The sequence below is a fragment of the Nocardioides sp. NPDC092400 genome (assembly GCF_040684155.1).
Taxonomy (GTDB): domain Bacteria; phylum Actinomycetota; class Actinomycetes; order Propionibacteriales; family Nocardioidaceae; genus Nocardioides.
In genome coordinates, this window is sequence record NZ_JBFBFJ010000001.1 from 305,921 (window position 1) to 362,127 (window position 56,207).

The 56,207-nt window shown below is 71.3% G+C and carries 57 protein-coding genes (2 of these 57 running past the window's edge); 35 read left to right on the forward strand and 22 right to left on the reverse strand.

Annotation, left to right across the window (positions count from 1 at the left end; all coding sequences use genetic code 11):
* The 4 genes in view from AB0N29_RS01470 to AB0N29_RS01485 are tightly spaced (at most 55 nt apart) and all read left to right on the forward strand, a layout consistent with a single transcriptional unit that may run on beyond the window.
* On the forward strand, positions 1-321 hold the 3' portion of the coding sequence (locus AB0N29_RS01470) for a SigE family RNA polymerase sigma factor (protein WP_364863510.1). It extends 198 nt beyond the left edge of the window; the window shows 321 of its 519 coding nt (coding positions 199-519); the start codon falls outside the window, past its left edge; its stop codon occupies positions 319-321.
* On the forward strand, positions 318-1,427 hold the full coding sequence (locus tag AB0N29_RS01475) for a hypothetical protein (RefSeq protein ID WP_364863512.1): 1,110 nt from the start codon (positions 318-320) through the stop codon (positions 1,425-1,427). The genes AB0N29_RS01470 and AB0N29_RS01475 overlap by 4 nt, the downstream gene beginning before the upstream one ends.
* 55 nt (positions 1,428-1,482) lie before the next feature.
* Positions 1,483-2,034, forward strand: a complete 552-nt coding sequence (locus tag AB0N29_RS01480; RefSeq protein WP_364863514.1) for a hypothetical protein — start codon at positions 1,483-1,485, stop codon at positions 2,032-2,034.
* Positions 2,031-2,771, forward strand: a complete 741-nt coding sequence (locus tag AB0N29_RS01485; RefSeq protein ID WP_364863516.1) for a glycosyltransferase family A protein — start codon at positions 2,031-2,033, stop codon at positions 2,769-2,771. Before AB0N29_RS01480 ends, AB0N29_RS01485 begins: the two co-directional genes overlap by 4 nt.
* Before the next feature lie 140 nt (positions 2,772-2,911).
* Here AB0N29_RS01485 and AB0N29_RS01490 read toward each other — a convergent pair whose 3' ends face one another.
* The 7 genes from AB0N29_RS01490 to idi are packed head-to-tail and all read right to left on the reverse strand — an operon-like array spanning position 2,912 to position 8,611.
* A complete protein-coding gene (locus tag AB0N29_RS01490; RefSeq protein ID WP_302270125.1) occupies positions 2,912-3,820 on the reverse strand; it encodes a prenyltransferase in 909 nt (302 codons plus the stop codon).
* A 2-nt stretch (positions 3,821-3,822) separates the two neighbouring features.
* Positions 3,823-4,131 carry a lycopene cyclase domain-containing protein gene (locus AB0N29_RS01495; protein ID WP_364863518.1) on the reverse strand — a complete coding sequence of 103 codons (309 nt, stop codon included), beginning with the start codon at positions 4,129-4,131 and terminating at the stop codon, positions 3,823-3,825.
* Positions 4,128-4,472, reverse strand: coding sequence for a lycopene cyclase domain-containing protein (locus tag AB0N29_RS01500; RefSeq protein ID WP_364863520.1), 345 nt, complete (start codon positions 4,470-4,472; stop codon positions 4,128-4,130). The genes AB0N29_RS01495 and AB0N29_RS01500 overlap by 4 nt, the downstream gene beginning before the upstream one ends.
* Positions 4,469-6,076, reverse strand: coding sequence for a phytoene desaturase family protein (gene crtI / locus AB0N29_RS01505; protein WP_364863522.1), 1,608 nt, complete (start codon positions 6,074-6,076; stop codon positions 4,469-4,471). Before crtI ends, AB0N29_RS01500 begins: the two co-directional genes overlap by 4 nt.
* Complete coding sequence (locus AB0N29_RS01510) at positions 6,073-6,999, reverse strand: squalene/phytoene synthase family protein (RefSeq protein WP_364863524.1); 927 nt, start codon at positions 6,997-6,999, stop codon at positions 6,073-6,075. The genes crtI and AB0N29_RS01510 overlap by 4 nt, the downstream gene beginning before the upstream one ends.
* Complete coding sequence (locus AB0N29_RS01515; RefSeq protein WP_364863526.1) at positions 6,996-8,051, reverse strand: polyprenyl synthetase family protein; 1,056 nt, start codon at positions 8,049-8,051, stop codon at positions 6,996-6,998. The genes AB0N29_RS01510 and AB0N29_RS01515 overlap by 4 nt, the downstream gene beginning before the upstream one ends.
* Entirely contained in the window at positions 8,048-8,611 is a 564-nt protein-coding gene (idi, locus tag AB0N29_RS01520) for an isopentenyl-diphosphate Delta-isomerase (protein ID WP_364863528.1), read from the reverse strand. Before idi ends, AB0N29_RS01515 begins: the two co-directional genes overlap by 4 nt.
* Positions 8,612-8,814: 203 nt before the next feature.
* Between idi and AB0N29_RS01525 the strand changes: the two genes are divergently transcribed.
* Together AB0N29_RS01525 and AB0N29_RS01530 are read left to right on the forward strand one after the other, a co-directional pair.
* Complete coding sequence (locus AB0N29_RS01525) at positions 8,815-10,221, forward strand: amidase (RefSeq protein WP_364863530.1); 1,407 nt, start codon at positions 8,815-8,817, stop codon at positions 10,219-10,221.
* Positions 10,218-11,087 carry an SDR family NAD(P)-dependent oxidoreductase gene (locus AB0N29_RS01530; protein WP_364863532.1) on the forward strand — a complete coding sequence of 290 codons (870 nt, stop codon included), beginning with the start codon at positions 10,218-10,220 and terminating at the stop codon, positions 11,085-11,087. Before AB0N29_RS01525 ends, AB0N29_RS01530 begins: the two co-directional genes overlap by 4 nt.
* Here AB0N29_RS01530 and AB0N29_RS01535 read toward each other — a convergent pair.
* The 3 genes from AB0N29_RS01535 to AB0N29_RS01545 all read right to left on the reverse strand — a co-directional run bounded on the left by AB0N29_RS01535 (position 11,084) and on the right by AB0N29_RS01545 (position 13,421).
* Entirely contained in the window at positions 11,084-11,449 is a 366-nt protein-coding gene (locus tag AB0N29_RS01535) for a hypothetical protein (RefSeq protein WP_364863534.1), read from the reverse strand. The genes AB0N29_RS01530 and AB0N29_RS01535 overlap by 4 nt on opposite strands.
* A 59-nt stretch (positions 11,450-11,508) precedes the next feature.
* Entirely contained in the window at positions 11,509-12,195 is a 687-nt protein-coding gene (locus AB0N29_RS01540) for a hypothetical protein (RefSeq protein WP_364863536.1), read from the reverse strand.
* A 227-nt stretch (positions 12,196-12,422) separates the two neighbouring features.
* Positions 12,423-13,421 carry a Ku protein gene (locus tag AB0N29_RS01545; protein ID WP_364863538.1) on the reverse strand — a complete coding sequence of 333 codons (999 nt, stop codon included), beginning with the start codon at positions 13,419-13,421 and terminating at the stop codon, positions 12,423-12,425.
* Between the two features lie 17 nt (positions 13,422-13,438).
* Between AB0N29_RS01545 and ligD (AB0N29_RS01550) the strand changes: the two genes are divergently transcribed.
* The 4 genes from ligD (AB0N29_RS01550) to AB0N29_RS01565 all read left to right on the forward strand — a co-directional run bounded on the left by ligD (AB0N29_RS01550) (position 13,439) and on the right by AB0N29_RS01565 (position 16,684).
* Entirely contained in the window at positions 13,439-14,383 is a 945-nt protein-coding gene (gene ligD, locus AB0N29_RS01550; RefSeq protein ID WP_364863540.1) for a non-homologous end-joining DNA ligase, read from the forward strand.
* Positions 14,380-15,291 carry a non-homologous end-joining DNA ligase gene (gene ligD / locus AB0N29_RS01555; RefSeq protein ID WP_364863542.1) on the forward strand — a complete coding sequence of 304 codons (912 nt, stop codon included), beginning with the start codon at positions 14,380-14,382 and terminating at the stop codon, positions 15,289-15,291. Before ligD (AB0N29_RS01550) ends, ligD (AB0N29_RS01555) begins: the two co-directional genes overlap by 4 nt.
* A gap of 117 nt (positions 15,292-15,408) precedes the next feature.
* Positions 15,409-15,912, forward strand: coding sequence for a hypothetical protein (locus tag AB0N29_RS01560; RefSeq protein WP_364863544.1), 504 nt, complete (start codon positions 15,409-15,411; stop codon positions 15,910-15,912).
* Between the two features lie 85 nt (positions 15,913-15,997).
* Positions 15,998-16,684, forward strand: a complete 687-nt coding sequence (locus tag AB0N29_RS01565) for a response regulator transcription factor (RefSeq protein WP_302270144.1) — start codon at positions 15,998-16,000, stop codon at positions 16,682-16,684.
* 8 nt (positions 16,685-16,692) lie between these two features.
* Here the strand turns inward: AB0N29_RS01565 and AB0N29_RS01570 are convergent, their stop codons facing one another.
* On the reverse strand, positions 16,693-17,553 hold the full coding sequence (locus tag AB0N29_RS01570; protein ID WP_364863547.1) for an alpha/beta hydrolase: 861 nt from the start codon (positions 17,551-17,553) through the stop codon (positions 16,693-16,695).
* A 99-nt stretch (positions 17,554-17,652) separates the two neighbouring features.
* On the opposite strand from AB0N29_RS01570, the gene AB0N29_RS01575 reads away from it, so the two are divergent.
* Genes AB0N29_RS01575 through AB0N29_RS01595 form a run of 5 tightly spaced genes read left to right on the forward strand, consistent with a single transcriptional unit; the run spans position 17,653 to position 21,558 of the window.
* Positions 17,653-18,588, forward strand: coding sequence for an ATP-binding cassette domain-containing protein (locus AB0N29_RS01575; protein WP_364863549.1), 936 nt, complete (start codon positions 17,653-17,655; stop codon positions 18,586-18,588).
* Positions 18,585-19,391: an ABC transporter permease gene (locus AB0N29_RS01580; RefSeq protein WP_364863551.1), complete on the forward strand. Its 807-nt coding sequence runs from the start codon at positions 18,585-18,587 to the stop codon at positions 19,389-19,391. Before AB0N29_RS01575 ends, AB0N29_RS01580 begins: the two co-directional genes overlap by 4 nt.
* Before the next feature lie 13 nt (positions 19,392-19,404).
* Positions 19,405-20,070, forward strand: a complete 666-nt coding sequence (locus AB0N29_RS01585; RefSeq protein WP_364863553.1) for a hypothetical protein — start codon at positions 19,405-19,407, stop codon at positions 20,068-20,070.
* A gap of 28 nt (positions 20,071-20,098) precedes the next feature.
* Complete coding sequence (locus tag AB0N29_RS01590) at positions 20,099-20,785, forward strand: hypothetical protein (RefSeq protein WP_364863555.1); 687 nt, start codon at positions 20,099-20,101, stop codon at positions 20,783-20,785.
* Positions 20,786-20,820: 35 nt separating this feature from the next.
* Entirely contained in the window at positions 20,821-21,558 is a 738-nt protein-coding gene (locus AB0N29_RS01595) for a dienelactone hydrolase family protein (protein ID WP_364863557.1), read from the forward strand.
* A gap of 7 nt (positions 21,559-21,565) precedes the next feature.
* Here AB0N29_RS01595 and AB0N29_RS01600 read toward each other — a convergent pair whose 3' ends face one another.
* The 7 genes from AB0N29_RS01600 to AB0N29_RS01630 are packed head-to-tail and all read right to left on the reverse strand — an operon-like array spanning position 21,566 to position 25,435.
* Entirely contained in the window at positions 21,566-22,021 is a 456-nt protein-coding gene (locus AB0N29_RS01600; protein ID WP_364863559.1) for a pilus assembly protein TadG-related protein, read from the reverse strand.
* Entirely contained in the window at positions 22,005-22,481 is a 477-nt protein-coding gene (locus AB0N29_RS01605; RefSeq protein ID WP_364863561.1) for a hypothetical protein, read from the reverse strand. Before AB0N29_RS01605 ends, AB0N29_RS01600 begins: the two co-directional genes overlap by 17 nt.
* Positions 22,478-22,879: a TadE/TadG family type IV pilus assembly protein gene (locus AB0N29_RS01610; protein ID WP_364863563.1), complete on the reverse strand. Its 402-nt coding sequence runs from the start codon at positions 22,877-22,879 to the stop codon at positions 22,478-22,480. The genes AB0N29_RS01605 and AB0N29_RS01610 overlap by 4 nt, the downstream gene beginning before the upstream one ends.
* The gene (locus AB0N29_RS01615) at positions 22,879-23,082 is read right to left on the reverse strand and encodes a hypothetical protein (RefSeq protein WP_302270155.1); all 204 of its coding nucleotides are present in this window, start codon (positions 23,080-23,082) and stop codon (positions 22,879-22,881) included. The genes AB0N29_RS01610 and AB0N29_RS01615 overlap by 1 nt, the downstream gene beginning before the upstream one ends.
* Positions 23,083-23,122: 40 nt before the next feature.
* Entirely contained in the window at positions 23,123-24,064 is a 942-nt protein-coding gene (locus AB0N29_RS01620; RefSeq protein WP_364863566.1) for a type II secretion system F family protein, read from the reverse strand.
* Positions 24,061-24,915 (reverse strand): type II secretion system F family protein, encoded by an 855-nt coding sequence (locus tag AB0N29_RS01625; protein WP_302270160.1) that lies wholly within the window; start codon positions 24,913-24,915, stop codon positions 24,061-24,063. Before AB0N29_RS01625 ends, AB0N29_RS01620 begins: the two co-directional genes overlap by 4 nt.
* Position 24,916: 1 nt before the next feature.
* On the reverse strand, positions 24,917-25,435 hold the full coding sequence (locus AB0N29_RS01630) for an ATPase, T2SS/T4P/T4SS family (protein ID WP_364863568.1): 519 nt from the start codon (positions 25,433-25,435) through the stop codon (positions 24,917-24,919).
* Positions 25,436-25,480: 45 nt separating this feature from the next.
* On the opposite strand from AB0N29_RS01630, the gene AB0N29_RS01635 reads away from it, so the two are divergent.
* Positions 25,481-26,923: a recombinase family protein gene (locus tag AB0N29_RS01635; RefSeq protein WP_364863570.1), complete on the forward strand. Its 1,443-nt coding sequence runs from the start codon at positions 25,481-25,483 to the stop codon at positions 26,921-26,923.
* Between the two features lie 237 nt (positions 26,924-27,160).
* Positions 27,161-27,724 (forward strand): hypothetical protein, encoded by a 564-nt coding sequence (locus AB0N29_RS01640; protein ID WP_364863572.1) that lies wholly within the window; start codon positions 27,161-27,163, stop codon positions 27,722-27,724.
* A 558-nt stretch (positions 27,725-28,282) separates the two neighbouring features.
* On the opposite strand, the gene AB0N29_RS01645 is transcribed toward AB0N29_RS01640, so the two are convergent.
* On the reverse strand, positions 28,283-28,987 hold the full coding sequence (locus AB0N29_RS01645; RefSeq protein WP_364863574.1) for a GntR family transcriptional regulator: 705 nt from the start codon (positions 28,985-28,987) through the stop codon (positions 28,283-28,285).
* Positions 28,988-29,234: 247 nt separating this feature from the next.
* On the opposite strand from AB0N29_RS01645, the gene AB0N29_RS01650 reads away from it, so the two are divergent.
* The 10 genes from AB0N29_RS01650 to AB0N29_RS01695 are packed head-to-tail and all read left to right on the forward strand — an operon-like array spanning position 29,235 to position 38,686.
* Complete coding sequence (locus AB0N29_RS01650; RefSeq protein WP_364863576.1) at positions 29,235-30,341, forward strand: sugar ABC transporter substrate-binding protein; 1,107 nt, start codon at positions 29,235-29,237, stop codon at positions 30,339-30,341.
* A 44-nt stretch (positions 30,342-30,385) separates the two neighbouring features.
* Positions 30,386-31,798 carry a sugar ABC transporter ATP-binding protein gene (locus AB0N29_RS01655; RefSeq protein WP_364863578.1) on the forward strand — a complete coding sequence of 471 codons (1,413 nt, stop codon included), beginning with the start codon at positions 30,386-30,388 and terminating at the stop codon, positions 31,796-31,798.
* 11 nt (positions 31,799-31,809) lie between these two features.
* On the forward strand, positions 31,810-32,895 hold the full coding sequence (locus tag AB0N29_RS01660) for an ABC transporter permease (RefSeq protein ID WP_364863580.1): 1,086 nt from the start codon (positions 31,810-31,812) through the stop codon (positions 32,893-32,895).
* Between the two features lie 32 nt (positions 32,896-32,927).
* Positions 32,928-34,586, forward strand: coding sequence for a GMC family oxidoreductase (locus AB0N29_RS01665; RefSeq protein WP_364863582.1), 1,659 nt, complete (start codon positions 32,928-32,930; stop codon positions 34,584-34,586).
* Positions 34,583-35,041, forward strand: coding sequence for a hypothetical protein (locus tag AB0N29_RS01670; protein WP_364863584.1), 459 nt, complete (start codon positions 34,583-34,585; stop codon positions 35,039-35,041). The genes AB0N29_RS01665 and AB0N29_RS01670 overlap by 4 nt, the downstream gene beginning before the upstream one ends.
* Positions 35,042-35,090: 49 nt before the next feature.
* Positions 35,091-35,867 carry an SDR family oxidoreductase gene (locus AB0N29_RS01675; RefSeq protein WP_364863586.1) on the forward strand — a complete coding sequence of 259 codons (777 nt, stop codon included), beginning with the start codon at positions 35,091-35,093 and terminating at the stop codon, positions 35,865-35,867.
* The gene (locus AB0N29_RS01680) at positions 35,867-36,304 is read left to right on the forward strand and encodes a heme-binding protein (protein ID WP_364863588.1); all 438 of its coding nucleotides are present in this window, start codon (positions 35,867-35,869) and stop codon (positions 36,302-36,304) included. Before AB0N29_RS01675 ends, AB0N29_RS01680 begins: the two co-directional genes overlap by 1 nt.
* Positions 36,301-37,137 carry a 5-oxoprolinase subunit PxpA gene (locus tag AB0N29_RS01685; RefSeq protein ID WP_364863590.1) on the forward strand — a complete coding sequence of 279 codons (837 nt, stop codon included), beginning with the start codon at positions 36,301-36,303 and terminating at the stop codon, positions 37,135-37,137. Before AB0N29_RS01680 ends, AB0N29_RS01685 begins: the two co-directional genes overlap by 4 nt.
* Before the next feature lie 5 nt (positions 37,138-37,142).
* On the forward strand, positions 37,143-37,757 hold the full coding sequence (locus tag AB0N29_RS01690) for an allophanate hydrolase subunit 1 (RefSeq protein ID WP_364863592.1): 615 nt from the start codon (positions 37,143-37,145) through the stop codon (positions 37,755-37,757).
* Entirely contained in the window at positions 37,754-38,686 is a 933-nt protein-coding gene (locus AB0N29_RS01695) for a biotin-dependent carboxyltransferase family protein (RefSeq protein ID WP_364863594.1), read from the forward strand. The genes AB0N29_RS01690 and AB0N29_RS01695 overlap by 4 nt, the downstream gene beginning before the upstream one ends.
* Positions 38,687-38,818: 132 nt before the next feature.
* Here AB0N29_RS01695 and AB0N29_RS01700 read toward each other — a convergent pair whose 3' ends face one another.
* Positions 38,819-40,057, reverse strand: a complete 1,239-nt coding sequence (locus AB0N29_RS01700; protein WP_364863596.1) for a DUF559 domain-containing protein — start codon at positions 40,055-40,057, stop codon at positions 38,819-38,821.
* Positions 40,058-40,756, reverse strand: coding sequence for a thermonuclease family protein (locus AB0N29_RS01705; protein ID WP_364863598.1), 699 nt, complete (start codon positions 40,754-40,756; stop codon positions 40,058-40,060). It abuts the gene before it with no gap.
* A gap of 699 nt (positions 40,757-41,455) precedes the next feature.
* Here AB0N29_RS01705 and AB0N29_RS01710 point away from each other — a divergent pair.
* The 8 genes from AB0N29_RS01710 (at position 41,456) to AB0N29_RS01745 (ending at position 53,207) form a co-directional block, all read left to right on the forward strand.
* Positions 41,456-42,523 carry a hypothetical protein gene (locus AB0N29_RS01710; protein WP_364863600.1) on the forward strand — a complete coding sequence of 356 codons (1,068 nt, stop codon included), beginning with the start codon at positions 41,456-41,458 and terminating at the stop codon, positions 42,521-42,523.
* 418 nt (positions 42,524-42,941) lie between these two features.
* Positions 42,942-43,988: a hypothetical protein gene (locus tag AB0N29_RS01715; protein WP_364863602.1), complete on the forward strand. Its 1,047-nt coding sequence runs from the start codon at positions 42,942-42,944 to the stop codon at positions 43,986-43,988.
* A gap of 222 nt (positions 43,989-44,210) precedes the next feature.
* Complete coding sequence (locus tag AB0N29_RS01720) at positions 44,211-44,585, forward strand: hypothetical protein (RefSeq protein WP_364863604.1); 375 nt, start codon at positions 44,211-44,213, stop codon at positions 44,583-44,585.
* A gap of 407 nt (positions 44,586-44,992) precedes the next feature.
* On the forward strand, positions 44,993-46,462 hold the full coding sequence (locus AB0N29_RS01725; RefSeq protein WP_364863606.1) for a class I SAM-dependent DNA methyltransferase: 1,470 nt from the start codon (positions 44,993-44,995) through the stop codon (positions 46,460-46,462).
* Positions 46,459-47,640, forward strand: coding sequence for a restriction endonuclease subunit S (locus AB0N29_RS01730; protein ID WP_364863608.1), 1,182 nt, complete (start codon positions 46,459-46,461; stop codon positions 47,638-47,640). The genes AB0N29_RS01725 and AB0N29_RS01730 overlap by 4 nt, the downstream gene beginning before the upstream one ends.
* Position 47,641: 1 nt before the next feature.
* Positions 47,642-48,730 carry a hypothetical protein gene (locus AB0N29_RS01735; RefSeq protein ID WP_364863610.1) on the forward strand — a complete coding sequence of 363 codons (1,089 nt, stop codon included), beginning with the start codon at positions 47,642-47,644 and terminating at the stop codon, positions 48,728-48,730.
* Positions 48,731-48,779: 49 nt separating this feature from the next.
* Complete coding sequence (locus AB0N29_RS01740; protein ID WP_364863612.1) at positions 48,780-49,757, forward strand: PT domain-containing protein; 978 nt, start codon at positions 48,780-48,782, stop codon at positions 49,755-49,757.
* Between the two features lie 78 nt (positions 49,758-49,835).
* A complete protein-coding gene (locus tag AB0N29_RS01745; protein ID WP_364863614.1) occupies positions 49,836-53,207 on the forward strand; it encodes a DEAD/DEAH box helicase family protein in 3,372 nt (1,123 codons plus the stop codon).
* Positions 53,208-53,388: 181 nt separating this feature from the next.
* On the opposite strand, the gene AB0N29_RS01750 is transcribed toward AB0N29_RS01745, so the two are convergent.
* On the reverse strand, positions 53,389-56,207 hold the 3' portion of the coding sequence (locus AB0N29_RS01750; protein WP_364863616.1) for a putative dsRNA-binding protein. It continues 61 nt past the right edge of the window; the window shows 2,819 of its 2,880 coding nt (coding positions 62-2,880); its start codon lies off the right edge, out of view; it ends in the stop codon at positions 53,389-53,391.

Below are 56,207 nucleotides of genomic sequence, written 5' to 3' on the forward strand. Positions count from 1 at the left end.
AACGAGGTGCTCGGGTCCCGACGGCATGGCTGGGGCCGGCGCGAGCGGCCGCACGAGCGGGTGGAGCCGCTCGGCGACCGGGCGCCGGGGGCGGGGCTGGAGACCGCCGTCGTCCTGCGCGACCGGCTCTGGACGGCGGTGCTCGAGCTACCGCCGCGGCAGCGGGCGGTGGTGGTGCTGCGCTACTACGAGGACCTCTCGGAGGCCGCCATCGCCGAGGTCCTCGGCTGTTCCCGCGGCACGGTGAAGTCCCAGGCGTCCAAGGCCCTCGCCCACCTGCGCCGCGAGAGCGCCGACCTGCGGAACGGAGACGAGGCATGAGCGGCGACCTGCCGGACCAGCCGGTGCTGAGCGACCTGCTGGAGGAGCGGCTGGGGTCGCTCTCGCCCCCGGCCGGTGACCCCGGGCGCGCGAAGGAGGCGGGGCGCCGGTTGCGGCGGCGCCGTGCCGCCGTGCGCTCCGGCGCCGCCGTCGTGCTCGCCTCGGCGGTGGTCGCCGGAGGGGTCGCCATCGGCCTGGACGGCGGGGACGGCGGGGGTGACGAGGGCCGCGACGTCGTCCCGCTCGGAAGGCTCGACTTCGACGAGGGGCTGCGGGCCTACGCCGACCCGGGCGTCGAGGTGCACCTCGGGGGCCGGACCTTTCCGGCCGACGACCTGGGAAGGATCGACGTGGACGGCGCCGCGACGCCGTTCGGGCTGGTCTACTACGACGGCGGGGTGCCGATGCTCCTCGGCGAGGACGGGCGCACCGGCGCGCTCGAGCCGGGGGCGGAGCGGGCCGGCGGGCCCGTGCCGACGGCGAAGGCGGACAGCGCGAAACCCTTCGTGGCGTACGGCGCCGTGCTCGCGGGGCGGCGAACCGTCCTGGTCCGCGACCTCGCCGCCGATCGGCGGGTGGCCGCCCTGGACGTCGAGGACCGCCCCGGCCTGGCGGTGGACGCGCTCGACGACGGCGTCGTCGTCCTGCGCGACGAGGACGGCACCACCGTGTGGGACACCGCGACCGGTGCCGAGCAGCGGCTGGCCGGGGCAGGCACGCGGGTCGCGGACCTGCGCAACGGCGTACTGCTCTACGACGGACCGCCGCCCGACGGGCCGGCCGCCGCCGACTACCGGCTCGTCCCCGGGGCCGTCGACGCCCAGCTGACCTTCGACGGCGCCCACGTCCTGTCCTGGTCCAGCACGCTCCGGCCGACCGCTCAGGGCGGGGCGCCGCTGGTGCTCGACGAGGGAGCGACCGGGCCGGGTCCGCAGTACGGCTGGTGGGCGGTCGACACCGACGGGTCGGTCCTGACCGCGGTGCCGGACCGGCGGGGGCAGGGCGTCCGGGTCCACGACTGCGACGTCCCCTCGGGCCGGTGCGTCGATCTTGGGCGGTTGCGGGCGTTGAGCGGGGACCCGCAGTTCATCGGCGTCGACGGGTGAGGTGAGAGGAGTCCTCGTCCGCGGGTGACGGGGAGCGCCCCCTAGGCTCACGGGCGTGAACGTGGTGGCGGCGGACGGGGTGCGGGTCGCCGCGTTCGTGAGCCTGGTGGTCGGCCTCGCGGCGTACGGCGGGATCGCGGGGGCGGTGTTCTTCCTCGTGCTCGGCGGGACGATGGTGCCGCGGGCGGTCTCCGCGCCGGCGGCGCTCGACGTGACCTACAGCCTGACGATCCTCGTCGCGGCCTGGGCGGCGGTCCTCGACTGGTACCTCGCCGTCCCGTGGCTCGACGTCGTCGTGCACGCCGCCGCGACCGGCCTGATCGCGGCGCTCGTGCAGTTCGTCCTCGTGCGCCTCGGCATCGCGTCCGCGGTCGACGCCCACCTGCGGTTCCCGCGCACCGCGGTCACCGTGATGACGGCCGCCACCGGCACGACGCTGGCCCTCGTCTGGGAGTTCGGCGAGTGGTACGGGCACACGTTCCTCGACAGCCGGATCCAGGTCGGGTACGACGACACGCTGGGCGACCTGGCCGCCGGGATGGTCGGCGCGCTGGTCGCCGGGGTGCTGCTCGGCAGCGGGCTGCTGCTGCGCGGGGCGCGCCGGTGAGGGCCGCTGCGGGGCGCCCGAGCGTCAGCGTGGTGATCCCTGCCCGCGACGACGCCCCCGCGCTGCGCCGGTGCCTGGAGCTGCTGGCCCACCAGAGCGTCGCGCCGCTCGAGGTCGTGGTGGTCGACAACGGCTCGACCGACGACACCGCCGCGGTCGCCCGCGAGCTCGGCGCTCGTGTCGTCGAGGAGCCGGCGGTGGGCATCCCGCCCGCGGCCGCCCGGGGGTACGACGCCGCCTCGGGCGACGTCATCGCCCGGCTCGACGCGGACTCCCGGCCCGGTCCCCGCTGGGTCGAGCGGGTGGCGCGGCGGATGAGCGACCCGGGGCTCGACGCGGCCACCGGCGTCGGCGCCTTCCACGACCTGCCGTGGGGGGTCCGCCACGTCGCGGCCGCGGCGTACCTCGGCGCCTACTACCTGCTCACCCACCTCGCGCTGGGCCACACCGCACTCTGGGGGTCGAGCATGGCGGTGCGCCGCTCCACCTGGGAGGCCGTGCGGGCCGACGTCCACCGCGACGACCCCGACCTGCACGACGACATGGACCTCGCCTTCGTGCTCGGACCGAACCGCCGGATCCGGCTGGACCCGATGCTCGCGGTCGGCGTCTCCGGCCGCAGCCTGCGCGGCAGCGCCCAGCTCCGCCGGCGGTTCGCCCGCGCCCGCCGCACGATCGAGGTCAACTGGGCCGTGCAGCCGCCGTGGCTGCGGTGGCGTGACCGGTTCTCGCGGTGAGCGGCGGGAGTTTCATCGGCCGACCGGGAGCTTCAGCGGCCAGCCGATGAAGCTGTCGCTGGGACGCTGGAACTTCATCGGCCAACCGACAGTTCCAGCGGCCAGCCGATGAAACGTCACCCGGCCGGCCGCCCGGCACCTCAGCGCAGCGCGATGAAGATGAACAGCTGGGTGACGAGGAACCCGGTGACGTAGTTGAGCCACAGGAAGCGCCGCCAGCCGGCGTTGGCGCCCTCGCAGGTCTCGTCGGTGACGCGGAGGAACGGCGCGACGTTCGCGACGTACGGCAGGACGAGCAGCGCGGCGAGCGCGCCGGGCCAGCCGCAGGCGAGCAGGACGAGGCCGGAGGCGACGTACGCCGCGAGCGCGAACCACACCGTGCCGCGGGCGCCGATGACGGTGCCGATCGAGGCGATGCCGCCGGCGCGGTCGGCGGTGACGTCCTGGACGGCGCCGAAGGCGTGCGAGCCGATGCCCCAGAGGAAGAACCCCACGACCGCGGCGACGGTGGTGGTGTCGGCGGGGGCGTCGGCCAGCGCGAGGCCCAGGACCGCCGGGCTGGTGAAGTGCGTGCTGGAGGTGAGGGAGTCGAGGAACGGCCGCTCCTTGAAGCGCAGCACCGGCGCGGAGTACGCCACAACCGCGAAGACGCTCACGGCCAGCACCACCGCGGACAGGCCGTCGCCGACGGCGAGCAGGTAGGCGACGAACGGGACGTTGCTGGCGATCGCCAGGGTGATGGTGAGCCGGTGCACCGACCGGTCGAGCACGACCCCCTCCACGCCGCCCTTCCGCGGGTTGCGGATGTCGGACTCGTAGTCGAAGACGTCGTTCACGCCGTACATCAGCAGGTTGTACGGCACCAGGAACCACAGCGCGCCGAGGACCAGGACGAGGTCGACGCCGCCGCCGGCGAGGAGGTACGCCGCGGCGAACGGGTAGGCGGTGTTGACCCAGGAGAGCGGACGGGAGGACGCGAGGACCTGGCCCAGCAGCGGGAGCGGTCCCCGGCGGGGCTGGTGGTGGCCGGCGGGCACGGTGGCGGTCACGGTCACCGATCCTCCTCCTTCGACAGCAGGCTCCACAGGGCGGGCAGCGCCAGCACCGCGGCGAGCGGCCAGGCGAGGTCCTCGACCGGCGCCTTCCACAGCAGGAACGCCGGCTCCGCGCCCTCGCCGTAGCGGAACAGGTCGGCGATGATCATCAGGCTGTCGAAGACGACCGTGAGGACGAACAAGGCGGCGGCGGTCAGCGCGGTCGCCGCCCACCACGTGGGTCCCGGCCGGCGGCGCACCGCGGCGAGGACGAGGACGGCGGCGGCGAGGACGAGGAAGATCCCCGCGAGCCCGGCGTACGTCACGCGGCCTCCCGCGAGCGGGCGGACGGCCGGGCCAGCAGCAGCACGAAGAGCTGGTGCAGCACCATCGTGAGGTAGCAGAGGAACACGATGAAGAACAGCTCCTCCAGCGGCAGCTCGGGGGCCAGCTCGATCCCGGTCATCGCGTCGGACTCACCGCGGTGGTACATGTCGGCGCCGATCGCGATCAGGTCCCACACGAGGAACAGCACCGTCCCGGCGGCCACCACGGCGACGGCCCGCCCGGCGCGGCCGGGGCGGAAGAGGAACAGCCGCCACCTCCGGTCGACCAGCCCCATGCAGATGGTCGGGACGATGATCGAGAGGAGGTACAGGACGCTCACGCGGCCGGCCCCGGTGCCGGCTCGGGGGAGGGTCCGGTCGAGCGGTCGGCCCGCAGCCGCTTGAGCACCAGCTCGGCGGAGATCAGGCACATCGGCAGGCCGATCCCGGGCCGGGTGGCGTAGCCGGCGTAGAACAGCCCGTCGACCTTGCGGGAGACGTTCCCGGCGCGGAAGAAGGCGCTCTGCTTGAGCACGTGCCCGGGCCCGAGCGCGCCGCCCTGCCAGGAGCTCAGCTCGTCCTCGAAGTCGGCGGGGCCGATGGTGCGCCGCACCTCCACGCGCGCGGCCAGGTCCGGTACGCCGGCCCAGGTGGCGACCTGCTCGATGGCCGCGTCGACGGCCTTCTCGACCGCCGGGTCGCCGGCGCCGTCGGTGCCGCCGTGGCCGATGCCGGGGTCGGCCGGCACCGGGATGAGCACGAACAGGTTCTCCTTGCCGGCGGGAGCGACGGTGTCGTCGGTGGCGCTGGGACGGCACACGTAGATCGAGGCGGGGTCGGGCACCCGGCGGGTCGCGCCGAAGATGTCGTCGAAGTTCGCCCGCCAGTCGGTGGTGAAGAACAGCGAGTGGTGCGCCAGCTCGGGCAGCTCGCCGTCCACGCCGAGCAGCGCGAGCACGGCCCCGGGACCGGCGTCGCGCTTGGCCCACCACTGCTCGGGATAGGTCTGCAGGGAGCGGGGGAGCAGCCGGGTCTCGAGGTGGTGCAGGTCGGCCGCGCCGACGACGACGTCGGCGTCGAGCCGCTCCCGCGCGCCCGAGGGGTCGACGTACGACACCCCCTCGGCGACGGCGCGTCCGCGACCGGCGGGCCGGGTCCGGATCTCCTCGACCGTGCAGCCGGTGCGGATGCGCACACCGCGCTGCTCGGCCAGCCGCGCGATGGCCTCGATCAGCGTCGTGAACCCGCCCCGGGGGTAGAGCACCCCGTCGGCGAGGTCCATCCAGCTCATCAGGTGGTACATGCTCGGCGCCCGCTCCGGCGAGGTCCCGAGGAAGACCGCGGGGTAGCCCAGGACCTGGCGCAGCCGCGGGTCCTCGAAGCGGGCGGCGACGTGGCTCTCCAGCGACCGCGTGAGCAGTCCGGACAGCCGGGGCCCGTTGCGCAGGACGCCGGCGCTCAGCAGCGAGGCGCTGGACTCGAAGCTGGTGTAGAGGAACTGCTGCACCGCGAGGTCGTAGACGTGCCGTGCGGAGTCGAGGTACGCCGCGAGCGCGTCGCCGGCGCCCGGCTGCACGGACTCGAAGAGCGCGATGTTGGCGTCGCGGTCGGCGGCGACGTCCAGGTGCTCGTCACGGTCCTGGAAGAAGACGCGGTAGCCGGGGTCGAGCCGCACCAGGTCCAGCTCCTCGGCCGCGCTCGTGCCGAGCATGGCGAAGAAGTGCTCGAAGACCTCCGGCATGAGGTACCACGACGGCCCGGTGTCGAAGCGGAAGCCGTCGGCCTCCCAAGAGCCCGCCCGGCCGCCGACCTCGTCCCGCTGCTCGAGCAGGTCGACCGACCAGCCGTCCGCGGCCAGCAGCGCCGCCGTGGCCAGGCCGGTGATCCCGCCGCCGATGACGACGGCGGTGCCGGGCGTCGCCGCGGACCCGCCCCGCGCGCTCATCGCGAGCCCCGGACGAGCGTGCGGGCCACGACGCGGGCCTTGGCCGGACCCGGCACGCGCACCCGCTCGGTGCGGATGCGCTCGGCCGGGGTGGCGCGGAGCCGGACGCAGAGCTCGGCGAAGAGCCCGTGCGCGAGCAGCACCGCGTTGCGGCAGCCGGCCGGCAGGTGGGGGATGGCCGCGGCGGCCGCGTCGAGGTCGGCCTCGATGTCGGCGAGCAGCAGGTCGCGGGTGCGGTCGTCGAGGTCGGTCGGGTCCAGGCCGGGGAAGTAGTGCCGGCCGAGGTCCCCGTCGTCGGCCGCGATGTCGCGCAGGAAGTTCACCTTCTGGAACGCCGCGCCGAGGCGCCGCGCCCCGGGCGTGAGGCGGTCGTACGTCGCGTCCGCGTCGGGCTGGCCGGCGAGGAACGCGCGCAGGCACATCAGCCCGACGACCTCGGCGGAGCCGTAGACGTAGCGGGCGAAGGACTCCTCGTCGTGCTCGCCGCGGAAGAGGTCGGTGCGCATGGACTCGAAGAACGGGTCGACCAGCGACCGGTCGATGCCGCAGGTGCGGGCGGTGCGCCCGAATGCGTGCACCACCAGGTTGGCGCTGTGCCCGCTGGTCATGGCGGAGCGGACGTCGGCCTCGAGCGCGTCGAGCACCCGGGCCTGGTGGGCGCGGGTGCCGTCGGGGCGCGGCGCGTCGACGACCTCGTCGGCGACGCGGACCATCGCGTAGACGTTGCGGACGTGGGTGCGGACCGGCTCCGCGAGCAGACGCGTGGCCAGCCCGAAGGAGGAGGAGTAGCGCTTGATGACGACCGCCGAGGCGGCCTCCGCCACCCGGTCGTAGTCGTCGGCCGGGCTGCCCGGCGGGCTGCCGGCCGCGGGGGTGGGCCGGTGCTCCTCGGAGCCGCCCGGGCTGCGCTCCATCGCGGTCATGCTGCTCCTCGGGTCAGGTTCTGGGACATGTCGCCCACCCAGGCGACCAGCTCCGCGGGGAGGCCGAGCTCGGCCGTCTGCTCGGTGGCGGCCGCGACGTAGCCGGCGGCGAGGTCCTCCACGAACCCCCGGGAGCCGCCGGACTCCAGGGCGCGGCGCACCTCGGCGGCGGCGTCGGGGGTGAGGTCCGGGTCGCCGAGGTGGCGGCGGACGACCGGCCAGGCCGAGGTGGTGCGGGCGTGGACGACCAGCGGCGTGCGCTTGCCCTCGCGCAGGTCGCCCAGCGCCGACTTGCCGGTGCGGTCGGGGTCGCCGAAGACGCCCTGGACGTCGTCGAGGAGCTGGTAGGCCAGGCCCAGCTGGCGACCGACCCGGCCGAGCCCCAGCACGACCGCCTCGTCGGCGTCGGCGAGCACCGCGCCGTACTGCAGGGGCAGCTCGAAGGAGTAGACGGCCGTCTTGTGCTCCTCCATCGTCAGCACGTCGGCCAGTGACGGCTCCGCGAGGCCCATCGAGAACCGGACGTCGGCCAGCTCGCCGGCGGCGGAGATCCGCAGCGCGCAGTCGAGGAGGTCGAGCAGGCGGCCGACGGTCGCCGGGGGAGCGGGAGCGGTGGCGACCGCGCGCACGGCGGCGGCGAGCGCGAGGTCGCCGGTGAGCACGGCGCCCGCGAGCGCGTAGGCGTCGGCGGCCTCGGGCGAGGCGCCGGCGCGCTCGGCGTGGGTGCGGAAGGTGCCCGGGGCGCTGGGCCGGCCGCGTCGGGTCTCGTCACCGTCGATCACGTCGTCGTGGACGACGAAGGCGGTGTGGAGCAGCTCGATCGCCGCCGCGACGGGGGGTACGGCGTCGGGCCGGCGCCCGCCGAGCAGCCGGTGCACCGACTCCACCAGCCGCGGGCGGAACTGCTTGCCCCCGACCGTCGCGTCGGCCAGCGCCCGGCCGAGTGCGGCCTCGTCGGGACCCGGGGCGGCGTCGAGGGGCGGCGCGAGCTGGTCGTCGACCGCGCGGCGCACCCAGTCGTCGGCAGGACCCGCGGCGTCGGCTCCGGTCATGGCCGCGCCCCGACCTGGCTCGCGAACCAGCCGGCCGCCTCGAGCTCGGCGGCCTGCTCCCGCAGCCACGGGCTGAGCGCCCACGGCGCGGCCGCCAGGGCGGCGCGGAGCTCCTCGAGGGACAGCCAGCGGCTCTCCTCGACCTCGTCGGGGTGGTGCCGGGGGAGGCCGTCGGTGCGGGCGGAGTAGACCGGGCACAGCTCGTTCTCGACGATGCCGCCCGGGTCGACCGCGCGGTAGCGGAACTCCGGCAGCACGCAGCGCACGTCGGTGAGCTCGAGGCCCAGCTCGTGCTCGGCGTACCGGTGGACGGTCGCGACGGGGTCCTCGCCGGGACGGGGGTGGCCGCAGAAGGAGTTGGTCCAGACGCCCGGCCAGGTGCGCTTGGTGACCGCGCGCCGGGTCACCAGCACCCGGCCCTCCCCGTCGAGCACGTAGCAGGAGAACGCCAGGTGCAGGGGGGTGTCGGTGGTGTGCACGGTGGCTCGGGGCGCGGTCCCGCAGGGATGCCCCTCGTCGTCCAGCAGCACCACGAGATCAGGGGTCGCGGACACCGTCACCGTCCTCCCCTGTCGTGCAGCCGCGGGTGCTGCGTCGTGTGTGTGCACGCGTCCGTGCGTCCTCCCCGTTACCCGAGCCCGCCCGGGCTCATGCGTTCGGGTGAGGCGACCGGACGCTCCTCCCGCGGCGGTTCGGAGCCGCGCGCGGAGCGGTTTGGTCACCGGGCACCAGTGTGTCGCACGACACCCCTAGGCTGCCCGCCGTGGACGATCTGACGACGGCCGGCGTGGCCGAGACGGTGCGGTTGACGACGAGCGGCGAGGTGACGGCGCGGGCTGTGGTCGACGCGGCCCTGGCGCGGATCGGCGAGCGCGACCCCGCACTGAACGCCGTCTCCCAGCTGGTCGCCGACCGTGCTCGTGCCGACGCCGACCGGCTCGACGCGGCCCGGACCGCGGGCGCGGCGGCCGGTCCGCTGCACGGCGTGCCGGTGGTGATCAAGGAGGAGCTCGCGGTCGAGGGCCTCGTGACCACCTTCGGCGGCGAGGGCAACTCCACCCCGGCCGCCGCGGACGCGGAGGTGGTGCGCCGGCTGCGGGCCGCCGGTGCGGTCGTGGTGGCGACCACGACGATGCCCGAGTTCGGGGCGTGGCCCTACACCGAGTCCTCCTCGCGCGGCTACACCCGCAACCCGTGGGACCGCACCCGCACGCCCGGCGGCTCGAGCGGCGGCACGGCGGCGGCCGTGGCGAGCGGGATGGTCCCGGTCGGCATGGGCGGGGACGGCGGCGGCTCGATCCGCATCCCGAGCGCCAGCTGCGGTCTCTTCGGCCTCAAGCCGCAGCGCGGCCGGGTCACCTCCGCGCCCTGGGACCAGCTGTGGTGGGCGCTCGGCACGGCCGGTCCGCTCGCGCGCACGGTCCTCGACAGCGCGCTGGTGTACGACGTCGTCCGCGGCCACACCGACGGCGACCGCTGGCGCGCGAGGGGAACCGGCTCGTTCGCCGAGGCGGCCGGCCGGGAGCCCGGCCGGCTGCGGATCGGCTGGACCACCAGGCCGGTGACCCTCGGCGTGCGCCCCGACCCCGTCCACGTGCGCGCGGTGCACGACACCGCCCGGCTGCTCACCGACCTCGGCCACGACGTGCGCGAGGTGGACCCGCGCTACCCCGACCCCACCGCCGCGTTCGTCCCGCAGTTCTTCGGCGGCATCCGCGACGAGGCCGACGGGGTCGAGCACTTCTCCCGCCTCGAGCGGCGCACCCGCGAGACCTACCGGATCGGCTCGTGGGTGACCCCGAAGGTGCTCGAGTGGGCGCTGCGGCAGACCGAGAAGGTCTCGGCGAGGGCCAACCGGGTCTTCGACGACGTCGACGTGCTGCTCACACCGGCGGTCGCCCACCGCCCGGTACCGGTCGGGGTCCTCGACGGGAAGGGCACGGTGCGCTCGGCGCTGGCCGCGATGCCCGCCATCGCCTACGCCGCGCTGTGGAACGTCGCGGGCAACCCCGCGGCGGCGGTGCCGTGCGGCCCGGCGGCCGACGGCCTGCCGGTCGGCGTGCAGCTCGTCGGCCGCACCGACGACGAGCCCACGCTGCTGTCGCTGTCGGCCCAGGTCGAGGCGGCCCGCCCCTGGCCGCTCGTCGCGCCTGCGTACGCGACCGCATGAGCCTGCTGCTCCAGGCACCGGCGGCGCTCGCGCGCCGGGCGCTGCGCCGGCCGAGCCCGCTCGCCGGCCGCACCGTGCTGGTGACCGGCGCCAGCTCCGGGATCGGCGAGGCGACGGCGTACGCCGTCGCGGAGCGGGGCGCCCGTGTCCTGCTCGTCGCCCGCCGCGCCGAGGAGCTCGAGCGGGTCCGCGCCCGGATCGGGCCGGCGGCCGCGGCGTACCCCTGCGACCTGACCGACGGCGACGCCGTGGATGCGCTCGTCGAGCAGGTCCTGGCCGAGCACGGCGCGGTGGACTACCTGGTCAACAATGCCGGCCGCTCGATCCGCCGGAGCCTGGCGCTGTCCTACGACCGCTTCCACGACGTGGAGCGGACGATGGCGGTCAACTTCCTCGGGCCGGTGCGGCTGACCCTCGGGCTGCTGCCCGCGATGCGCGAGCAGCGGTTCGGCCACGTGGTGAACGTCGTGACGTGGGGCGTGCAGGTCAAGGCGCCGAAGTTCTCCGCCTACATCGCCTCCAAGACCGCGCTCGACACCTGGAGCCGGATCGCCGGGCGCGAGACGTTCTTCGAGAACGTCACCTTCACCAACATGCGGTTCTCGCTGGTGCGGACCCCGATGACCGCACCCACCGAGGCGTACGCCGGCCGCGGCGCCACCCCCGCGCAGGCCGCCGCGCGGGTCGTCCGGGCGCTCGAGGACCGTCCGCTCACCGTCGGGACGGTCGCCGGGGCGCTCGGCGAGGTCGTCAACGTGGTCGCGCCTCGCGCCAGCGACGCCCTGCTGGCGACCCTGGACCGCGTCTTCGCCGACTCCGCGGCGGCCCGGGGCACGCCCGGGCCGGAGGGCCGGTCCGCTGGCTAGTTGCCGTAAGAGAAGCGGAGGTCGGCGAAGAGCAGCCGGTTGACCCGCTTGCGCAGGTGGCCGACGGTCGCCTCGGTCGGCAGCGGGTGCGGGGACAGGTGGGTGAACCGCAGCCGGGTGTCCCCGCCGGGGGCTGCGCCGGTCTCGAGCAGGATCCGGTCGTCGGGCCGGTGCGGCCACAGCGTCGACCACACCAGGCTGCTGGGCTCGTGGGCCTCGAGCACCTGCGGCACCACCTCGTCCGCGAGCAGCGCCGGGGCCAGCCACGGCCGGGTGCGAGGCTCGTCGGGCACGGCGAGGGAGCGCCACACCACGTGCGGCGGGGCGGGGAGCCTCTGGGCCCGCGTGCCGATGACCTCCACGGCCCCGACGGTAGGCGCCGGCCGACCGGAGGGCGAGCGGATTGCCCGGCGCGGGTGGGTCAGGCGGCGCGGGCGAGGGCGATGCGACCGGCGGCGTCGGCCGTGGCCTGGTGCAGGGCGGTGCGGGCGGCCTCGAGCGCTGCCGCGGGGCCGGCGTCGTCGACCCCGGCCAGACCGGCGTGGACGACCACGGCCCGGCCACCGCCGGCGACCGGTCGCGCACCGACGAGGCCGCTCATGCGCCGCCACGCGACCGGCAGGGAGACCCCGGCCAGCACGACGAGCAGGTGGTCGTCGTCGACCTGCACCAGCTGGTCGCCGTCCCGCAGCGCCGCGGTGGCCCGCGCGACGAGGTCGCCGGCGCCGCCGGGACCCCCACCTCCGCTGCGGCGCAGCAGGCACAGCGCGTCGCCGGCCCGCACCGGCGCGGTGCACAGCTCGAGCTCGGAGCCGGTGGACCGTTGCGCCGGGCCGGGGTCCTCGGAGGCGGGCGGCACCAGGGTGGCGAGGAGGTGGGCCAGCTCGGTCAGCGTCGCCCGCTGCAGCGCGACGTGGGACCCGGTGTGCTCCTCGCTGCCGGCCGGCGCGTTCACGGCGTACACCTCGAGGGCCACCATGGCCCGCTCCACCAGCCGCTGCGCCTCCGCGACCGTCCCCGCCCCGGACGCTCCGCGGAGGGCCTGGTTGGCCAGCGCCCACGTGGTCAGCAGGGCGGTCGGCCGGGGGTGGTCGGCGAGGGGTTCCATGGGCGGGCTCCCGCTTTCTCTGCGACGGGCGTGGGTGCCAGGCCATCGGCCGGAGGCGCCCCCGCCTGAGGGGTGCGGACCGGTTTGTGACCCGGGCCACTCCACCGGGCTGGACCGGCCGTCGTGCCGGTCCATCAAGGGATGTCGACGAGCTCTCGCCTCCCCGTGCGAGCTCACCCGGGGGAGTGGCGGGAGGCCTGCATCCCTTGATGAGTCGGCGGCCCGGGTCAGCTCGCCTTCTTCGCCGCCGCCTTCTTGGTCGTGCTCTTCTTGGCGGCGGTCTTCTTCGCAGCGGCCTTCTTGGCGGGAGCCTTCTTCGCCGGGGTCTTCTTGGCGGACGACGAGGAGGACTTCTTGGCCGGCTTCTCCTCGGCCCCGTCGTCGGCCGAGTCGGAGTCAGAGTCGGCGTCGGCGTCGGCCTGGTCCTCGTCGGAGGCCCGCGGTGCTGCCTCGCCGCGGGCGGTCTTCGCGGCGTCGACGGAGCGCTGCAGCGCGGCGAGGAGGTCGACGACCTCGCCGGAGGACTTGGTGGAGGTGGGGGTCCGCTTGACCTCGCCGCCCTCGATCTTGGTCTTCACCAGGGCCTCGACGGCCTCGGCGTAGTCGTCCTCGAACTCCGCGGGGTCGAAGTCGCCGGCGAGAGTCTCGACGAGCATCCGGGCCATCTTCACCTCGGCGGCCTTGACCTCGCCGGTCTCGACGCTGAAGTCGGGCTCGCGGACCTCGTCGGGCCACATCATCGTCTGCAGCACGATCACGTCGTCGCGCACGCGGAGCACCGCGACGGTGGTGCGCTGGCGCAGCGCGACGGTGACGACGGCCATCCGGTCGGCCTCGAGGAGCGCCTGGCGCAGCAGCGCGTAGGGCTTGGCCCCGGACTTCTCCGGCTCGAGGTAGTAGCTCTTCTCGAACAGCATCGGGTCGATCTGGTCCGAGGGCACGAACTTCTCGACCGCGATCTCGCGCGAGGAGGTCGAGGGCAGCTCGGCGAGGTCGTCCTCGTCGAGGATGACCATTTCGCCGTCCTCGGTCTCGTAGCCCTTGGCGATGTCGGAGTAGGCCACCTCCTCGCCGTCGATCGAGCAGACCCGCTGGTACTTGATCCGCCCGCCGTCCTTGGCGTGCACCTGCCGGAAGGACACGTCGTGCGACTCGGTCGCGGCGTACAGCTTGACCGGCACGCTGACCAGGCCGAAGGACACCGCACCCTTCCAGATCGCTCGCATGGGGTAAGGATGGCCCCATGCGCCCCATGCTCGCCACCAAGGGCACGTCGGTGCCGCCCGGGGAGGAGTGGGCGCACGAGGTGAAGTGGGACGGCGTGCGCGTGCTCGCCGACGTCACCCGCGAGGGCCGGACCCGGTTCACCTCGCGCAACGACAACGACGTCACGCCGGCCTGGCCGGACCTCGCCGAGCCGCCCCTGGGCGGGCGCGACCTGCTGGTCGACGGCGAGGTGATCGCGCTGAACGAGCTGGGGCTGCCGGACTTCCGGATCCTCCAGGACCGGATGCACGTCCGGAAGGCGACCACGGCGGCGCGGCTGGCGGACCGGGTGCCGGCCACGTTCATGGTCTTCGACCTGCTCCGCCTCGACGGCGAGGACCTCACCGACCGCCCGCTGGTCGAGCGGCGCGCCCGCCTCACCGACCTCGGGCTGACCGGCTGGCAGGTCCCCGCGTCGTACGACGACGGGGCGATGCTGCTCGACGCGACCTACCAGCAGGGGCTCGAGGGGATCGTCAGCAAGCGGCTCTCGAGCCGGTACACCCCGGGCCTCCGCACGCCGCACTGGCTGAAGTTCGCCCACCGGCACCGGCTGTCCTACGTCGTGGGCGGTTGGCGGCCGACCGAGGGCACCGACCGGCTGGGGGCGCTGCTCGTGGGGGAGCCGACCGCGGACGGCCTGCTCTACCGGGGCCGGGTCGGCAGCGGCATCGGCGGGCGGGCGAGCGCGGCGCTGGCCGAGGCGCTGGGGCCGTACGCGCGCGGCGCCAGCCCGTTCGCCGACGAGGTCCCGCGCGTGGACGCCCGGGGCACGCACTGGGTCAAGCCGGTGCTCGTCGTCGACGTGGACACCCACCACACCTCGCGGGCCCAGCGCCTGCGCCAGCCGTCGTACCAGGGCCTGCGGACCGACCTCTCGGTCGCGGACCTCCTCGTCGACCCGCAGGGGGAGGGACATTGAGCCCGGCCAAGGAGGAGGTCACCGTCGAGGTCGACGGGCGGCGGTTGCGGATCAGCAGCCTGGACAAGGTGCTCTACCCGGCGACGGGGACGACCAAGGGGGAGGTGCTGCACTACTACGCGCAGGTCGCGCCGGTGATGCTGCCGCACCTGGCCGAGCGGGCCGTGACCCGCATCCGGTGGCCGCACGGGGTGCAGGAGGGCAGCTTCTACGAGAAGAACGCGCCCGCGGGCACCCCCTCGTGGGTGCGCACCGCCAGCGTCCCGACCACCGGCAGCCGCGGCACCTCGCGGCACGGCGACAAGCTGGTGTTCCCGGTCGTCGAGGACCTCGCGACGCTGACCTGGCTGGTCAACCTCGCCGCCCTCGAGCTGCACGTGCACCAGTGGACCGTGGGCCGCAACGGCCGCCCGCGCAACGCGGACCGGCTCGTGATCGACCTCGACCCCGGCGAGCCGGCCGGGCTGCACGAGTGCTGCCAGGTGGCGCTGATGGTGCGCGACGCGCTGGCCGAGCGCGACCTGGACTGCAAGCCGGTCACCAGCGGCAGCAAGGGCCTGCACCTCTACGCCGACCTGCCGGGCCGGATGCGCTCGGAGGACTCCACCGCCCTGGCCAAGGAGGTCGCGGAGGCGCTGCAGAAGCAGCACCCGTCGCTGGTGACCGCCACCATGACCAAGGCCCGCCGGTCGGGCAAGGTCTTCCTCGACTGGTCGCAGAACGCCGCCTCCAAGACCACCGTGTCGCCCTACTCCCTGCGCGGGCGGGAGCGGCCCACGGTCGCCACGCCGGTCACCTGGGTGGAGGTCGAGGAGGGCGCCGAGGACGAGGAGGGCCTGCGGCAGTTCCGGTACGACGAGGTGCTCGACCGGGTCGCGGACCTGGGGGACCTCTTCGCCCGGGGGTGACCCGGGCGGCTGCCGGCCGGTGTTACCGATCTGTGGGGCCGTCGAGGGGGCGGTGTTCACGCGGCGTGCCAGCGCCCCTCCTAGCGTTGCCGGGATGGCTGAGCGAGGGGTGCGACGATGACGGCGACGAGCCTGCGGCAGCTCCTGCTGCGGCCCCGCCTCGTGGCGCCGGTCCTCACCGTCGCGGCCGCCGGGGGCCTGGGGGTCCTCTCGGGCATGCCGCTCAGCACCGCCACCGACGACGGCTCCGGGGTCGCGCTCGCCGCGGCCGACAGCCGCAGCGCGACGCTGACCGTGACCGACCTCGAGCCGGGGGGCCAGGTCACCCGCACGGTCACGATCGCCAACGACGTCGCCGAGCAGGCGCGGCTGACCTTCACCGAGACCGGCGCCCCCGCGGGGTACGCCGACGGGCGGCTGGAGCTGCGGATCGAGGACGACGGCCGGGAGGTGTACGACGGCCCGTTCGGCGGGCTGGGCGACTACCCGCTCGACATGGGGTGGCTGGAGGCCGGCGGCTCGGCGACGTACACCTTCACCGTCTCGCTGCCCGACGACGCGCCCCTCGTGCCCGCGGGGACGCAGTCCGCGACCGCGTCGTACTCCTGGGTGACCGGCTAGCGCCGTCCGCAGGCCCCCGGCCGGGCCCGGCCCTGTTGGAACGACTCCCGGACGTCCTCGACGCCCGGGCCCTATGCTCTGTGCCATGGGACACCGGGTTCTGGTCGTCGAGGACGAGGAGGACATCGCCTTTCCCCTCGTCCGGACGCTGGAGCGCGAGGGCTACGAGGTCGGCTGGGTCGACACGGGCGAGAAGGCCCTGGCCGAGCTGGAGGGCCGTCCGGCCGACGTGGTCATCCTCGACCTCGGCCTGCCCGACGTCGACGGGCTCGAGGTGTGCCGCCGGGCGCGCGAGGCCGGGTACGACGGCGCCATCATGATCGTCACCGCGCGGGCCGGTGAGCTGGACCGGGTGGTCGGGCTGGACTACGGCGCCGACGACTACCTCTCCAAGCCGTTCGGCCTCGCCGAGCTGCAGGCGCGGGTGCGGGCGCTGCTGCGCCGCACCGCCGGCGCGCGCGACACCGCGCCGGTCGACGGCGTGCTGCGCATCGACGTCGCCGCCCGCCGCGTCTACTCCGGCGAGGACGAGGTGCCGCTGACCGGCAAGGAGTTCGACGTCCTCAGCATCCTCGCCGCCAACCGCGACAAGGTCGTCTCCCGCGGGCGCCTGATGGCCGACGTGTGGGACGAGAACTGGTACGGGTCGACCAAGACGCTCGACGTCACCATCGGCCGGCTGCGCCAGAAGCTGGAGAGCCAGGGCGTCTCGGACCGCGTCGTGGCCGTGCGCGGCGTCGGCTTCCGCCTCGAGGGCGCCGTCGAGTCCTGAGCCCCGGCTCAGGACCCCAGGAAGTCGACCACCAGCCGGCCGACCTCGTCGGGCCGTTCGAGCTGCAGGAAGTGCCCGGCGCCCTCGACGAGCACGGCGCCGGCGCGGGCCGCGATCCGCGGGTCCAGGCAGCCGTCCCGGGCGCCGTGCAGCGCCAGGGCGGGCACCGTCGGCGTGCCGGTCCAGGTGCGGTGCCAGTCGCGGTACGCCGCCTCCACCCGCCACGGTCGGGCCACGGCCCGGTAGTAGCCGAGCGCGGCCGACCGGTGCGCGGGCTCCCGCAGCGACGCCAGCACGTGGGCGACGTCCTCGCGCGCGTCGTACCCCGGCGACCAGGCGGCCCACAGGTGCCGCACCAGCCGCTCGAAGGTGCGCTCGGGCAGCACCGGCAGCTGGTTGAACAGCGTGTACCAGCTCATCCGCGCCTGCCGGGCGAGCACGACCGGACCGTTGCCGGCCATCGCCCGCAGCGGCGGGACGGCCATCGTGACCACGCGGGAGTACGGCGACGCCGGGTGCGCCCCCAGCGCGTTGGCCGTGATCGCGCCCCAGTCGTGGCCGACCAGCACCGCGCGGTCGTCGCCGCCGAGCGCCTCGTGCACGCCGACCGCGTCCGCCGCCAGCGCGGCGACGTGGAGGTCCCCGTCTCGGGGGACCCCGGACGGGGCGCAGCCGCGGGTGTGCGGCGCGACCACCCGCCAGCCGTGCCCGGCGAGCAGCGGGCCGAGGTGGCGCCAGGTCCACGCCGTGTCGGGGAACCCGTGCAGCAGCACCGCCAGCGGGCCGTCGGCCGGTCCCCACGCCAGGCAGGACAGCGTCACCGCGGGCAGCCGGACCTCGAGCGTCTCCGGCTGCGGGTCGGGGGTCACGCGCCCCAGGCTAGGGGTCACCCCGGGGTCGCGGGTCAGGGTCGCGTCCGAGCCGCTCCCCGATGTGCGGGGGGTCCGTGCGGGTCGAGGCTGAGGACCATGATCGAAGTCCAGGAGCTCACCAAGGTCTACGGCGGCTTCCGGGCCGTCGACGACGTCACCTTCACCGCCGAGGCGGGCCGGGTCACCGGCTTCCTCGGCCCCAACGGCGCCGGGAAGTCCACCACCATGCGCGTCATGGTCGGGCTGACCCCGCCGACCAGCGGGTCCGTCACGGTCGACGGCCGCCGCTTCTCCGACCTCCCCAACCCCGGCCTCGAGGTGGGCGTCCTGCTCGACGCCTCGGCCCAGCACGCCGGCCGCACCGGCCGCGAGATCCTCACCCTCGCCCAGGAGACCATGGGCCTCCCGCGGCAGCGGGTCGACGAGATGCTCGAGCTGGTCAGCCTGACCCCGGCCGAGTCGCGGCGGCGGGTCAAGGACTACTCCCTCGGGATGCGCCAGCGTCTCGGGATCGCGACCGCCCTCATCGGAGACCCGCGCGTGCTCGTCCTCGACGAGCCGGCCAACGGCCTCGACCCGGCGGGCATCCGATGGATGCGCGACCTGCTGCGCGGGTACGCCGACCGCGGCGGCACCGTGCTGCTCTCCTCCCACCTGCTGCACGAGATCGAGGTGGTCGCCGACGACCTCGTCGTCATCGGCCAGGGCCGGATCGTCGCCCAGGGCACCAAGGCGGCGCTGCTCGCCTCCGCCGGCACCCTGGTCCGGGCGCACGCGGTCGACGGCCTGGCCCGCGCGCTGACCGGCTCCGGGCTGACCGTCACCGCCGCCGGGTCGGGCGCCCTGCGCGTCGACGCCGACAGCGAGGTGGTCGGCAAGGTCGCCCAGTCCGCCGGCGTACCCCTCCTCGAGCTGCGCGCCGCCGACGGCGCCGGCCTGGAGGAGATGTTCCTCGAGCTCACGGCGGACACCGCCCGCGAGACCACCCCCACCACCAGCACTGCCGGCAGCAACGAAGGAGCAGCAGCATGAGCGCCGTGACCGTGGACCGCCCCGCCGTCCGCACCCCCGACCGACCGGCGCCCGCGCCGATCCCGATGACGCGGCTGGCGAAGGTCGAGCTGCGCAAGATGTTCGACACCCGCTCCGGCTTCTGGCTGATGGCGAGCATCGTCATCCTGTCCGTGCTCGCCACCGCCGCCACCGTCATCTTCGCGCCCGACTCGGCGATCACCTACGAGTCGTTCGCGGCGGCCATCGGCTTCCCGATGTCGGTGATCCTGCCGATCATCGCGATCCTCTCGGTCACGGGGGAGTGGAGCCAGCGCAACGGCCTCACGACGTTCACCCTGGTCCCGAGCCGCGGGCGCGTCATCTGGGCCAAGGCCCTGGTCGCGGTGGCCGTCGCGGTCGTCTCGATGGTCATCGCGGCGCTCGTCGGGGTCCTGGGCAACCTGCTGGGCTCGGCGATCAACGGCACCGACCCGGTCTGGGACGTCTCCGCGACCGCGCTGGCCCAGATCTTCCTCGCCAACGTGCTCGGGCTGCTCGTCGGCTTCATGCTCGGCGTCGTCATCCGGTCCTCGGCGCCCGCGATCGTCGGGTACTTCATCTACTCCGCGCTGCTGCCGACCGTCTTCGGGATGCTCGCCGCGTTCCAGGACTGGTTCGCCGACCTGCAGCCCTGGGTCGACTTCAACTACGCCCAGACCGCCCTCTTCGAGGAGGTGATGACCGGCGAGCAGTGGACCCAGCTGGCCGTCACCGGCCTGGTCTGGCTCGTCCTGCCGATCGCGTACGGCGTGTGGCGGGTGCTGCGCAGCGAGGTGAAGTGACACCCTCCTGCTCATGAGCCCCCGCCGGACCGTCCTCCTCCTCGTCGCGGCGCTGCTCGTGCTGGCCTCCGGGTCGGCGCGGGCGGTCGCCGCGTCCGCGCCCGTGCTGGACCTCGTCGTCCCGGCGGGCCGGGAGGGCCAGGAGGTCACCGCCACCCTCACCGTGACGGTCGACGGGGCGCCCGGCGAGGGGCTGGCGGTGACGTTCCGCCGCACCGGCCCGGGGTCGGCGACCGGCGGGCCGGTCGAGGCCGTCACCGACGCGGTCGGCACGGCGACGTACACCTATCGGCTGGAGACGGCCGGCGACTACAGCGTCGAGGCGGAGGTGGTCGACGCCGAGGGGAGCTCGACCGGCACCGGCGTCTCGGCGTACGCCGAACCGTCGGTAGTTGTCTGCCGGTGTGCCGCGCCCGGCATCCGTGCGACGAACGCCCGGAACGGCGACGACCGGATCACCGTCAGCCTGTCGCGCACCGGTGCCGACGCGGCTGTCCGGCTGTTCCGGATCCGGGACGGCGAGGCGCAGCGCATCCGCCGGACCGTGCTCGGGGAGGACGGCGTCGTGGCCTGGCGGGTCGACGACCACAACGGCCGCCGCGCGACGAGGTATTACGCGGTGGCGGGAGCTACGGACGTCTCGCCCCGGGCGAGGACGAAGACGATCTCCGTGCTTTGAGCGACCCCGCCGTGGCAGGGTGCCTCGCATGACCCTGCGTCTCGTCCTCCTGAGCGTCGTCGGTGCACTGCTCTCCGCCCTCGCCCTGGCGCCGACCTCCGCCCAGGCCGGGCCGGACGCCGATCCCGCCCCGGTCGAGCTGGCCCTCGACGTACCGTCTGGCTACGAGGGTCAGGACCGCACGGCGATCCTGATCGCAACGCGGGACGGGGCGCCGGTGCCGGGGCTGACGGTCATCTTCACCCGGACCAGTGGTGAGACGAACGAGACCGTGACCTCCACCGACGTCACCGATCCGACGGGCACCGCCACCACTGACTTCGTGCTCGACGGTCCGGTTCAGATCGACGCCGTCGTCACGAACGACGCCGGTGCCGTCGTCGGCACGGCCGGCCCCGCCTGGGCGTTCCCGGACGTGGTGTGCCGATGCTCTCCGCCCGGTCTCAACGGACGGCTGCAGGGACGCGATGCCCGGAACGGGGACGATCGACTCGCCGCGGCGGCTGCCCGTGCCGGAGCCGACGCAGTCGTGAGGCTCTTCCGCGTGCGTCAGGGCGTCGCCACTCGGGTTCGCAGCGTCGTGCTGGGCGAGGACGGGGTGGTCAAGTGGCGGATCGGCGACCGCAACGGCAGCAGGGCCACCAGGTACTACGCGTCGTTCGGCAAGACCGTCGTCTCGCTCGGGGACAGGACCAAGATCGTCGCCGTCCGCTGACCACGAGCGACCACCCGCTGGCTAGCGTCGGCCGGGTGAGCGAGCGGATCAGCATCCCGACCACCGACGGCCCGGCCGAGGCGTACCTCACCGGAGAGCCGGGCCGCCCCGGCGTCCTGTTCTTCGTCGACGCGATCGGGCTGCGGCCCCAGGTCGAGCGGATGGCCGACCGGATCGCCTCGTGGGGGTACGTCGTGCTGGTGCCGCACGTCTTCCACCGGGACGGCTCGGCCGCGGAGCTGGCGCCGCAGGGCGACCTGCGGGAGGCCGAGCAGCGCGAGGCGTTCTTCGCGAGCGGTGCGATGGACCGGGTCGGTGCGTACACCCCGGACCTCTCCGGCCCCGACACCGACGCCTGGACAGCGGCGCTGGCCGAGCACGCGGCAGACGGGCCGGTCGGGGTGACCGGCTACTGCATGGGGGCGCGGCTGGCGGTGCGTGCGGCCGGACGGTTCCCCGACCGGGTCGCCGCGGTCGGCGGCTGGCACGGCGGCGGTCTCGTGACCGACGAGCCGGACAGTCCGCACCTCGCGGTGGCGGGGTCGCGGGGGGCGTACGCGTTCGGGCACGCCGACAACGACCGCTCGATGCCGCCGGAGGCGGTCGCCGCGCTGGGCGAGGCGCTCGTGGCGGCGGGCCGGCCGCACACCAACGAGGTGTTCGCCGGGGCGGTGCACGGCTACACGATGGCCGACACCTCGTCGTACGACGAGGCCGCGGCGGAGCGCCACTTCGAGGAGCTGCGGGCGCTGTTCTCCCGCACGCTCGGCTGACCGCCGGTCACCCCAGCGGCCGGTCGACACCGGAGACGGCGGAGCCGCTGGCGGCGACGGTCGGGCGGTCCGGCGAGCCGGGGAAGGTGAGCGGCAGCTCGAGCGGCGCGCTGAGCCGGACGGTGACCCGGTCCTCGCCGGCGTCGACCGCCACGGTGTGCCGCAGGCCGGGGTAGCGCCGGTAGGCCCCGACCTCGGTCAGGTAGTCGTGCACCGCGACGGACGCCTGCGCGGCCGTCACCTCGAGCCGCCCCTCGGGCACACCGCCCTCGTAGACGTCGGCGCCGGTCGCCCCGAGGTCGGCGCCGTGGAGGGCGGCGCCGTCGGCGAGGGTGCTGAGGCCGGAGCGCTGGAGGTACGCCGCGGTCGCGTCGACCACCACCGCGACCGCCACGGCGAGGAACACCGCGAAGCCGACGACGAGCACCGTGACCTGGCCGCGCTCGTCACTCCGCCGCCGCACCGGTCACCTCCTGGTACTGCCCGATCGGCACGGTGTGGGTCGCGTCCAGCGCGAAGGTCGGCGCCTGCCCACCGAGCACCTCCGGCATGAGCGGCAGGTCGACACGCGACTCGATCCGGACGGTGATGACCGAGGTGCCGCTGTGGCAGTCGGACGGGTACGGCGTGCAGGTGACCCGGACCTCCAGCGGCGCCTCGCCGAGACCCTGGTCGGCCAGCGCCTGCCGCGCCACGAGGTCGGCCTGCCGGGCGCCTTCAGCGTCGGTCGGTGCCAGCGCGTAGGCCCGGGCCGCCGACCGCGCCGCCGCGCCGACCCCGAACGCCCCGCGCTGCACCTCGAAGACGCTGAGCACGATCCAGAGCATCGGCACCAGCAGCAGGATGCCGAGCCAGGTGACCTCGACCAGGGCGCTGCCGCGGTCGCTACGAGGATGCCGACGGCGCGGACGAGCGCGGCTCACGGCGCGTCCTCCAGCGGCCGCTCCTCCACCGCGTGACCCGTGACGTCCAGCTCGAGCGCCGGGCCGCCCAGGCCGAGCGCCGGGACGCGGGCCCGCACGGTCACCTCGATCCCCGGCTGCCCGTCGACCAGCACCTGCCGGGCCGCGACGTCCTGGGCGAACCGTCCCGACACCGCGCCGGTGATCTGGTCGCGCGTGACCGCCTCGCCGTCGGCCGGGCCGCGGCCGGCGGTCGCGGCGTACCGCGCCCCCTCCGAAGCTGCGGCCGCGAGCGTGTTGCGGACGAGCAGCACGAGGGAGACCTGCAGGATGCCGAGGAAGAGCGGCACCAGCACGACGAGCACCAGCACGAAGTCCACGACGGCGGCCCCGCGCTCGCGCTCGGCCGCCGGGCGCACTACTGCACCTTGCTCAGCGCGCTGTTGAGCATCTGCGCGAGCTGCTGGTCGGCCACCTTCCAGATGACCATCACCAGCCCGGCGGTCATGACGGTGACCAGCACCCAGCCGGGCACGTCGCCGCGCTCGTCGCGCGAGCGGGGTGCGGTCAGCGCCAGGAGCGCGGCGTGCAACCGCAGGAGAGCGGTGTCGAGGTGTTCCATGGTGGTTCCTTCCCGAGACATCTGAGGTGCGCCGGCGGCGCTAGGGAGTGGTCAGGCTGAGCCCGACCACGCCGGGCCAGAACGCGAAGAGCACGGTCACCGGCAGCACGAGGAACACGACGGGAACCATCATGAAGACCTCGCGTCGCGCGGCGACCTCGATCAGCTCGCGGCGACCCGCCTCGCGCACGTCGGCGGCCTGCGCGTGCAGGACGTCGGCCAGCGGCGTGCCGCGCTCGACCGCGACGGCGATGCCCTGCGCGAAGCGCGCCACCAGCGGCTGGCCGGTGGCGGCGGCGAGCCGGTCGAAGGCGGCGGAGACCGGCTCGCCGGTCCGCACCGCGGCGAGCACGCGGGCCAGGTCGGTCGACAGCTCGCCGCCGCTGCGCCGCACGACGCGGTCCAGCGCGGCGACCGGACTCTCCCCGGCCGCGACGGACAGGGCGAGCAGCTCGGCGACCGTCGGGAACTCCGCGAGGATCCGGCGCTCCCGGGACCGGACCTGGCCGCTGAGGTGGCTGTCGCGGGCCAGCACCCCGAGCGCGAACGCGACGACGCAGAGCACGGCCGAGGACGCGACCCCGCTGGGATCGCCGAGCGCGTCGAGGACGCCGTACGCCGCGGTGAGCGCGAAGGCCGCGAGCCCCCACAGCACCTGCTCGACCCGGAAGTCGTGGACGGTCCGGTCGAGCCCGGCCCGCTCGAGGCGACGCCGTACCGAGGTGGACCCGCCGCCCAGCACCCGCTCCACGGCGTCCGCGGCCGACCGCAGCAGCGGGCCGTAGACGGCGGCCACGACCGATCGCGGCGGGGCGGTCTGCACGGCGCGGGGACCCGGGCCGCTGCGCGGCAGGTCGCGGAGGTACGGCAGCACCCGGGTGTCCAGCTGCGGGCGACGGGTCGCGGCGACACGGAAACCGACCAGCAGCAGCCCCGCCGCCGTCGTCGCGCCGAGCAGCGCGCCCCACACCGCCGGCGTCACGAGAGGATCCGCCGCTCGACGGGCAGCCGGCCGATCCGCATCATCAGCCGGTAGGCGGCCACGCACGTCACCGCGCCGACCACCAGGACGACGACCCCGCCAGGGGAGGCGTAACGCCGGATCACCTCGGACTGGAAGGACATGAAGAGCAGCACCAGCCACGGCGCGGCCACCGCGAGCCGGGCGCCGTTGACCGTCCAGGCCTGCCGCGCCTCGAGCTCCGAACGGGTCCGCAGGTCGTCGCGCAGGTAGCCCGAGAGGTTCCGCAGCAGCCGGCCGAGCTCGCCGCCACCCACCTCGCGCGCGACCCGCAGTCCCTCGACCACCCGGTCCCCGACCGGGTCGGCGAGACGGTCCTTGAGCCGGTCCAGGCACTCACCGAAGCGACCGGTCACCTGGTAGTCGAGGGCGAAGTCGGCGAACGCCGGCTGCAGCGCCTCGGGCCCACGGGTGCCCAGCGCGGCCAACGCGTCGGGCAGCGACATGCCGGCACGTACGGCGCTCGTGAGGTGGTCGACCGCCTCGGGCCACACCTCGGCCAGCTCGCGCTGGCGGCGGCGGGCCCGCGCGGAGACGACCGCGACGGGGAGGTAGCCGCCCATGACGCCGAACGCGAGCGCGACGGGCACGGTCGCCGAGACGGCCTGGACGACCAGGGCCGCGACGAGACCGGTGACCAGGCAGAGCACGGCGAACGAGGCCGGGGAGACCGAGCGCAGGTCGGCCCTCGTCAGCAACGCCTGGGTGCGCCCGGGCCGCCGCGGGCCCGTGCGGGGCGTCCGCGGCACGAAGAACGCAGACCACACGAGCAGCAACCCGGTCCCGACCCCGAGGCCGACGAGCGCCCCCACCTCAACGCCCCTCGGCGGTCGGACCGGCCAGGATGGCGTGGACGTCGATCCCGGCGCGCTCGAAGAGGTCGAGCCGGGGCGGCATGCCGCCGACCCGCCGGAGGTCGCCGCCGGAGCGCCGGAACACCGGCTCGGTCTCGATGATGTCGTTCTCGCTCCGCCCCGGCACCCCGACGACCTCGTTGACGCGTCGTACGCCGTGCTCGTCGACGCCGAGGTGGACCACGAGGTCGACGGAGGAGGCGACGGTCGGGACGACGAACCGGGCCGAGATGTTCTCGCCGGCCAGCAGCGGCAAGGTGCACATCTTCACCAGCGCCTCGCGGGCGGAGTTCGCGTGGATCGTGCACATGCCGGGCAGGCCGGCGTTGAGGGCCAGCAGCAGGTCCAGGCACTCCTCCGCCCGGACCTCGCCGACGATCAGCCGGTTGGGCCGCATCCGCAGGCTCTCCTTCACCAGCTCGCGCAGCCGCACCTCGCCGGTGCCCTCGAGCCCGGCCTGCCGGGTCTGGAGCGGCACCCAGTCCGGGTGCGTGAACTTGACTAGAGCACTATGTTGTGAACTATGACCAAGGCCGGCGTCTACGTGCGGATCAGCCAGGACCGCACCGGGGCCGGGCTCGGCGTCGAGCGACAGCGGAGCGACTGTCAGGCGCTCGCCGAAAGGCTCGGATATGAGGTTGTCGACGTCTATTGCGACAACGACACCAGCGCCTACTCAGGGAAGCCCCGCCCGGAGTACCAGCGGCTTCTCGACGACATCCGCGCCGGCCGCATCCAGGCCGTCGTGTGTTGGCACACCGACCGCTTGCACCGGTCGCTGCGGGAACTGGAGACCTACATCGACATCGCGGAGTCCGTACCGACACACACCGTGCAGGCCGGGCATCTCGACCTTGCCACGGCGTCGGGAAGGATGACCGCGCGCATCACCGGTGCAGTCGCACGGCACGAGTCCGAACACAAGGCCGAACGACAGCGTCGCAAGGTCGAAGAGCTCGCAAGCAAGGGCCTGCCGCTGGGAGGCGGAAGACCGTTTGGCTACGAGGCTGACGGCCTCACCTTGCGCCCCGAGGAGGCCGACGAGTTGCGTGGCATGGTGCGGCGCGTCCTCGACGGCGACTCCCTGGGGTCGATCCTTCGCGATCTCAACGAGCGAGGCGTGCGCACCACCCGTGGCGGAACGTGGGGGTATACCTCGCTCCGATCGCTGCTGCTGCGCGAGCGAAACGCTGGGCGCATGGTGCACCGTGGGCAGGTCATCGGGAAGGCCGCTTGGGAACCGATCGTCAGCGAGACCGAGCACGACGCCGTGGTCGCGGTCCTCTCGGACCCTACGCGCCGAACCACCCCGGGTCCCGGACGCCGCCACCTGCTCAGCGGCCTCGCGAAGTGCCACTGCGGCGCCGGCCTCAAACCCGGCTGGGTGGCGTCGCGGAACGGGCGGAAGCACTGGATCTACACCTGCCCCTCCAGGACCAAGGGACACGTGCACCGAGACATGGCCCGGGTCGACGCCTACGTAGAGAGCTGGACGCTCGACGTGCTCAGCACGGTGAGCCAGCCGAAAACGGGCGACGCGGCCACCCAGGACCGGCTGCGACTCGAGCGGGAGCGCGCCGACATCGACGGGCGGCTGCGGGACGCGGCCACCCTGTTCGCGTCCGGAGCCATCACCGCCGCACAGCTCAGCGCCTCGACCGAACTCCTCCGCGAGCGGGCAGGCGCTGTCGCCGACGCTCTGATCACAACCGCGCGCGGGTCGGTACTGGACGGCGCGCTCGGCATCACCGACGAGCAATGGCGCAACCTGCCGCTGGAGCGCAAGCGCCGGATCATCGACGCGATCATGACCATCACCGTGGTGCCCCTCGAGGGGCGGCGCCGCGGCGACCTCGGGGTCAACGTCAAACTCCGCACCGACCGTTCCGATGCGGCAGCGACGCCGTTCCGGATGTGGAGAACGCCCGCGCACCTGGAGCGACTGGTGACGTCCGCCTTCGCTTAGGTGCATCGCTCCCCGCGTACTAGACGGGGACACCAGCAGCCGGTGGCACCCGACTGGCCCGGGTTGCGGCCTTCCCGGCACTGCAGCCACCGCCCTCGCCGAACCCGCCGAGGCATCGCCGAAGAAGCGTGAGGTCATCACCGACGCCGAGCGTCAGCGCTCGAAAGGGCATCGATCTGGTGTATCTGCGGACCGCAGCAGCGACGGACGCCCGCGGAACACCTAGCCTCCCCAGCCATGGAATCGGAGGCTGTGGCCGACGCCGTCTCGGCGGTCCCGTACGTGTTCACGGTCAACGAGTTGCTCGAGTGGGCGAAAGATTTGGAGCGCCTCATCTCCAAGGAGGAGATCGGGGAGATGGCTTCAAGACTCGACCGCAGAGACGGACCAGCCCTGCTAGAGGCTCTCTGGGCCGCAGACCTGCTCGATGAGGAGAACGCCGCGGCGGTGGGATCCGTATGGTCTATGGCGGAGTTCCCAGGTCTGTCGCTCGAGCGGGCCACTTGGCGCTCTTTGTTCAAACTGTCCGGCTACACCGTGGACGGCACCCCGGCCGACCCCCCGGCCGAGGCGCTGACCTTGTATCGGGGAGCCACCGACGAGCACCGAGACGGCTGGTCGTGGACTCCGAACCGAGCGGTGGCAGCCCGCTTCGCCGACGAACGCATCCTCGGCCGGGCGGACGGGAAGGTCTGGGTTGCGCACGTCGAGCCATGGCGGCTGTTGACGCGCAACACCGAGCGCGAGGAGGAGGAGTACGTGGTGGACACCGATGGCCTCGAGATCCGTCCCGCGGACTGACTCGCGCGTGCTAGACCGACCCATTCACGCGGCGCACCGCTCGGTGCTCCACGCTTGGTTACTGGAGCCAAGTGACGGAGGTGAGCGAGACCACGGAAGCTCCGCCACGTCGAACTCGCGCGAAGGCGGGTGTCCGCACCTCATCACCGCGCGCGGCGCCTCACGCAGCGACCGCGTCAGAAGGTCGACGCGTGATCGCAGAACCAGTCCGGTGCGGGGGATCGGACCGGTGGTGGAGCTCCCCCAAGGCATGGGCCTGACCAGCCACCACGACTCCGCGAAGCCCTTCGCTACAGCAACGTTTGTGACTCGGCGGTGGTCAGTGCTAGCCGAGCCAACACCGCCTCACTGGATCGAGTCCGATCCGGCGACCGATCAAGCAAGGCTCGGGCGTCTCGCAGGCACTCGGTCCGCTAGGTCGACGACGCAGCGGGGCCTCGGTGAACCCCGAGTCGCCGGTGGCCGCTGCGGGCCTCGCATGACCGTCCTGCAGGGGCGGGTCGATGCCGGGGGCCTAGGGTCGACTTCCGCGCCGGCACGACGATCTTCTTCCTGTCGTCAGTTCTCGAGTGCCCTGTAAGCATCCACTAGCTGCTGCTCCGCCCGCTCGAGGTACGCCGCCAGCTCGGCCTGCGCCTCCTCGAGCTCCCGGTCCTCGAGCAGCCGACAGATGCGCTCATTGTCGGGCAGGTATGGCTCGTGGAAGTCCCGAATCGGGTGCATGACATGAAAGGCCAGGCGCTGCTCGGCGAGGGTGCGGCGCATCATCGCGTCGATGCGCTCGTTCGCGGCCAGAGCAGCGATGGCGGTGTGGAAGTTCATGTTCGCCGTGCCGACGCCTGACCAGTCCTCGACCTCCGCTGCAGCGAGCCCTTGGGTGACGGCCAAGCGTAGGCGTGAGATGCCCGCCGCCGTGTGGGTGGCCTTACTGCGGACGGCGGCAAGCTCGATCATCTCGCGGACCTGATAGATCGAGTGGATGTCGGCGGCCGTCAACTGGCGCACGAACACGCCACGGTTCAACTCGTGCACGAGGAGGTTCTCGTGTGCGAGGAGCCGGAACGCCTCGCGCAGGGTGTTGCGAGAGACGCCCATCGCGGAGGCGAATGCCTCTTCTGACATCCGCGTCGCCGGAGCGATGCGGCCCTCGATGAGCAATGCGCGAAGCGCGTCGGCGACCCGCTCGCCGGTGCTGGCCAACGCGGGCTTGGTGTCGCCGACGAACAGCGCACTTATGGCGCGCTCGCTGTTCAACGTGCTCACCCCAACACCTCACTAGCAACGACAAGCCGGATGGCCGGTCGGTTCGCGCAGGCTACGTGAACGATCCACGAATCAGCAAGAGGTTCCTCCTGGCGCACCTACCTGCGTGTTTCGCTGCTGTTAAGGATCAAAACAACCCCAACAGATGGATTGCTGAATGTGTGAACGATCCGTAAGGTGCCGCGATGTGGCCCAAGCCACCCCGACGGCGCCACCGGTGTGGAGCCCAACTCCAAGGAGCATTGAGATGTTGAAGTCGCTGCGCATCACGGCGGGTGGGCTGAGTGTGCTCGCTCTGCTGGCGCTGTCTGCCTGTTCGGAGGAGACCGGAGGGAGCTCGGGTCCCGCGGTCGACACCGCCGACTACCAAGCAATCGCCGAGCAGGCGATGGAGCCGGTCACCGAGTTCACCGGCCCGGCCGACGGGCCTACAGCGCAACCGAACAAGAAGGTCGTGTTCCTGGCCTGCGGTTTCGAGGCCGAAGGCTGCAACCTGCCCGGCAAGGCGGCGGCCGCCGCGGGCGAAGCACTCGGCTGGGACGTCAAGGTCGTCGACGGCAAGTTCGACCCTCGCATCTACAGCCGCACCGTGCAGGAGGCGATCGACGACGGCGCCGACGGCATCATCCTCGACGCCGTCTCCGCCCAGTCGATCGCAGGGCCGATCAAAGCCGCGCGGGACGCCGGACTGGTCGTCGGAAGCTACGACTCTATGAACGAGGTCGGTCCTTCGGGGGTGTCCTACGACGTCCAAGCCGACATCGACGCCCAAGGCGAGGCGATGGCCGCCTACATGATCTGGAAGTCCGAGGGTGAGGCGAATGCCTTCATCCTGAACTCGCCGGAGTTCAACGCGCCGTACGCCTGGACCGAGAAGGCCGCCGAGGACATCAAGGCGTGCTCGTCGTGCTCGATTGTGGACGAGCAGGACTTCACCGCAGGTGACGCGGCCACCCGCCTGCCGCAGCTGACCGTGACCGCCACACGCCAGCATCCCGAGATGAACGTCATGATCGCGTCGTACGACGCCGCCATGCTGGCCTCGATCCCGTCGATGGCCCAGGCCGGCGCGCTCGAGAAGGTGAAGGTCGGGACGTTCAACGGCGTCTCGCCCGCCCTCGAGCTGATTCGCAACGACCAGCTGACCGCCTCGGTCGGCGGCGCCATGGAATGGGGTGCATGGGCCGCGATGGACAACATGAACCGCATGCTCGCGGGCGAGGACGCGGTCGAGCAGAACGTGCCCATCCGGCTCATCACCGCCGAGAACATCGACACCATCGAGCCGGGCGGTCCCTGGACGGGCGACATCGACTACGCGGCCGCCTACGAGAAGATCTGGAACGGCCAGTGACCCCGGTGCCCTCGTCCGCAGCGCCCCGCATCCGGGTCGACAACGTGAGCAAGACGTTCGGCGCTACCCGAGCGCTGGCCAGCGTCTCGCTCGAGGTCGCTTCGGGGTCGATCCACGCGCTGATCGGGCTCAACGGCTCGGGCAAGTCAACGCTGGTGAAGACCTTGGCCGGGTACCACGACGCGGACGAGGGCGCCATCACGATGGGCGAGGTCGCGTTCGTCCACCAGGACCTGGGGCTGCTGCCCACGCTGACGGTGCTGGAGAACTTCGCGATCGGTCGACCGATGGCGATGAAGCACGGTCGGATCGACTGGGACGCGGAGGCCGAGCGGGCGACCGCGGCGCTCGACGAGTTCGGCCTTCGGCACACCCTTCACGAGCAGGTGCAGTCGCTGCCGCTGGCGCAGCAGGCGATCATCGCGTGCGCCAGGGCGTTGGACAGGTCGAGCAGCGGCGCCGTCGAGGCGCTGGTGCTCGACGAGCCCACCTCGGCGCTACCGTCGTCGGACATCGGCCTGCTGGCGGACGCGATGACGACGTACGCCGCCCGCGGCATCGGCATCGTCTTCATCACGCACCGCCTGCAGGAGGTCAAGGACCTCGCGGACACCGTCACGGTCCTCCGCAACGGCGAGGTGGTGTTCTCCGGCGCGACAGCGGGGTTGACCATCCCGGACATGGTGCAGCTGATGGTCGGCTCGGCCCCGGCCCACGTCGAGGCGACGTGGACCGCGCCGCCTCGGACCGGTGTCCCAACCCTCTCGGCGCACGATGTGCGGACGCAGACGATCAACGACCTGTCGCTCGACATCCACGGCGGAGAGATCGTCGGCGTCTTCGGCATGGTCGGCAGCGGCCTGGACGAGCTCGGCGCCATCATGTCCGGACGCAACGCCCCGTCCGCCGGCCGGGTTGAGCTCGCGGGGGAAGTCCTGCGGGCCAACAGCCCCCGCTCCCGGGAGATCGGCTTCGTGCCGAGCGACCGGCCCCGCCGGGGCGTGCTGCCGGGCCTCACCGTCCGCGACAACATCTCCGTGCGAAGCCTCCGGCGCACCATCCGGCTGGGCTCCATCGCAAAGAAGCGGGAGCGGAAGCTGGCCGGCTTCTGGACCCAAGAGCTGTCCGTCAAACCGTCCGACCCCGAGGCGCCGATGCTGACGCTCAGCGGGGGGAACCAGCAGAAGGCCATCCTCGGCCGCTGGTTGGCCATCGACCCGCCGGCGATCATCGCCGAGGAGCCGACCCAGGGCATCGACGTGTGGGCCAAGCAGGACATCCTGCGCAGGCTCCGCATGGCCGCCGAGTCCGGCACCGCGGTGCTCCTCACTGCGGTTGAACCCGAAGAAATCCTCGACTTCTGCGACCGCGTCGTCGTCCTGCGCGCCGGGAAGGTCGCCCTGGACGCCGAGCGTTCGCAGGTACACGTCACCGACATCCTCAGTGCGATGCACTGACCCATTGGCACATGGAGAGCATCGTGAAATCACTCGACTCCGCTGAACAAAACGCGGACGCCACGGCGTCGACCGCCATCCCATCCGGCAGGAGCGGGGGAACCGCCGCCACCGCGGCCCGCCCGTCGTGGGGCCGACGCGCACGGCAGGAGGCCCCGCGTTTCGGGATGGTCGGCCTGCTGGTGCTGCTCATCACCATCTTCTGCATCCTGCGCCCGGTGTCGTTCGCCAACAGCGCTAACTTCCGCACCATCCTCGTCGAGAGCGCGGTCCTGACGATCCTGGCGCTCGCCGTCATGATCCCGCTGATCGCCAACGACTTCGACCTGTCGGTCGCATCGGTGCTCGGCTTCGCCTCAATCCTGGCCGCGGGCCTCCCCGCCAAGCAGGGGCTCTCGGTGCCGCTGACCATTCTTGTGGTCATCGGAGTGGGCTTACTGGTCGGGGCCGTCCATGCCTTGCTGATCGTCAGGGCCGATCTGCCGTCGGTGGTGGTCACTCTCGGCTCGAGCACCTTCCTCGGCGGGCTCGTCCTTTGGTACACCGGAGGGTCGGTCCTCTACGAGGGCGTCCCGCAGTCCCTCAAGGACCTTGGCTCAACCAGCTTCCTCGGCCTCCCACTCCCGGTGTACTACATGGTCGTCGTCGCGGCCGTGTTGTGGTTTGTGCTCGAGCGGCGTCCGTGGGGTCGCTACCTCTACGCCGTGGGCTCCTCCGAGAACGCCGCCCGCCTCGCGGGCGTCAACACGGCCCGCATGCGGGCGTCGGCGCTGATTGCGTGCTCCGCCCTCGCCGCGCTGGCGGGGTTGATCCTGACCGCACGAGTCGGCTCGGGCAACCCGTCGATCTCCAATGCCTACTTCCTGCCCGCGTTCGCCGCCGCGTTCCTCAGCCTGGCCGCCTTCCGCCTCGGCTTCTTCAATCCGCTCGGCGTCGTGCTGTCGGTCTACCTGCTCGCCGTGGGCGTCAACGGGTTGACGCTGCTCGGTGTCCCGTCGTGGGTGGAGCCGGTGTTCAACGGCACCGCGCTAGTGGTCGCCATCGGCCTCGCCCGACTCTCCGTCGGCAAGTCCCGCAAGCTCGTGACCGGCGTCTGAGCCGCCGGACCGCCCTACCTCGAAGGATCCTCATGACCGACCACTCGCACGTCGACGTCCTCATCGTCGGCGCCGGCCCCACGGGTGCCATCGCCGCCAGCGAGCTCGTCGCGGCGGGGTTCTCCGTGACCTGCCTGGAGCAAGGCGACTGGACCCACCGCGCCGTGTTCACCGGCGCCACCAAGGACTGGGAGCTGTCCGCGCAACGGAATTGGCATCCCAACCCAAACGTGCGCGGGATGCCAGCCGACTACCCAGTCGACGTGACCGACTCCGACGTCAACCCGCTCATGTACGCCGGGGTCGGAGGCGCGACGATCCTGTACGGCGCGCACTGGGTCCGCGCGCTGCCCTCGGACTTCCGGGTAGCAACGCTCGACGGCGTCGCGGACGACTGGCCGATCACCTACGAGGACCTCCAGCCCTTCTACGAGGAAATGGATCAGCAGATGGGGGTGTCGGGCCTCGGCGACGACCCGACCTACCCCGAGACCGCGCCGCCGCCCCTGCCGCCCCTGCCGATCGGGCGCATCGGACAGAAGGCGGCCGCGGGCATGGACAAGCTGGGATGGCACTGGTGGCCGGCACCCAACGCGATCGCGTCCCGCTCCTACCGCGGACGCGACGCGTGCATCAGGCGCGGCACCTGCCAGACCGGTTGTCCCGAGGGCGCCAAGGGCAGTGCCGACCTGACCCACTGGCCGGCGGCGATCAAGGCCGGCGCGCGGCTGGTCACCAGCGCGCGCGTCGCCGAGATCACCGTCGACAGCACGGGGTTGGCCAGCGGAGCCGTCTACATCGATCGGGACGGGGCGCGCCACCACCAGCCGGCCTCCACCGTCATCGTCGCCGCTAACGGCGTGGGCACGCCCCGCCTGCTCCTGATGTCGACGTCCGACCGCTTCCCCGACGGCCTGGCGAACAGCTCCGGGATGGTCGGCCGACGCTTGATGATGCATCCCTACGCCGCCGTCAACGGCGTCTACGAGGACAACCTCGAGAGCTGGCTGGGGCCGGCCGGTCAGGCGATCGTGTCGACGCAGTTCTACGAGACCGACCTGTCGCGCGGCTTCGCCCGAGGCGCCAAGTGGCAGGTCATGCCCGCCGGGGGACCACTGGGGAACCGCTCGGGCTACGGCGGGCACGCCGAGGCAGGTGCGGGCATGGACCCGACCGCCGGGCGCGACCCGCTCGCCGGGTGGGGAGCGGACTTCCACCGGGAGGCACGCCGGACCTTCGGCCGCTCCTTCGAATGGGGGATCATCGCCGAGGACCTCCCCGACGGGGCGAATCGCGTGACCTTGTCGTCCGATCTCGTCGACTCCGACGGGCTCCCGGCGCCCAAGATCATCTACAAGACGAGCGAGAACACCCGCAAGCTGCTCGACTTCCATCTCGCGAGGGCCCGGGAGGCCCACCTGGCCGCCGGCGCCGTCGAGACCTACGACACGCCCCTCATGCGGGACTGCGGCTGGCACCTGCTCGGCACCGCCCGGATGGGAGAGGACCCTGGTAACAGCGTCGTCGATCAGTATGGCCGCTCGCACGACGTACCGAACCTGTTCATCTACGACGGCAGCACGTTCGTCACGTCGACCGGGATGAACCCCACCGCCACCATCGCCGCCCTGACCCTGCGCGGCGTCCGACAGCTCATCGTCAACCGGCGGACGCAGGAGGTGTCTGCATGACCACTCCCATCCACATCGAACCCCGCTCGGCTGGCCTTACCGACGACCAGCGCGCGACCCTCGCGGCCGTCCTGGACGTGCTCGTGCCCGCTGGCTCCGGCATGCCGTCTGCCCGCGAGGTGGGCGTCCACTCCAGCTGGATCGACGAAGCCCTGAGACTGCGACCAGACCTCGGCGCTGACCTCCTCGGCTTCATCAGCGCCGTCGCGTCCGGCGTCGAGGCCGGAACCAGCTCCGCGGACGTCGTGCGCCGGGTGGCTGCTGAGGACCCCGACGCCTTCGCCGCCGTCGGCATCCTCATCTCCGGCGCCTACTACATGGATGACCGTGCACGCGACGCGCTCGGCTACCCCGGTCAGGAGGAACGGCGACCCGTCGACGACACCGACCAGTACGTCGAGATGCTCGAACGGGTCATCGAACGTGGGCCCGTCTACCGGCCGACCCCGGACTAGGGGCTTCGCCCGACCGTCCCCGCCCCAACCACGAAGGACGTTGCCCGCCATGACCACTCATCCCCCCGGACCGTCCGCACCTGACGTCGCGGTCGTCACCGGCGCGGCCTCCGGCATCGGCCTCGCCTCCGCCGAAGAACTCCTACGCCGCGGCGGCAGCGTCGCCGTCGTCGACCGCGACGGCGACGCCGTTCACCGCGCGACGGAGTGCCTGAGCGGGCAGGGCGACGGCGAGGTCCTCGCCGTGCAGGCCGACATGTCAGTCGCCTCCGACGTCGAGCGCCTCTTTGGCGAGGTGGAGGCCCACTTCGGGCGCCTCGACGCCATCGTGAACAACGCCGGCGTTCAGCGCTCCGGGCCCATCACCTCGTTCGATGAGGAGGATTGGGACCTGCTCATGGGCGTCAACCCGAAGTCCTGCTACCTCGCGGCTCGGTTCGGCGTACCGTTGCTGAGCCGCGACGGCGGCGGCGCGATCGTCAACATCGCATCGATCGCCGGCTTGCGTGGCGGACCTGGGCAGACGGCCTACTCGGCGTCCAAGGGTGCGATCGTCGCCTTCTCGCGCGCCCTGGCGAACGAGCTCGCCCCACAGGCGATCCGGGTCAATTGTCTGGCACCAGGGTGGGTGGACACGCCGTTCAACGCGCCGGCGATCGACAACATGGGCGGCCGCGAGGTGCTCGACGCCATGGTGGAGACCACGGTGCCGCTCAGGCGGCAGGGAACGCCCGGCGAGATCGCCAAAGCAGTCGCTTTCCTGGCTGGCCCTGATGCGTCCTACATGACCGGGCAGACGATCGTCGTCGACGGAGGGCAGATCTGATGGTGCTCACGATGCAGGTAGCGACCGCCGTCATCGAAGCGGCGCACCGCCACGCCGCCGAACGAGGTGCGCCGTCGGCCGTGGCCGTGGTCGACGCCGGCGGCAACCTCCTCGGTTTCATGGCGCACGAGGACGCGATCCTCGCCGCTCGCGACCTAGCGACCAACAAGGCGTTCACCGCGCTCTCGCTCCGTGCCAGCACGGCAGACCTGACCGATGCGGTTCAGCCAGGCGGACCGTTCTACGCGCTCAACAACGCTCTCGCCGGCCGGCCACTCGTGACCTTCGCCGGCGGGCTGCCGCTCCGCGACCCGGAGACGGGCACCATCGTCGGCGCCGTCGGTGTGTCCGGGGGGACCCTCGAGGACGACAGCGAGATCAGCGCTGCAGGCCTGGCCGCGTTCGCGGAACTGGGCACCGGCGGGACGGACGGATGACCGCCCTCGAGCCGTCACCACCGGCTGGGGCGACGGCTCTCACGGTTGACCTGAACGCGGACCTGGCCGAGGGCTATGGCGCGTGGACGTTCGGCTGCGACGACGACCTTCTGTCCCTCGTCACCTCGGCCAATGTCGCCTGTGGGTTCCATGGCGGTGACCCCTCGACCATCCGTCGCGCCGTGGAAACCGCCGTTGCGCGCGGCGTCGTGATCGGGGCGCACGTCGGCTACCCGGACCTGCAAGGGTTCGGTCGCCGGAATATGGACATAGGGCACCAGGAGCTGGTCGACCTCACGGTGTACCAACTCGCCGCCCTAGACGGCGTCACCCGGGTCGCCGGCTCACGGGTCCGCTACGTGAAGCCTCACGGCGCCCTCTATAACCGCGTCGCACGGGACGCCGCCCAGGCCGAGGCGGTGGCCGAGGCGGTGGCATCGTTCGACAACGAGCTGCGGGTCCTGTCGCTGCCGGGCTCCGCCCTGCACCGGGCCGCGCATGCACGAGGGCTCGATACGCTGGACGAGGTGTTCGGCGACCGGGCCTACCTCGCCAGCGGCGCGCTCGCGCCGCGGTCCACAGAGGGGTCGGTGATCCACGACCCTGACCAGGTAGCCAAGCGCGTCCTGCAGATGGTGCGGCACCACACCGTGAACACCCTCGACGACACGACGCTGGATGTCGTCCCCGACAGCGTCTGCATCCACGGCGACTCCCCAGGCGCGGTGCAGCTCGCCGCCGCCGTAAGGCACCGCTTGGAGGAAGCCGGCGTCTCCGTCCGCAGCCCGCTCGCGCCGGCGCAGCCGGATCGCCGACCGGACGCTCCGCGGTGAAGATTATGGCGGCCGGGCTGGAGGCCGTCCTGGTCGAGGTCGACAGCACCGACCAGATGCTGGCGCTCTACCGCGGCCTCGAGCGCGCCCGACGAGACGGAGTCGCACGCGGTCTCGTCAACCTCGTGCCGGCCTCGAAGACCGTTCTGGTCGAGTTCGACACCTTCGCGACGTCGCGCTACGAGGTCGAGCAGCTGGTCAGCGGGATGGCGCTCAGCACGACCAGCAACGAGGCCGGCGACGTCCTCCTGATCGAGGCGACGTATGACGGCGTCGATCTGCGCTTCGTCTGCGAGACCCTCGGGCTCGCGCGCGACGAGTTCGTCCGATGGCATAGTTCGCTGGATTGGAAGGTCGCCTTCACCGGCTTCGCGCCAGGGTTCGGCTACATGGTCGCCGCTGAGCACCGCACAACCCTCCCGCGGCTGGCCCAGCCCCGAGAGCGAGTCCCTGCGGGCTCGATCGCGATGGCCGGCAACTTCACCGGCATCTACCCGCAGTCCTCCCCGGGTGGCTGGCGAATAATCGGACGGACACAGCACCGCCTCTTCGACGTCGCTGCAGCCCCGCCGACCCAAATGCTTCCGGGGCGAATCGTCCGGTTCGCAGTGACCAAATGACGCCGCGGCTCATCGTCGAGAACGCGGGCTCACTCGCGACGCTTCAAGATCTCGGCCGGCGCGGCCACGCCTCGATCGGCGTCGGGATCTCCGGAGCGGTCGACCGCGCCAGCCACAACCGTGCGAACCGCCTCGTCGGAAACCTCTCGACCGCCGCTACCGTCGAGGTCACCCTCGGCGGTCTCGTTGCCCGAGCGACTGGCCGCATGGACATCGCCGTTACCGGCGCAGACGTCGACGTCGACGTCGACGGCGTCCGCCATCCGCCCGACGCGCGCATCAGAGTCCGAACCGGACAACGGATCACCGTGCCTACCCCGCGCACCGGTCTCCGCAATTACCTGGCGGTCCGCGGCGGCTTCGACGCGCAGCCGATCCTCGGCTCGCGGTCGACCGACACCCTCGCACGCCTCGGGCCCGATCCCTTGGGCCCGGGCGACGTCCTCACCGTCGGACGCGACTGGGGTCCGTACCCCTTGATCGACCACATCCCGAGGCCGACCAGCCACCACCGCGACCTACCCGTCCTGCTGTATGTCCCGGGGCCTCGCGACGACTGGTTCACCGAAGGCGCCCACGCAGCACTCTGCCGCAGCCAGTGGGTGGTGAGTCCCAGCAGCAACCGAGTCGGGGTGCGGCTGCTTGGACCGCCGCTCGAACGTGCGACTCAGGGAGAGCTGCCCAGTGAGGGTGTCGTGACGGGCGCAATCCAAGTGCCTCCCGCCGGACCGATCGTCTTCCTCGACGACCATCCCGTCACGGGCGGCTACCCCGTGATCGGAGTCGTTGAGCGCGACAGCCTCGATCGCTTGGCCCAGGCGCGGGCAGGCGAGCTCGTCGTTTTCCGGCCGCTCAGCCGCTCCGGCTCCGAGTTCGGTCGACCCGTTGAGCGCCCATCGACCCGGTCAGGACGCGCGGCCGAACGGTGAGACAAACCATGTCGACGGCCCCCGGCCGACGTCGAGACGCCCACGCGGCGGGGTGACGCTGCTCGGACCGCCGCCGTGGACGCGACCGGAGAACCAATCCGATCCGCGGTGCGGTCAGTTGTGCGTAGGTGCCTAGACCCGTGACGGCCGGTAGCCGCCGTCCTCGGCGTCCGTGGGGGAGGCGAAGCACTCCTCGGGGGCGGTGGCGTCGTAGTAGCGGTTCCCGGGCCGGTGGTAGATGCGTTCACCGTCGTCGGCGAGGTTGCCTTTGATGGCATGGGACGGCGGGCAGGTGGAACCGGCGGGGTCCACGGACGGGGTCGCTGGGGACTCCGGGTCGGTCCCGAGGTGCCAGAGCGTGGCGGCGAGCGCGAGCAACGCGACGACCGCTGCGGCCACGAGCAGCGACCGGTGGGGCCGCGACCCGGCCGCAGCCTCGGGTGCGAACCCGGATGCGGTACCGGGGGCGGAGCCGGCGGTAGGGCGGCGGTCGGTGCCAGTCGTGCTGGACGGTCCGGCGGGGGAGTCGTGGGCGGGTGACCCGAACTGCGGCGCAGCCGGCGTCGGTCGGGCCGGGTGACTCTGGGCCGCGCGGGTGGCCAGGGCGTCCTCGAGCTGGGTGCGACAGGTGCCGGGTTCCGTGCGGACCTGCTGGTTGGTGAACCGCAGCAACCGCCAGCCCGCGTTGACCAGGTCGTTCTGCCGGGCCGACATGGAGCCCTGACGGGCGGCATCGCCCTCGTTGTGGGTCTTCGTCTTCTGGAAGCCGTCGATCTCGATGCCGAGGCGGGGCTCCCCGGGGCGAAGGATGGCGTAGTCCAGTCGGTACTCGGTGCCAGAAACCCCGGCAGCCGGGTGCTGGACGCGGACGTAGTCCGGGTCCAGACCGCGCACCCGACGAAGGACCTGGTCGAAGAAGTCGAGTTCATAGCTGGAGTCGGCGAGCACCTCCGCGCTCAGCCGAGCAGCCAGCCAGGGGTCGTCCTGCAGCGCCGGGGTCCAGCATCGTGCGCACGGGGCGACGGCACCGCCCAGGCCGCCGAGGTCGACCTGTTCCGCTGCGTGATTGGCGTAGCCCTCGGAGGCCGCCTTCGCGTGCCCGTCGGCGATGCCCGGACAGTCCGGGCTGCGGTGGTAGCGGCCGCCGCGCCTCGTCTTCCACACCAGGGTCACCGGATCACCTCGTTCATCGGCCGCGACGGTAACGACTTGCGGGCGTCGCTGCTGCGAAACGCAAAGACGGGCGCCCAGGCCGTCACCGCATCGGGAGGCCGGTTCCTTGCCTGCCTGCTCGCCCCCGTTTGGTGCTCGATGCTGACCTCGGGTGCGTTCCTGGCGCGCTGAGCGGCGCTCCAGGGCCGCGAAGAGCAACTACTGGCACGCACCCCAGAAACCGAGCTCGGCGTTCTTGGCCGCGGCCTGCGACGCGCGGTACGTCGCCACACGCCGGAACGGCCTCGCGCCGTAGACGTAGACCCGGGTGTGACCGCGCTTGACCTGCAGTCGGTTCACGTCGACTTTCTGTTTCATCACGTACCGCAGCAGCCGGCCGTAGCGGTCCTTGAGGTCCTGGGTCGGGTCAGACACAAGCAGCACGCGGGTGCCGCGCGGGAGGATCTTCTCTGCTGACTTCGACGCGGCCCGCCCGCCGCAGTCCGTACCGCCGTACACCTCGGGGGTGTCGATCCCGATGAGCCGGACCCGGGCTCGCTTGCCGGGGATGAGCTTGACGTCGACGGTGTCGCCATCGACGACCTTGACGACCTCCGCCCTCTGCTCTAACTGGGCGGCCTGCGGCTCGGGCTTGGAACCGTCGTCGACGCCTGTGTCGCTCTGGCTGGTCGAGCAGGGGCAGGGGTTGGACTCGCACGCGCCGCCGTCGCCGTCGGCGTCGAGCCGGTGTGGGTCGTTGCTCGTCGAGCCACCGTTGGCCGCCCAGAAGTCTTGGGCGGCCTTCTGGGTGGCGAAGTCGCCGTAGTCCTTGTCCGCGACCGCGGTGGCAGGAGACACAATGAGCCCGGCAGTGGCCAGGGACAGTGCGAGCAGTAGCTGGACGAGTCGGCGAGTCACGGGTGGAACGCTAGGGCGGGCCACCGAGGCTCCGCGGCCTCACGCCAGCGCCCGCGCGGGTCGGCAGGACGGCAGCGCCTCGACCTCGCCTCGCCTCGCCTCGCCACAAGGTGAGCTGGGCCGTTAGCGACCGATCCGTGGGCGGGACCCGCGGGTGACCTCGCCCTGGCCAGTGACGACGGCCCCGGCCACTCCTGCAGACCGGCATGAACCTGCTGAACGAGGCCCTGCCCTGGTCCTCCCACCCGCTCACAGGTGCCGAAGCGCCGCTCGAAATAGCCGAGCGGGGCCAGCCCTACGTTGACCGTTTCGCCGCTCCAGAGCCGCACCGTCGAGTCTTCGGCACCGCGCTTCTACTGGACCTCCTCGAGGGTTTGCACCCGGAGGTCACTCGCCACGTGGGTCTGGCTGATCAACTCAGCGCCCTCGGTGTCTCACTCGTGCCGCCGCCCCGCGACGGCCTTGCAGTTATTGCTGGACCCCTGGGACTGACGAGGTGCACTCCGATATTTCGTCCGGCCCGCTCTCGGCACGGGACGCTGCGGGCGAGGCCTGCGCTCAACATCTGCGACGGAATGCCGCCACGCGGCAACGCTGCGAACGCGGCCACGTAGGCCCGCAGCGGGGGTGGTGACACGACCCCGAACGGATCAGCGCGTTCGACCCCCGCCTCGCGCTCGATCACGTCATGATCGAGCGGTGAGCACTCTTCTCGCCGACATCGTCGCTAGCCGGCGACTGCAACCCGAGCCGGTGGCCACGGACGCGTTGGTCCATCTGCTCGGACGAAGCCCCGCCGGCCGGATCGCGGTCACCGACCTAGTCGCCACCCTCACCGGCAGCGCTGTGGACCAGCCGCTGACTTTCACGGCACAGGTCGTCACTGCCGACGACCAGGGCCGACCCGACGTCGTGGGATCAGACCACCTCGGGCCGCGGTTGATCCTGGAGGCGAAGTTCGACGCGGAGCTGACCGCGATCCAGCAGACCGACGCCTACGAGCGACGATTGACCGGCGACGCGCCCGGAGCATTGCTGTACCTGGTGCCGGACGACCGGCTCCGAGCGATCTGGGCCGAACTGCTCGCCGGACCTGGCGCGGGACACCAGGCGCCGACCCACGCGGACGGGCCGACGCGGTCGTGTCTCCTGCCCTCGGGCAACACCCTGGCGGCGACGTCCTGGACCCACCTCCTCGCCGTGCTCCGCGAAGCCCTCGGCGTCGCCGGCGATTCCGCCGGGCTCGCCGACCTCGCTCAGATCGACGGGCTGGTTGCCTGGCGCGGACGAGTCGGATGGACACCGGTGGTGCCCGGTGACCTGCCCACACGTTCCGGCCGGCAGCTCAGCGCTCTGGTTCCGGCGCTTCTCGCGGCCGCGCAACAATCCTCGTCCACCAAGGTCCGGAACGGGTCCGGCGATCAGGGGCCCGGACGCTACATCAGCAGTCCGGGCGGACACACGCTCTGGGTCGGGATGTGGCTCTCGTGGTGGGCACGCCACGGGGAGTCCCCCCTGTGGGCACAGATACGCGCCGCGGACGGGACGCCGGTCGACCTGATCGCCGCGCAACTGGCCGGTCTGCCCCGGGTCGTGCCGCGTCCCGAACACGGTGACGTCCTTGTGCCGCTGGTGGTGCCCCCGGGAGCGGAGCTCGAGACGGTCACCGAGCAGCTCACCGGGCAGCTGCGGGACATCACCGCATGCCTAGCAACCGTGCCGACCGCAAGCGTCTCCGCGGCAACTACCCCCGAGCCATCGGAGTAGCACCGGCCCCGCGCTGCGAGAAACGACCGGCCAGCGATGCCGCCCGCCATCTCCTGCCCGGGTGTCGTCCGGCCCCCCGAGGGTTTCGCTCGCCAGGTGCGATCCGGACAGGACTCCACCCCCAGTCCCTTCTACTTGCGATCCGCCCATCCCCACGCACGATCTCGACCTCACCGTCCGACGTGCTTCCTGGAAGGACCACCGGTGCCACCCACCCCGCCCGAGACACAAGGGTGGCGCAGAGCAGTCAGCCAGCCCTCGCGCCGAAACCAATGCTCGAGTCTGCAGCCGACCTACTCGACCGTCGATGCCGCTTGCGTTGCAGCGACGCGTGGCTAGAACGCACGACGCGCCGTCCTCCGACGTGACAGGTCCAGTCGCGGACGGCGCGTCAGCGTTGGGCGATCTGCTAAACCGAGTGGACGCAGGGCCCGCCGCCTTCACCACCTTGATCCGGCTCCGGCCTCTGCAGGCCCACTCCGAGAAGGAACTGGACTCTCGGCTGCGGGGAGTCCAACAGCCGGGCGAGCACTGGTCCTACGTCGCGAGCCGGACGCCCGACGGAGGGGCTGTCGCCTGGGTCGCGCCGACCAACGACGACGGCCCCGACACACCCTGGCGTTTCCCTTACGTCGAGGTGCATCAATCCCTTGCTGCCTGGGTGCTTCTCAACGCCTGGCGCGCCCGCCAGCTGGTCGATGCCGGTTCGAGCCTTCGTGACACCAGTCAGACCATTCCGGCTGCCGCCTGCGTCCGGTCGCTCGCCGAGACCGCCGCCCAGCTGCATACGGACGCTCGGAAGATCGCCACTGCTTGGGACACCGCCAAGCGCTCCGGCCGTCCGGGCCCCGACACCCCGCAGGCCCGCCACCACCGTGACGACCTCCTGGAGGGCCTCAACCAAGCGCTGGTCGGCGCGAAGTTCACCGACCGCGTCCCCGACCTGCAGGAGGCCTACGGCCGGGTCCAGCGCTCCAACGTGCTCAGTGCCATCGACCGGCTCACCCGCTTCTACGGCGCCGACTGGCAACGGGACTACCAGTGGCTGTGCAACGCTGTGCATCCCTCGATCGGCAACTTCCTCGCCTTCTCCTCCCCGGCCCTCGGCCATGACAGCGGCACCCACACGATGTGGCTGCTCGCCGGCATGCCCCTGGAACTGGTCTCCGCGACCGGCAGCGAGAGTGTCCGCACCATCCAGACCGCCATCAACCGGATGCTCGACCGGTCCGCGGCGCTGCTTACCACGACGCTCGACGCCATGATCCGGCTCACCGACGACGTCGGCCTCGTCACCCGGGCCGGCCGCATCTCACCGGACCGTTACTGGCGCGACCACCGGATCGTCGACCGCAAGCAGCCGTGCCCCTGTCGCTCCGGCCGCCGCGCCTCGCGCTGCTATCACGACTGGGGCGACGCCGGCCCCTCGATCCCCGACCCGCCGACGGCCTCCGCAGCCGATTGAGCGCGACCGGACACAGCCCCGGACACTGACGCCGCCCCACGGCGCCGACGTCACCCACGCCGTCGCGACGAGCCGCAGCGCAGCTATTACGTCTCGGCGCTGACCTATGGTGGGCTCCATGGGCACCTCCGCGACATCCGCCCCTCACCGACGGGCCCGCTTCGCTCCTTGACCCAGCCGCGCCGGCTCGACCGAGCCGGATGTCTGTGAAGGAGCAGCGCCATGCCGTACCCCCGTGCTTGGTTCTACTGGGAGCTCGACGTCCGTGGTCGTGAGCAGCTAGCCGACCGGACCGACATAGAGCTCGAGCGCCAGGTGTTCCTGGCGCAGATGATCGATCGCGGACACGAGGCGATGTCTGCTGTTGACGACTATGACGGGCGTGAGTTGGCGCCGCGGCCCCTCGACCCCTCGATCGACGACCTGAATTGGTGCGCGTCGGCGATCGCGACCCTGCTGCTCGCGGCGACCTATGCAGGGCTGGATCTCGCCGCCGTTCTCGCTGAAGCCGAGGCGCAGCGCGAGGCACTGTGGAGCGACGCCCTTGAGTCGGCGGAAGAGATGGCCGATGACCTGCGTCGCCCTAGTGCGGACTGACCGGAAAGCGTGGTTTGCGTTGATGGCCCACCGCGGCCGGGGCGGAGACGGCGGGCCATCCGTGGGCGGCCGGCCGGTCGAGGAGCGAACCCAGTTGCCGGCCGCGATGAGAGAGTCCGCCGGCGGCGGCGGGCGTCTGAGGGTGATCGGATATGAACTCCGATCACCGCTGCCTCTTTGCGAGACGGTGGCGTCTCAATCGACGTCGGCGGGGACGCGGGTTCGATTCACCTCGCGCCGATTGGGAGGCCTTCGCAGAATTGAGCGAAGGATCTTCGCAGAATCGCCGGTTCCGGTGGGTCACCCCGCTAAGAGCCAGCCCTCTTGGACGAGAGCCGCTCCGACATCAGTCGGGGCGGCTCTCGTGTCTGTCCGCGCGCGTCGAAGGTCTCACCTAGAGTGCGCCCGTGATCACCGGAGACCTGAAGAGCAAGATCGACCGCATCTGGGACTCGTTCTGGTCCGGCGGCATCAGCAACCCGCTGGAGGTCATTGAGCAGATCACCTACCTGCTGTTCCTGCGGCGCCTCGACGACCTGCAGACGCGCGCCGAGAAGAAGGCGCGAGTCACCGGAGGCGTCATCGAGGAACCCAAGTTCCTACCCGGTCAGGATCACCTGCGCTGGAGCCGCTTCAAGAACACCGACTCCGACGTCATGTACAAGACCGTCGCCACGGAGGTGTTCCCCTTCCTGCAGAAGTACGGCGCGCAGGTCGGCGGCGACAACTCCACGTACTCGGACCACATGAAGGACGCCCGGTTCACCATCCCGACCCCGGCGCTCCTGTCGAAGGTCGTGGACGCGCTCGACGACATCCCGATGGACGACCGGGACACCAACGGCGACCTGTACGAGTACATGCTCAGCAAGATCGCCACCGCCGGCACTAACGGCCAGTTCCGCACCCCTCGCCACATCATCGAGCTGATGGTGGCCATGACGGCACCGCAACCGGACGACGAGATCTGTGACCCGGCGTGCGGCACGGCCGGCTTCCTGGTCGCCGCCTCGGAGTTTGTTCGTCGTGAGCACCCGGGCACACTGACCGACGCGGCCCAACGCCAGCACTTCCACAAGTCGATGTTCCACGGCTACGACTTCGACAACGTGATGCTGCGCATTGGCTCGATGAACATGCTGCTGCACGGCATCGAGTCGCCCGACATCCGCTACCGCGACTCCCTATCGGAGGGGGCCTCGGAAGATGCCGAGAAGTACACGCTGATCCTTGCGAACCCGCCGTTCGCGGGCTCGCTCGACTACGAGTCCACCGCCAAGGACCTCCAGCGTGTCGCCAAGACTAAGAAGACCGAGCTGCTGTTCCTCGCGCTCTTCCTGCGACTGCTCAAGCCCGGTGGTCGGGCGGCCGTCATCGTGCCCGATGGTGTGCTGTTCGGCTCGTCGAAGGCCCATAAGGATCTGCGACAGGCCCTCGTAGAGGACCAGAAGCTCGATGCGGTTGTGAAGCTCCCGTCGGGGGTATTCAGGCCGTACGCCGGTGTCTCCACCGCGATTCTGTTCTTCACCAAGACCAACTCCGGTGGCACGGAGGACGTCTGGTTCTACGACGTCCAGGCCGATGGGTTCTCGCTCGATGACAAGCGGAACCCAGTCGAGGCCAACGACCTCCCCGAGGTGTTGAGCCGGTGGAAGAACCTCGACGCGGAGCGCGAGCGCACCCGCACGGAGCAGTCCTTCTTTGTCTCCAAGACCGACATCGTCGCGCAAGGCTACGACTTGTCTGTGAACCGCTACAGGGAAGTCGTCCACGACGAGGTCGAGCACCGGACGCCGCTGGTGATTCTCGACGAGATCGAAACCTTGGAACACGAGATCGTGCAGGGGATCGCTGAACTGAAGGCGATGCTGGCATGACGGCCCTAGTGGACGTCTTTCCTGTTCGCTTCGGCGGGTACTGGGGGGCAGATCCCGGAGAGGCGGACTTCGACGCCCGTGCGATCCGCAACGGTGATGTCGGCACCACTGGATCCGTGGCTTGGGCGGACCTGCCGATGCGCGGGTTCACCACTCGCGAGTTGAGTAAGGCTAGGGTGCGAGCCAGAGACATTCTGCTAACCACTTCCGGTAACTGCGGAAACGCGGCTTTCTTGCCAGAAGATCCGGAGGTGCCGACTGTCGCTACGAACTTCGTACGGGTTCTTCGTGTCGACCCCGCAAGGACAGATGCCGGTTACGCCTTCCACTTCCTTAGGACTCGGCGATTCTTGAACGAAATCGCGCCGTTCGTGCGTGGAGCGACCATCAAGAATCTGTCTGTCGAGGCCGCATTCGGGGCTGTGGATATGCCGACGCCGCCCCTTGCGGAGCAGCGCCGCATTGCAGCGATCCTCGACCACGCCGACGCCGTTCGCGCGAAGCGTCGCAAGGTCCTCACCCGTCTCGACGCTCTTGCCCAGTCGAAGTTCCAGAGCCAGTTCGCCGATGTCCCCGCTTCCACCACGGTGGACGAGGTGGCCCTTCCCGTGAAGGGATCCATACGCACTGGTCCGTTCGGAAGCCAGTTACTCCACAGCGAGTTCGTGGACGAGGGAGTGGCCGTGCTCGGGCTCGACAACGTTGTCGGCAATCAGTTCCGGTGGGCTAGCCGCCGGTACATCACTGAGGAGAAGTACGCGAAGCTGGCTCGGTACACCGTTCATCCCGGGGACGTCCTCATCAGCATCATGGGGACGACCGGACGGTGCGTCGTCGTCCCTGACGCGATTCCAACCGCGATCAACACCAAGCACATCTGTGCGGTCACGCCGGACCCCAACCGGGTCGATCCCGAGTTCCTCCGAGCAGTGTTCCTGTGGCACCCAGAGGCGCGGGCGCACCTGCGGCGTCAGACCAAGGGGTCGATCATGGACGGGTTGAACATGGGCATCATCAAGTCGATGCCGGTGCCCCGACCGGGGATCGAAGCCCAAAGGGCCTTCGCGGTGTCAGTATCTGCGATCGCGCAGCAGCAGCAGCGGGTAATGCGTGCTGCCTCTAAGGACGACCAGCTGTTCGCGTCCCTCCAGTCCCGCGCATTCCGAGGGAATCTGTGACATGCCGGTCGAGATGAGGATGTGGCGCATCGACCAAGGCGATCCGAAGCCGTTGACGAGCGCCTTGTTGCCCGACGAGAAGACCCTGGAGGACTTCCTCGAGAAGGATCCTTCGATGCTGGGGGATCGGCTGCTCGTGATCGGCCGGCAGGTGCGCACGCCGTACAACAAGTACATCGACCTGCTCGCCGTCGACGCCGACGGCAACCTCCATGTCCTGGAGCTCAAGAAGGACAAGACGCCGCGCGACGTGATCGCTCAGGTGCTCGACTACGGCTCCTGGCTGAAGACCCTCACACGCGACGAGGTGATCGAGCAGGCTGAGCAGCACCTGTCCCAGCCGTTCGAGGCGGCCTTCGAGGCGGTGTTCGGGCAGGCGCCGCCGGACGAGATCAACGGCGACCTCAACCTCACTGTGGTCGCCACGAATCTGGACAACAGCTCGGAACGGATCGTCGACTACCTGCGTGAGTTCGGCGTCCCGATCAACGCCGTCTTCTTCTCCTATCTCGAGGACGATGGCCGCAGGTACCTGGCGAGGTCGTGGCACGCCTCGCAGGAGGAGTCCACGACCAAGGCCCCCGGTAAGAAGTCGAAGCGGGCCGATTGGAACGGCCGCGACTGGTACGTCAACTTCGGTGACGACGACGAGCGTTCCTGGGAGGACGGGCGCCGCCTCGGATTCATCTCGGCAGGCGGAGGCGCCTGGTACTCCCAAACGCTGCGAGGACTGCCGACCGGTGCCAGGGTCAACGTCTACATCCCGGGTCAAGGCTACGTCGCCGTGGGGGAGACCTTCGCCCCGGCAGCTCGGTTCGATCAGGCGCAGATCCTGATCGACGGCGCGTGGGCGCCGCTCGCCGAGCAGCAGTTGAACGCGCCGTACCGCCACGCGCCCGACGGAGAACTCGAGACCGACGAACTCGCCGAGTGGGTGGTTCCGGTGCGGTGGGTCGAGGCTCGTCCAGCCGACGAGGCGTTCCGCGAGCCAGGCATGTTCGCCAGCCAGCACAGTGCCTGCAAGCTCCGTCAGGAGTACACCTTGAAGCGGCTGGCCGAGCACTTCGATCTGAGCGAGCAAGACGACTGAATGCAGGTTCCGCACTTGATCCCGAGGTATCGACGTCTAGGGTGCGCGAGTGACTGAGGAACCGACCCCGACGCGCGCCCCGGAATGGGGGCCCACCGGGCGCTATACCAGCGGCGATGGCGTCCGCTACCAATTCATGACGGTGAAGGCGATCCGCGGGCGAGAGGGCGCCACCAAGACCAAGTGGCAGAACCAGGGCTGGGAACTCATGGAGGAACGGCCAGGCACCCTGCGTACAGAGCTCAGCTTCCGCAAGGTCAAACCGAAGGGATTCGGGGCATACCTCGCCCAGGGTTACGCGGTCTTCCGGCGCTTCGAGCCGAGGACGCAGAAGATCCTCGTGAGCGGTCTCGGTGGCCTCCTGGCGGTGCTGGTCATTGTCGGCATCGCCGTCGCCGTCGCCGTCGTAGGCGGAGACGATGCGTCTGAGCAGCCTCAGCCGACTGCTGCCAGCGAGAAGTCCTCCGAGACCTCTGAGCCGAGCGCGGCTCCCACCGAGCAGCCCACCGAGCAACCCACCGAGCAGCCCACCGAGCAGCCGACGACGGAGTCAGCCGCCCCAGAGGCTCCCGCTGCCGCGCCTTACTCCTACGCCGGGCCCGCGTACAAGGTCGTGACCATCGACGAGAACCAGACCCCGGCCGCGCTGAGCCAGTACTGGATCGTCACCAAGTCGAGCTTCGACTTCTCCAGCAGGGCCTACAAGAGCCAGGTCAAGGAAATCATCGCCGACATCGCGCATGAACAGGGCACGACAGACTTCCTTGCCGAAGTAGTGACCAACAGAGAGATCGCCCAGGCAGAGTCGCCCTCGACGTACGAGGCGTTCATCGCCCAGCGCGGTATGGATTACGCCATCCGTACGATCCCGGAGCTCGAGGTGCTCGGTTGGGTCGCGAGTTACACCGGCGGCTTCGACCGCGATACCGGAAAGCCCAGCGACGCTGCCTCGGCATACGAGGTTCTCTGGCGGCCCTATGCAACGTCGGAGATCGAAAAGTGGAAGCCCGAGCTGGCCGATGACTGACTCGCAGCGATCCACAGGTCCGGCGCGGACGGTTGCCATTCACGGGCCATTCCGCTCCTACTTCGGCAAGATGGCCGCGTGAGCTCCAGCTTCGACTTCGTCAAGGCCGCGTTGCCCGCCGTCCACGGCGACTGCGCGAAGGCGGAGTCGTATCTGGCCAACGACCCGCGCTCGGCGTGCTTCTACGCGCGCCGGGCGGTGGAGGGCGTGGTCGGCTATCTGTACGACCTGTGGGAGCTGCCGCTGCCCTACACCGATGACCTGGCCGCCCGCATGAACGACGCCGGGTTCAAGCAGCGTGCCGGTGCGGGGATCGTTGCCAAGTTGAACCTGCTCCGCAAGCTCGGCAACACCGCGGTGCACCAGCAGCAGCCGATCGCTCCTGGGGTTGCGTTGGACGCGCTGCGCCAACTGTTCCACGTCATGGTCTGGGCGGGCTTCCACCACTCGCCGGCACGCGACCAGGTGCCGACGCAGGCGCAGTTCAACCCTGCTCTGGCCCCGCAGCAGGCACCACTCAGCGGCACCGAGCTGAAAGCGCTGGCCGCGAAGTTCAAGGCACAGGACGACGCGATCGCCAAGGCGCGGGCCGAGAATGAAGCGCTGGTCGCAAAGCACGAGGCCGAGATCGCGGCACTGCAGGCACAGATCAAGGCCGCCCAGGCGACCAGCCAGAAGGCCGTCGACGACCACGACTACTCCGAGGCCGAGACCCGACGCCTGATCATCGACGTCCTGCTCGCCGAGGCCGGGTGGCCCCTGGACCAGGACCGCGACCGCGAGTACCCGGTGGCCGGAATGCCTAACAACGAGGGCAAGGGGTTCGTCGACTACGTGCTGTGGGGCGCCGACGGGCTGCCGTTGGCGGTGGTGGAGGCCAAGCGCACCACCAAGAGTCCGCAGGTGGGCCAGCAGCAGGCCAAGCTGTACGCCGACTGCCTCGAGAAGCAGTTCGGTCGCCGCCCGGTGATTTTCTACAGCAACGGCTACGGGCACTGGATCTGGGACGACGCCGCTGGCTACCCACCGCGTGAGGTGCAGGGGTTCTACACCCGCGACGAGCTGGAGCTGCTGGTCCAGCGCCGCCAGACCCGCCTCCCGCTGGTGGGCGCGGCCGTGGACGCCTCGATCGTGGAGCGCTACTACCAAACCCGAGCGATCAAGGCCGTGGGCGCGGCGTTCGATGCCAAGCAGCGCGAGGCCTTGTTGGTAATGGCCACCGGCTCGGGCAAGACACGGACCGTGATCGCGCTGACCGACCAGCTGATGAAGGCCAACTGGGTCAAGCGGGTCCTGTTCCTCGCCGACCGCACCGCGCTGGTCAACCAGGCCGTCAACGCCTTCAAGACCCACCTGCCCGGCGCGACCACGGTCAACCTGGTGACCGAGAAGGCCACCGACGGCCGCGTCTACGTCTCCACCTACCCGACAATGCTGAACCTCATCAACAACGTCGAGAACGGCACCCGCCGGTTCGGCCCCGGCAACTTCGACCTCATCGTCATCGACGAGGCCCACCGGTCGGTGTACCAGAAGTACAAGGCCATCTTCGACTGGTTCGACGCCCACCTCGTCGGCCTGACGGCGACGCCGAAGGACGAGGTCGACCACAACACCTACCGGCTCTTCCACCTCGAGGACGGCATCCCCACCGACGCCTACGACCTCGAACAGGCGGTCGAGGACAACTACCTCGTCCCGCCCTTCGGTGTCTCGGTCGGCACCAAGTTCCTACGCCAGGGCATCACCTACGCCGAACTGAGCGAGCAGGAGAAGGACGAGTGGGACGCCCTCGACTGGGGCGACGACGGGCCACCGGACGCAGTCGACTCCGAAGAGCTCAACCGGTTCCTGTTCAACGAGGACACCGTCGACAAAGTCCTTGCCACGCTGATGACCGAAGGGCACAAAGTCGCTGGCGGCGACCGGCTCGGCAAGACCATCATCTTCGCCAAGAACCAACGGCACGCCGAGTTCATCGAGCAACGCTTCAACATCCAGCACCCCGAGTACGGCGGCGAGTTCGCCCGCGTCATCACCCACGCCGCTCCGTACGCGCAGAGCCTCATCGACGCGTTCTCCCAATCCGAGAAGTCGCCACACATCGCGATCAGCGTCGACATGCTCGACACCGGCATCGACGTCCCCGAAGTGTTGAACCTCGTCTTCTTCAAGATGGTGCGCTCGAAGTCGAAGTTCTGGCAGATGATCGGCCGCGGCACCCGCCTGCGCCCGGACATCTTCGGGCCCGGGGAGGACAAGAAGGACTTCTTCGTCTTCGACTTCTGCGGCAACCTCGAGTTCTTCAGCCAGGACCTGCCAGGGACCGAGGGGTCGTCGCAGAAATCCCTAACCCAGCGACTCTTCGAGGCTCGCCTCGGGCTCGTCACCGCCCTGCACACAGCGGGTGCCGCACCCGACCTGCGGGAGTCGACAGCTGGCTGGTTGCACGAGGTCGTGACCGGCATGAACCTCGACAACTTCCTGGTTCGCGCGCACCGCCGCCAGGTCGAGACCTGGTCCGACCGCGATCGCTGGGACGAGCTCTCCCAGGGCGACGCCGCCGAAATCCTCGACCACCTGTCCGGACTTCCGTCGACGGTCCGCGACCCCGACGAGCAAGCGAAGCGGTTCGACCTCCTCGTCCTGCGCAGACAGCTGGCCCAGCTCGACGGCGACGCGGTCGCCGCGGAGCGGATCCGTGAGACCGTACAGGCCATCGCCGCAGCCCTGCTACCGAAGAAGACCATCCCCTCGGTGGCCGAACAGCTGGTGCTTCTTGAGGAGGTCGCCGGCGACGAGTGGTGGGTCGACGTCACCCTGCCGATGCTCGAGGTGATGCGGCTCCGGCTACGCGGCCTCGTCCGGTTCGTCGAGAAGACCCAGCAGAGCCCGGTCTACACCGACTTCGAGGACACCCTCGGCGACGCCACCCCGGTCGAGCTGCCGCAGGTCACCACCGGCATGAACTGGGACCGGTTCCGCGCCAAGGCGCAGGCGTACTTGCACGAACACCAGGACCACATGGCTTTGCAGCGGCTGCGCCGCAACAAGCAGCTGACTGAGGACGACTTGGCGGCTCTGAGCGACATGCTGGTCGCGTCCGCCGGTGACCAACTCGTTGACCTGGCTTGGGTAAACGAGCGCGCCGGTGACCTCGGGCCTTTCATTCGCTCCCTGGTGGGTCTCGACCGCTCTGCCGCGCTCGAGGCGTTCGGTGCATACCTGGATGAGAGCAAGTTCTCGGTCGATCAGGTTCGGTTCGTCAGCCTCATCGTTGACGAGCTCACTGTCAACGGTGCGATGGAACCTGCCCGCCTCTACGAGTCCCCGTACATCGACCACGCCCCGACCGGACCGGACTATTTGTTTCCCGACGCCGAGGTCGACGGCATCATCGACATCCTGCGCGGGATCACTGCGACTGCTTCGGGTCCGGGCGCGGCATAGGCAACCCGGTCTTCAGCCGTTCCGCTCTGAAGTTGTGAAGCTGCTGTCAACGCCGCTGCGGCGGGACGGTCAGGCGGCGTCGGGCACGGCTCGGACGTCCCCACCCATCACGTGCCGGTTGAGCTGCGTGCCGGGGCGAGCTGACCACGTGACGGTCGATTCCGCGCGAGCAGGGCGAACGTCAGGTCGACCGCAGTGCTGCGTCGACCCCCAGAAGGGCGGTCGCCACCGCGGAGTCGTCAGTCGTGGTGGTCCTGGCGTTCGTGGCGGTCGCGTCTGCAGCTCCGAGTAACTCGCTGAGCGCGTGTCGAGCCTCGCTCAGCCAGGGATCGGTCCAGGAGGATTCCAGCGCATGAAAGGCTCTGGTCGCGATGGGGTCCTGCGCCCTGGGCGGGGTGGAGAGCGTCAGGGCGACGGTGTCGCCTTCGCGCACCCAGGAGGTGCCGGACACGACCGCCTCGACGGTGTCGACCAGCGGGGCGACCGCGGAGGACAGGTCACGTTCGGCGACGCGAATGGTCAGCGTCTTTCCGTTCTGGCCGGTTGTCAGGGTGCTTTCGGCGCTCGAACCGCTTGTCGAGGCGATGACGGCGGTCTGTTGCTGCACGAAGGCGATGGCGGCGTCGGGGGCGTTTCGCTGCCAGACCACCGCCCCGAGCAGGTCCTCGATCAGCGCCAGGCGCGCAACGCCGGGGCCGGCCAGCCAGGCGCTGATGGCGGCCATGTGGGCTGGGTCGTCATGCGGGTGGAGTCGAGGAAGCAGGGACTTGATCAATCTGCGGATCTGTTGCCGCCGCAGGTGGGTGAGCGCGGCGGTGTAATAGTCGCCGACCCGGGTGAGCACGCCTGACGCGCTGCCGCTCAGCACGCGGGAACGGGCGGTGGCCCACTGACCGAAGCTGGAGTAGTCGCCCGAGATCAGCCGGTCCAGGCCCATGCGCCCAGCGAGCAGGTCGCGATCGGCTGTCGGGCCTTCCGGTGTCACTGCGCGCAGTTCAGCGCGGAGACAGGCGCGGAGCACGTCGGTCTCCTCCGTCGACAGCTCCGCGACCTGTTCGCCCGAAAGCAGCCGGAGCAGCCGACCGGCGGCGGCGTGTTTGGCGGCGGTCTTGGAGGTGCACCACCCGCCGGCCAGCACCGCCGACGGGTCATTCGCGAGGGTCACCTGTGCCTGGAACTGTCGTTGGTGCTCCGCGCCTCGGCTGCGGAACTCGTAGACGAACTCGACCCGGTGCGTGGCGCCGTATTCCTGAAGCATGGTGGTGGGATCGCGGCGGGGAACGAAGGAGCGCACCCAGTCCTCGAGTTGGGCGAATTGCCGATGTGCCAGTCGGCCCGGTTGAGCCCGCCACGCGGCGGCCGCGAGCGCCTGGATGACATCGGACTTCACCTCGGTTGAGACCCCCATGCCGCGGGAGCGGAGCACGGCGTCGGTGAGGCCGAGGTGGTCGAAGAGGTCGGCCAGCTTGGCTTCGGTGACGACGGTCGCGGTCAGGTCGGCCATCGGCACGGTGGCAGGGGAGCTGAGCGCGATCAGCGCGTGGTGGTGGTGGACCAGGGTGCGGACGAGCTCGGAGCCCTCGGTCGCCAGTACGCCGTAGTCGCGTTGATCCGACCGCTCGACTGCTGCCCGGTTGTCGTACGCCCAGGACCGGTGGGTGAGTGCCTGCGTGAACAGGCCGGGCGCGTCCGTCTCGAAGGCAGACATCGCCCACTGGACGGCCTCGAGATGGGCAGCGGGGCAGGTTGGGTAGAGCTGCGGGGCTGCGGCCGCGGACGCTGGGGGCCGTGCCGCGGGAATCAGGTGCGGGGCATGCTCGGTGACCCAGGCTCGCAGTGCCGTCATCCGCGCCGCCTTTGCTGACCTGGCGGTGCCCGACGCCATCTGGCCGCCGGCGGTGACCGTCACTGTGAAGGTCCGCAGGTGGTCAGGGCCGGCTTCGCTGCGACTCACTCGTGGGTCGGTTTGGGTTGCCGCTCGTACGAGGGCTCCCCAGTCCGGCTCGGGTTCGCTGGCGCGGAAGTCGGATGCACGCAGAAGCGCTGTCGCTGGGGCCGTGGAGGCCGTCACCATTGAGAGTGCGCCCACGATCTGCATGGCGACGTCCCCGGCACTGCGGCTCGTGCCCGCTTCGGCGGCGACCCGTTCGCCCCGCCCGTACCAGCCGCCGCCGTGCTGCCGCAACCAGTTAGCAATCCCGTGTCGAGCACGGGCGTCCTGGGCGAGGATGTGGGAGAGCTCGGCGTTGGAGGCGAAGTCGGCCCGGAGTGTGGGCACGTACTCGACCATCGCCAGGCGCATCCAGTTGCGGCCGAGTGTTTGCAGGATGCGCAGGGCTCCTGGACTGAGCCGCTCGTCGGGGACCGACTCGTGGACGTAGCTGGTGTGGAGCGACGCCCATCGCAGCCATTGGCGCGCGGGGGCATCGAGTTCGAGTCCGCACTCCCGCAGAGCCGATTCGAGACTCGGTGGCAACTCTGGCAGCCACGGCGACTCGGGCGCGTGAGGATAGGACTCGCGCCACCCGGTGTCGCGGATCTCCACCGGCGGTCGCCGCCTATGGCTTCGGGCCGGTGCCTGAGGGGGGCGCGGCCCGGAGATACGCGGATCGGATGGTGGTATTGGCCGTCGCAGCGTCGGCTGCCCAGACTTGAGCACGCGTCGGGTCGCTTGCGGCTGCGGTGAACGCGTCAGTGCCCCGGGTGGAGCTTGTTTGCGGGAGCCGGTGAGCGACTGCTTCCTGGGGGGCTCAGGTAGCTCGCGGATCAGCCACTCGCGCAGGCGTGGTTGACCACCACCGCGCACCGCTCGTTCGACCTGAAGACATTCGGCGGCCCGCGCGGCGTCGCCTGCGAGCAGGTACCGCGTCCGGATCCTGGGCAGCACCTTCAGCATCGTCGAGGCCGGCAGGGATCGGCCGTCGCCGAGCACGATCGACCGGTCGCCCGCGCGGGCATGCAGACGCTCGGCCATCTTGTGTAGCGGCTCAGGCACCAGCG

Bases quoted from the DNA above. Each gene is read 5' to 3' on its own strand.
- AB0N29_RS01475 (WP_364863512.1), top strand. From the start codon at position 318: ATGAGCGGCGACCTGCCGGACCAGCCGGTGCTGAGCGACCTGCTGGAG.
- crtI (WP_364863522.1), bottom strand. From the start codon at position 6,076: ATGAGCGCGCGGGGCGGGTCCGCGGCGACGCCCGGCACCGCCGTCGTC.
- AB0N29_RS01510 (WP_364863524.1), bottom strand. From the start codon at position 6,999: ATGACCGCGATGGAGCGCAGCCCGGGCGGCTCCGAGGAGCACCGGCCC.
- AB0N29_RS01515 (WP_364863526.1), bottom strand. From the start codon at position 8,051: ATGACCGGAGCCGACGCCGCGGGTCCTGCCGACGACTGGGTGCGCCGC.
- AB0N29_RS01530 (WP_364863532.1), top strand. From the start codon at position 10,218: ATGAGCCTGCTGCTCCAGGCACCGGCGGCGCTCGCGCGCCGGGCGCTG.
- AB0N29_RS01540 (WP_364863536.1), bottom strand. From the start codon at position 12,195: ATGGAACCCCTCGCCGACCACCCCCGGCCGACCGCCCTGCTGACCACG.
- AB0N29_RS01545 (WP_364863538.1), bottom strand. From the start codon at position 13,421: ATGCGAGCGATCTGGAAGGGTGCGGTGTCCTTCGGCCTGGTCAGCGTG.
- ligD (WP_364863540.1), top strand. From the start codon at position 13,439: ATGCGCCCCATGCTCGCCACCAAGGGCACGTCGGTGCCGCCCGGGGAG.
- AB0N29_RS01560 (WP_364863544.1), top strand. From the start codon at position 15,409: ATGACGGCGACGAGCCTGCGGCAGCTCCTGCTGCGGCCCCGCCTCGTG.
- AB0N29_RS01565 (WP_302270144.1), top strand. From the start codon at position 15,998: ATGGGACACCGGGTTCTGGTCGTCGAGGACGAGGAGGACATCGCCTTT.
- AB0N29_RS01575 (WP_364863549.1), top strand. From the start codon at position 17,653: ATGATCGAAGTCCAGGAGCTCACCAAGGTCTACGGCGGCTTCCGGGCC.
- AB0N29_RS01580 (WP_364863551.1), top strand. From the start codon at position 18,585: ATGAGCGCCGTGACCGTGGACCGCCCCGCCGTCCGCACCCCCGACCGA.
- AB0N29_RS01585 (WP_364863553.1), top strand. From the start codon at position 19,405: ATGAGCCCCCGCCGGACCGTCCTCCTCCTCGTCGCGGCGCTGCTCGTG.
- AB0N29_RS01590 (WP_364863555.1), top strand. From the start codon at position 20,099: ATGACCCTGCGTCTCGTCCTCCTGAGCGTCGTCGGTGCACTGCTCTCC.
- AB0N29_RS01615 (WP_302270155.1), bottom strand. From the start codon at position 23,082: ATGGAACACCTCGACACCGCTCTCCTGCGGTTGCACGCCGCGCTCCTG.
- AB0N29_RS01635 (WP_364863570.1), top strand. From the start codon at position 25,481: ATGACCAAGGCCGGCGTCTACGTGCGGATCAGCCAGGACCGCACCGGG.
- AB0N29_RS01640 (WP_364863572.1), top strand. From the start codon at position 27,161: ATGGAATCGGAGGCTGTGGCCGACGCCGTCTCGGCGGTCCCGTACGTG.
- AB0N29_RS01650 (WP_364863576.1), top strand. From the start codon at position 29,235: ATGTTGAAGTCGCTGCGCATCACGGCGGGTGGGCTGAGTGTGCTCGCT.
- AB0N29_RS01660 (WP_364863580.1), top strand. From the start codon at position 31,810: ATGGAGAGCATCGTGAAATCACTCGACTCCGCTGAACAAAACGCGGAC.
- AB0N29_RS01665 (WP_364863582.1), top strand. From the start codon at position 32,928: ATGACCGACCACTCGCACGTCGACGTCCTCATCGTCGGCGCCGGCCCC.
- AB0N29_RS01670 (WP_364863584.1), top strand. From the start codon at position 34,583: ATGACCACTCCCATCCACATCGAACCCCGCTCGGCTGGCCTTACCGAC.
- AB0N29_RS01675 (WP_364863586.1), top strand. From the start codon at position 35,091: ATGACCACTCATCCCCCCGGACCGTCCGCACCTGACGTCGCGGTCGTC.
- AB0N29_RS01680 (WP_364863588.1), top strand. From the start codon at position 35,867: ATGGTGCTCACGATGCAGGTAGCGACCGCCGTCATCGAAGCGGCGCAC.
- AB0N29_RS01685 (WP_364863590.1), top strand. From the start codon at position 36,301: ATGACCGCCCTCGAGCCGTCACCACCGGCTGGGGCGACGGCTCTCACG.
- AB0N29_RS01690 (WP_364863592.1), top strand. From the start codon at position 37,143: ATGGCGGCCGGGCTGGAGGCCGTCCTGGTCGAGGTCGACAGCACCGAC.
- AB0N29_RS01695 (WP_364863594.1), top strand. From the start codon at position 37,754: ATGACGCCGCGGCTCATCGTCGAGAACGCGGGCTCACTCGCGACGCTT.
- AB0N29_RS01720 (WP_364863604.1), top strand. From the start codon at position 44,211: ATGCCGTACCCCCGTGCTTGGTTCTACTGGGAGCTCGACGTCCGTGGT.
- AB0N29_RS01730 (WP_364863608.1), top strand. From the start codon at position 46,459: ATGACGGCCCTAGTGGACGTCTTTCCTGTTCGCTTCGGCGGGTACTGG.
- AB0N29_RS01735 (WP_364863610.1), top strand. From the start codon at position 47,642: ATGCCGGTCGAGATGAGGATGTGGCGCATCGACCAAGGCGATCCGAAG.